This window comes from Micromonospora sp. NPDC048839 (assembly GCF_040649915.1).
Taxonomy (GTDB): Bacteria; Actinomycetota; Actinomycetes; order Mycobacteriales; family Micromonosporaceae; genus Micromonospora.
The window spans coordinates 57,672-115,342 of the sequence record NZ_JBEZGL010000014.1 but is presented as its reverse complement, the minus strand read 5'-3'; the positions used below and the strand labels follow the sequence as shown (position 1 = coordinate 115,342).

Below are 57,671 nucleotides of genomic sequence, written 5' to 3'. Positions count from 1 at the left end.
CTCATGACGGGTCCTTACTGCTTCGTGAGCTGGTCGCGGACGGTGTCGGCGGCGCGCATCCGGGCGCTCGTGTCGTCGAGGTGGGCGTGGTGGTCGGCGTCGGTACACCGAAGCCACGTCGCGCCGTCGCTGCTGCGGGTCCACCACGCGCCGGCGAGGTGGGCGTAGTAGGGCATGCTGCGGCTGTGTGGCCGAGCTTCGCCCTGGTCAAGGGCCGTGGCCATCTCCGCGTCGGCGAGCTTGTCGGGCAGGCTGCTGGCCGGGCCGGGGGCAGGGCTGGAGGCCATCAGCGGCGGCCCGTGGGCGTGCCAGCGTTGGGCGAGTTCGGGGTGCGCCTCGCTCAGCAGGGTGGCGCTGGTGTGGCCCGCCCGGCAGGTCGGTGCCCAGAAGTTGCCTGCGGCGGCGAGGGTTTGGCGCAGTTCTCCGTGCCAGGAGCGGGGAGAATGGGCGGCAGCGCTGTCGCGGCTGGTGTAGATGACGTCGCGCCAGAACTTGAGGCTGCGGAGTTCCTCGACGAGGCCGGGGTGCTGTGGCCAGCACAGTGGCAGTCGCTCTTCTCGGGAGAGTTCGTAGAGGTCGTGGATCCAGATGACCCAGCTGACCAGTGCTGTCCATTCGGCGGTCTGCTCTTCCAGGGTCAGGGCGTGCCACTCGCGGATGGGCCGGACGGGAGCGTCTGATGCCGCAGCGGTCGGCGGGTCGATGGTCATCGCGGGGTCTCCGGGGTGTGTCCCATCAGGGTGCGGGCGCGGCGAACCGCGTCGGCGTACTCCTTGGCGTGTCGGCTCTCGTAGTGCCGGGCCATGCGGGTGAGGACGGCCGGGGTGGTGGCATGGATGACCAGCGCCTCCCGGCGCTGCTCGTTGAGGGTGCGGATCGCCTCAGGGGACATGGTCTTGCGGTCGGTGACGGTGGTCTGGACGGTGACGCCACGGTCGTTGCGTTGCGGGACGAGGAGGGTTTCGCGGTAGGTTCCGGCGAGCTGGGAGAAGTCGTCGAGGTCGTCGCCGGCCAGCCCGCCGAGGGCGATCTTGATGGTGGAGTTGGCCCAGAGCATCCGGCGGCCCACGGCCCGCCAGCGTTGTTCGGCGGCTGCGAGGTTCTGCAGGACGGCGGTGACGAAGATGCCGCTGCCTGCGGCGTAGGACATCAGCTGCGGTAGGTCCGGCAGCGGGACGACGTTGGTGACCTCGTCGAGGATCAGGCCCAGGGGCGGGTCCAGCCGGCCGGTTGGGGCGCGCAGGGCGAGGCGTTTCGCGGTGGTGGTGATCTCGTCGACGAAGGTGGTGACGAGTGGAGCGAGGGCTTCGGCCTGTTGTTCGTCAACGAGCAGATAGACGGTGTCGGTGCCGGAGCGCAGGAACGCCTCGATGTCGAAGGATTCGGTGACGGTCCCGGCGAAGACGTGGTGGGCGGCTTCGCCGAAGAGGCAACTGGTGCCGGTCTGGACGGTGGCCCACAGGTTGGATCGGGTGGTGTGCGGTTGGCGGTAGAACCCGTCGAGCATCTTGAGGACTCCGTCGCGGGCGCCGTAGGCGTCGCGCAGGAGCTTCACGGGCTGGTCGTTGGTGTCGTCGGTCGACCAGGCCAGGATGTCGGTCATGGTCCGGCCGGTGAGGGCGGCGGTGTGCAGCCAGGCGGCCATCAGGTTGGTAGCGGTCATGCCGAAGAACCCGGCGTTGGTGGCGTCGGTGCTCTCCTGCTTGCCGACCTGGATCATCACGCCGGCCCGCTTGCGGGCGACGTCGTATCGGTCGCAGCCGGCGATAGGGCTCCAGGCGATGCGGTGCGGCCAGGTGAGGTCGCCGGTCAGCTCCATCACCCACGCCGTTCCCGCCCGGAGGGTGGCGGTGTTCTCCAAGACGTCGGGACGTACGGAGGTGACGACGGCGGCGCCGGGGAAGCCACGCAGCCACGGGATGATGACCTGGCTGGTCTTGCCCTGCCGTGGTGGCGCGACCAGGAGCACGGAGGATTCGAGGCCCGCGTGCAGGTGCATGGGGCCGGCGTCGCCCAACGGCACCGCGACGTCCGTCAGCTCCGGTTTGTGATCCAGTCCGGGCCGCAGGCGTGGTGCCGCTCGCAGGACGGCCTCGGCGGAGAGGGTGCGGCGCAGTTGCTGCCGCGATGCCATCCCCCGGGCTTGGCGTCCGTTGCCCCACCGCCGCCACAGCGCCACTCCCGCTGTGGAGAGGGCGGCGGTGACGAGCACGGCTGCGGTATAGAAGCGGATCGGACCTGGCAGGTGGCTTTGGTCGCGTGGTGGCCAGGCCAGTCGAGGATCGCTGAGGTGCCGGGGCAGGGCGAGACCGATGCCGTACGCGTCGGCTGGAGAGGTCGCCGGCCAGTGCAGCGCCAGCAGCCCGGCGACCTGGCCGGTCAGCCAGATGCCGAGCATGCTGCCAGCGGCCACCGCGACGATGGCACCCACCACCAAGTCAGAGCCGCTGGTGAGACTCCCGCCGAGCCGCGTGGTGTTGCCGCTCATCTACACCGCCATTCGTTCGTTGGTGTAGAACAGCTGCCGTTCCTGCGGGGTGAGGATGGTCTGCACGATCTGGCTGGGCTGCCGGCCGATCTTCCACAGCGCCCGGCCGACGTGCTCGCCGGACCAGGAGGCGATGTGGGCGCACTCGGTGTCAGTGAGCCCGATCTGATCCTTGGTCATGGCCAGCGGCGCGGTGTCCTGCCGCAGGCATACCCGCACGTCGCAGGAGGCGATGAGGTTGCTGGCGATGGTGACCTCTTCGCTGCCAGCGGGGCCGACGGCTTCGAAGTCGGCGAGCCGGTGGGTGCTGAGCACCTGGATCGTTCCCTGGGCGCGGGACAGCCGCAGGTCGGAGTCGACCTTGCGGATCATGGCGGGGACGCGCATGGCCCGCCAGAGCTCGTCGCGGATGACCATGCGGACGGGCCCGCCGGGTTCGTCGATGGCGGCCTGCCCCCAGGATGAGACGCACGCCAGGGTCATGGCGACGGTCTCGTCGCCGCGGCCGTCGATGCGGGACAGGTCGACAGTCTGGATGGGGGCGTCGAAGTCGAGGCGGATGGTCGTCGGCCCGTCGAACAGGCCGCTCAACGACCCCTGGACCATGTTGCCGAGGGCGTCGGCCGTCGGGCGGATCATCTCCCGTAGTTCCCCGATGTCGTCGCCACGGACCCGCAGTTCGGAGGCCATGTCCGGCAGCGGGTCGCGTAGCAGCGCCCAGACGGCGGGGATGGTCGGGTCGGTGAGGTCGCTGTCGCCGGTGGCCTCGCCGGAGGCGTGCTTGATGGCCAGGGACAGGGCCGCTTCCTCGGTCGGGGACAGTGCCCGACCGAGGCGCATCACCAGCAGCGAGGAGAGCAGGGTGATGCGCCTGCGGTGGATCTCGTCCAGCCGCTCGCGGAGCTTCTCCGCGTCGCCGGGGAGGTTGCGGCCGAGGGGTCCGCTGTCGAGGGGGTTGAGCCGGTTGCCGAGGCCTGGCCCGAGCTCGAGGGGCTCGACGCCGAGGTGGCGGGCGAGGGTGGCGTACTCGTTCTTGATGTCACCGAGGACGAAGGCACGCACGCCGTAGGCCATCAGCCGGTAGCAGAGCAGTTTGATGGTGGCGGACTTCCCGGAGCCGGGTACGCCGGTAATGAGGAAGTTCGGGTTGGTGATCAGTTGCAGGCGCAGCCACTCGATGGGGTGGCAGGAGAAGCTGCCTCCGGACTGGGTGTCGATGCCGATGTAGGTGCCGGCCGGGGGCATCGTCTGCCCGTACAGCCACGGGTAGAGGCCCTGCATCTGGCCGGTGGAGGCCCGGAAGACGGGGATCTGCGGGGCGCGGGCTGCCTGCCCGGCGAACGGCCGCGACCATCCGCGCCGCGGCGGCGTCGGCTCCGGTCGGGCCCGCCCCGCCTTCGTCGAGGCGGCAGCGGCGGGCGTCGTCGGGGTCGGGAGGTCGCCAAGGAGGTCGCTCAGGTCGGCGACCGGCAGGTTGTTGCGTCGGGTACGCCGCAGCATCGGGCTCACCACCGCTTCCGGGGCAGGCCGAAGCCGAGCGGGAGGGCGCCCATCACGAAGCCGCTGTCGTGGGCGTACCACATGCGGCGCAGCTCGATGCGGGCTGCGGCGGCGTCGGCCTCCAGTGCCGCGCAGGCGTCCTCGGTCTGGGCCGGGTCGGTGACGGTCACGGTGACGTAGCCGGTGAAGCGGACCAGGCCGTGGCCGGCGGCGAGTTCGGCGTCCTGCGCCTCGGCGCGCGCCAGGGCCTGCCGCTCGTGCTCGGGCACGATCTGCTGGGTGCGGTGCCGCATCCCCACGGCGACGGAGCGGCGGGTCCGCTCCCCCATCACCTTGCGGGACGCCTCGCGCGGCCCGAGGGGTTCGATGTGCATTGAGTACGCCCGTCGGTGCACGCCGTCGCCGAGTAGCGGGGCGAGGACGGTGGAGTAGACCTGGTTGCGGGGCCAGTCGTGGATCCAGTACGTGACGGAGTGGGCGCCGTCGTGGGCGTAACTACCCGGGGAGCTGAGCGCGGCGGCGGGGCCTGCGACGGCCGGGTCGACGCCGGCGGGCAGGCCGTCGGCACCCGGGGTGGTGGCGTTGGCGCGGCGTTCGGCGAGGTGCCGGCCAGCGTGCGGGTCGTAGGCGGTGCGGATGACCTCGGCGAGGTCGCGGGGGCCTAGCCAGGACTCGACCTGCAGGTCCGCGCCGGCGATCGACGCGGACAGGGCTCGCAGGTGCCGGGTGAGGATGTCCGCGGCGGCGACGCTGCCCCCACCGGCGCTCTTGATCGCCCCGGCAGCCCGGCGGTGGTCCATCGTGAAGGCCAGGTACGCCTCCCGGCCGCTGCTGGACAGGGCGGCGGCGGTGAGCAGATCGCTGGTGACCGCGACGGCCTCGGCCGGGGCGGTGGCGGTGACGTGGTCGACGTGCCAGCGGCGCAGCGCCGCTCCGGACTCTGGGACGATGCGCTGCAGCGCCTGCACCCGCACGATCGGGTTCCCCTCTGTGCACAGCCCGGCCAGCAGCGCGCCCCAGCCGGCGACGCGTTGGTCCCGGCGGGCAGAGTCGACCAGGCTGATTCCGGAGTAGCGGACTCGCGCGACCGCCGTGTAGGTGCGGTCCAGACGGTGGTACGCCACCGCGAGCGGCTGCCCCGAGGGCCCCTGCGCCTCCAGAATCGTCAGCGGTGCCAGGACGCCGGGCAGGTCCATCGGTTTCGCGGCCGTCGCGTCGGCTGGGGCAGGAGCGAACGCGGCGGAGAGGAAGCGGTGCCGGGTGCGGGAGCGGCCCCAGTGATAGGAGGTGAACGCCAGTACCCATTCGTCGGTGGTGCGGCCTCCGACGCGCAGGAACGCCAGCGTCGCCAACACGACGGCGAGCGGCCAGAGTAGTGCCCCGGCGGCGGGGCGGGCGGCGGCGAGCGGCCAGATCCCCGCCAGGACGGCGCCGGCGAGCATCGTGACTCGCTGCAGGGTCATCCCGAACAGGAATGCGACCTTCTCGTGCTGCCATCCGAAGTAGCTGCGGGTGCGGTGCTCGGCGGTGGGCGTGCTCACCGGTCGACCTCCTCGGTCGGGTTAGCGGATGGAGAGTCGTGCGGGGCTGGCGGCGCTGGATCGGGTACGCCCGTCCCCCTTGGTTGGGTCGGAGGCGCGGCCGAACTCACCTCGCTGGCCGAGGATCTTGGCGTCGGGTTGGTCTCGGGGGCCGGTGGAGGCGTGTGGAGCGGCGGTGGCACGGCTTCGGCCGCTCGACTCGGCGCAGATGTCGGAGCGGGTCCGGTCATGTCACCGGAGGAGGCCGGGATTCGAGGTTTCGCTTCAGCCGTTGCGGTAGAGCTTCCGGTGGGGCCGGTTGGTGCGGCGGAGCGGCCAGCGGTGCCGGTGAGGGCGCCAGTCCAGCTGCCTGCGTATCGGGAGTAGCCGGCCGGGCGGGCGTGCGGGTTCGCGCCGTGTACGCCAGCGTGCCCGGCGGTTTGTTCCATCCGCCCGGCCAAAGAGTTGACCGCCCGCTGGGCCAGGTCGACGCCGGCGGCGGCGACCGCGATCGGCGCGGCGACCGCCCCGAGTGCCGCGGTCGCGCCGCCCGCCGCGCCGGCGCTACCACCGGCCGCGCCGCCAGCGGCGCCGCTCTTGCCGGCAGCCGAGGCGAGGGTGCGTGCCTCACTGGCCTGGCTGAACTGAGCCGGGTTCACCCCGCTCGGCGGGCCGCTGGCGTTCGCCCTACCAGCGGCGAAGCCCAGCATCCCGGCGAGCCCGCCACCGGCGGCGGCCTGCACGGTGGCGAAGGTGAAGAAGCGGGCGATGACCGGCCACGCGACGACGGCCATGAGCAGCACCAACATGCCGGTCAGCAGGGTGGTCACGTCCTTGGCCCGGGTGGGGTCGGTCGGGTCTCCGAGAACGCCGAAGCCGATCGCGAAGACCAGTGCGATCACCGGCTTGAGGATGATCAGCTGGATGGTGGCGCCGCAGAGCTTCGACCACCAGCTCTGCGTCGTCTCCGACATGTTGCCGACGGCGGCGATGGGCGAGGTGGCCAGCAATACCGCGATCGCGGCGTTGCGCAGTAGCAGCTCGAACCACAGCACCAGCGTGAGCGCGATGCCGACCAGCGCGAGGATGAGCATCAGTGACCCCGAGGAGCCGGTGACCGAGCCCATCTGGAACAGGACGGTGAGTTTGGCCTTGAGGCCGTCGTTGCCGCCCAGGGATCGGTTGATGATGCCGCGGCTGACTTCGTCGGAGGCGATCAGGGCGGCGTTGGCGACGACCATCGTGACGAGGAATGCCAGCACCGCCTTACCCGCGCCGACGAGGCCTTGTGCCAGCGGGGAGCCGTCGCGTGTGGCGACGGTTCGGACGACCTGGAGGAGCAGCAGTAGGGCGGCGATGCCCATCGCCAGCCACCGCGAGATCGCCAGTGGCTGGTTGATGCTCATCAGGTCGAGGTTGGGAAACGCGACGAACGCATCGGCGAAGGTCTTCAGCAGCGATGTCGCGGCGTCGGCGAACGAGCGGCAGACTGATTCCCAGGCGTTGGCCGCGGCGCCGTCGATGATGCCGCCGGGGGTGCATCCGCTGATCTGGCCGTTGAGCGGGTCGCAGGCTGCGGTGTTCACGGGATGATTTCCTGCCAACCTTGGGCGGCGGCCTCGGCGCTGCCGGGCTGGGTCGCAAGGCTGGTGTAGTCGGTGGCGTCCGCCGGGTCCGGCGGGAGGACCTTCCAGTCGGTGGCGGCCCAGTGCAGCCGGATCGGGTACACGCCGATGGTGGAGGCGACCTGCCGGCCGGGCGCGGTGGTGGACAGGTAGCCGAGGACCAGCACGGTCGTCGTGTCCGGTGTGGCGTCGCGAAGCTGGTAGGCGGCCGGTCCGAAGGTGAGCGATGCGCCCAGCGGCACCGGCCCGATCGTGGACACGCCGAGGGTGCGCCGCAGGTTCACCGCCCCCTCGGCGAGGTAGTCGCTGGCGTCGGCGAACGAGGGGTCGGCGATCACGGTGGCGATCGTCCGTGCGCGAGCCGGGTCGAGGTTCGACAGCACCTGCGTGAGGTATTCGGTGCCAGCCGTCACCGCACCCACTGGTGAGTGCGGGTGGCCCACCGCGATGCCCTGCACCGTCTGGCTACCGGCGCCCAGCCGCACCGGCCCGCTCGGAACTGACGTTGAGGAGCCGGTGGCCATGGGCGGCAGCGCGCCCGGCGGCACCGTTTGGGAGTCGCCGGAATGGGGTTTCAGCACCCAGACGATCAGCCCGGCGGCCGCGACCAGGGTCGCGAGTGCTCCGCAGGCGATGACGACCCACCGGGCACGGCGCGGTCCCGGGTCGATGAAGTCGTTCACGGCTCAGCTCAGTTCGCTGCGCCGAAGACGGTGTTGACCAGGGGGATCGCCATGGCGGTGACGATCACCCCTCCGAGCGACCAGATGAAGGCGCTCTTGCCCATCTCAGCGGTGCCGGGCCGGTTGGAGAGCTTCCCGACGGCCATCAGGCCACCCGAGGCGAGGGCGGCGATGGCGCACCCGATCAATGCACCCCACTTGACGTACGACAGCAGCAGCGAGATGCCGTTGCTGCCACCCGTCGGGTCAGCCGGAGCCGGGTTGGGCACGTCGGCGAGCACGGACAGGGCAGAGGAAAGGGTGTGCATGAGGAACTCCTTGCAGAGCGGAGGGACACGCCGCCGCGAGCTGACCAGGGGTGTTAGCAATCGCGTACAGCAGGGTCAGACTTTAAGCAGCCCGCCGTCCGCAGGGGTAGACCCGACTGGGTGACAAAGGTCATGTGGCAACTTGCGTCTGCGATTGCTGTCATTGCAGGCTTGACCGACGCGCGTACAGGAAGGCCAATGCCGGGATGACGACCGACGACAGGACCCACCGCGTCGCCGCACGCCTGGATCACCTGTTCCGCACGGTCTACCCCGCGACGCTGGGCCGCCCTTACAGCTACCGCGAGGCGGCGGCGAAGATCGCCGAACTGGCCGGTGGCGAAGCGGTGATCTCTCCGGTCTACCTCCAGCAGATCCGCACCGGCCAGCGAAAGACCCCGAGCCTGGACAAGCTCGCCTGGGTTGCCCAGCTGTTCGGCGTCCCGGTGACCTACTTCAGCGATGACATCGTCGCGGAACGTGTTGACGCGCAACTGGAGATCGTCACCGAGCTGCGCGACGACGGGGTGCGGGAACTCGCCCGGCTCGCCACCGGGCTGTCGGCGGAGGCCCTCGAGCCGATCAAGGCGCAGCTACGGTACGCCCGCCGCATTGAGGGTCTGTCGGAGGTCGACAGCGATGGGACGCTCCCACCCAACCAAGTGTGAAATGCCTCTGACCTGGGACTTCGGCTTGACGCCGCACCACGGCAGGCCACTAGCCTGACTCATCGCACCACAGCCGGATTGCCCTGTGCCCCGGCTCGCCAGTCGATGGGAGAGGCAATGCGCCGACCACGGGCCGCCGGACCCGAGAGTCAGGCACACCTACGCGATCTGCGGCGGCGGTGCGAGCAGCTACTCGATGACAACGGCATCGTGGTCCCGTCCCCCTTTGACCGGCACGCTCTCGCCGCCGCCATCGCCCGGCACCGACGACGGCCCGTGACCCTGCGCGACCTTCCCGCGCCCTCGCGGTCGGGCCAGCACTCCGGGCTGTGGGTGCACACCGCCACCCAGGACCTAATCTTCGTGGACCCCACCCGCAGCTCGTGGGAGCAGGACCACATCACGGCGCACGAGGTGGGCCACATGCTGTGGGGCCACGAGGCATCCGACGTCGACCTCGGCGAGATTCTGCTGCCGGACCTCGACATGACCGTCGTACGCTCCATGCTCGGCCGCCACGACTTCACCAGCGACCAGGAGCGCGAAGCCGAGATGATGGCCACCGTCATCATCGACCGTGCGGGCCGCGCCGCGCCTGACGCACCCGCCGGGCTGTCTCAGGTGGCATCCGCCCTCGCGCTCGACGATGTCTGAACCCTCCGCCGCCGAACTCGTCGTGGTTGCCGCGTTGTGGATCGTGTCGGTCGCGCGGGCACACGCCCTACACAGCGGGCCCGCTCACCGGGCGGTGTGGGCGGCCATCACCGGGCTGGCCGTGTCGATGACGGTCCGCGTCGAGCCGATCGCGCACGCAATCGACCAGCTCGCCGGCGTACACGGCGCCGGCGTCCTGGTGAAACACCTCGCCGGACTCGTGGCGGTGGCGGCCCTGTTCGACCTTGCCGTCCTGGGCACGGCCACCCATGTCCGGCGTCGTGTTTCCCTGGCCGGCCTGGCGGTCACCGTCGTCATCATGACCTGCCTGTTCTGGACGATGCCCCGCGTCGACTCCGAGGACTTCGCTGACCAGGCGGCCGGCAAACCCATCGCCACGGCGTACATCCTGAGCTGGACGGTGTATCTCGGCGTCGCGATAACCCTGTCCGCCCGGCTGTTCCGCCGCGCCCACCGGGCCAGCCGACACCGCGTCGTACGCGCCGGCCAACTGGTGCTCGTCGTCGGATGCAGCATCGGCACCGGGTACGCCCTCTATCGGGCCGCCTACTTCGGCGCACGTCTCGCCGTCGGCCCACCAAGCCGCGGTGACATCTTCTACGTCGACCTCTCCGACGACATCAAGTACCTCGCCATGCTGCTCATCACGGCCGGGCTCACCATCGCCGGTGCGCCCGGAACGCGAGCCAACCTGAGAGCTCGCCGGCATCTACGGACACTCGACCCGCTCTGGCACGATCTCGTGCCTGCCGACCACCGCCTCGATCCACCCGGGCTCAGTCCCCGCGAGCGCCTCTCCCGTCACGTCGTCGAACTCCACGACACGATCCACGACCTGTACCGCCGTACCGATGAACAACTCGTCCATCGCGTCCACGACCGTCTTGCCACCCAAGGGCTCACCAGCCAGGATCTCGCGGCAGCGACCGAAGCCAGCCTGCTTCGCATCGCCCAGGCTCTGCCGCCCGCGGTTACGCCCGCTGCCCCCTACGCCCCGCCGCCCACGTCACCGGACCCGGCCGAGCGGCTTGCCCGGCTGCTCGACCTCGCCCATGTCTGGGACACCACGGCGGTCCGGGACGCTCTGACCCACGCAAGCACCGCACCGGAGCCGCACCGATGACCGCCACCCTCACCGCCGAATCCCGCACCGCCCGCCGGGTCACCGACTGGCTCGACCCGAAAACCTGGATCATCGCCATCAGCCTCATCACCGGCTGGACCTCCGGCCGGTGGACGGGCCTCGGATGGGGCATCGTCAGCGCGGTGTTCGCCGCAGTCATCCCGGTCCTGCTCATCAAGCGCGGCGTCACCGCCGGGCGGTGGGCAGACCGGCACCTCGGCGTACGCAGCCACCGCCTCACCGTCATGACCCTCATCCTCACCTCGGTCGGGATCGGCATCGGCGCCATGGCCGTCGGCGACGCACCCCGTGCGGTCATCGCCCTCACCCTGGCGATGTTCGCCACCCTCGCCGCACTCGCCGCCATCACTCTGCGCTGGAAGATCAGCGTGCACACCGCCGTGGCCGCCGGCGCCACGACCATGCTCGCCAGCCAGCTACCCGCCCTCGCGATCGCCGCCCTGGCCGTCGTCGTGGCGGCAGTGGGATGGTCCCGCGTCGCTCTGCGCGACCACACCACGGCGCAGGTCGTCGCCGGCGGGCTCCTCGGCACCATCGTCGCGGGCCTGATCTTCGCCGGTCTCACCTGATCCCGTTAGCGATAGTTGACAGCTGAGTGCCTCGCTCGGCTATCCTCGGCGAAGCTTCGTGCCGTTTGCAATCGCATACAGGCTGACCTGCGTCCGTCCGAGGTGCCCCATGCCTACGCCCCTGCCGAGGCGGCGATGAGACCGCTCACGCTCGCACCCCTCGTACCCCTGGCGCTCGCCCTGAGCGTCGCCGTCGCGGCCACCGGCAGCGGCAGCCTCGAACCCGCCGCCTCCACCACCGGCTGCCTACCCGCCCTGGCACCCGGAAGCGCCGCGCAGACCGAGTTGAAAGACCTCGCGCAGACCGCTCTGGCGCACGCCCAGAGCATCTACACCGCGTCCGTTCAGATGAAGCTGCCCGCCAGGGCCGCCGTGATCGGCATTGCCACCGCCCTGCAGGAGTCCCACCTCAGGAACCTCGCCAACGCGAACGTCCCCCGGTCCCTAACTCTCCCCCATGACGGAGTCGGCGCCGACCATGACAGCGTCGGGCTCTTCCAACAACGACCACTCCCGCCCGACGGAGCAGGCGGATGGGGCACCGTCCAGGAACTCATGACCCCGGCCATCTCCGCCACCAAGTTCTTCACCAAGATGCGCGGCATACCCGGCTGGGAGACCCTCCCCCTGACCGTCGTGGCCCAGCGCGTCCAGGTCAGCGCCTTCCCCGACGCCTACGCCCAGCACGAGCCCCTCGCCACCGCCATCGTCAACGCCCTCACCGACGGCAGCCTCACCTGCTCACCGGGGGCCGGCACCTGGGTCAAGCCCGTCAACGGCACCTTCACCAGCGGCTTCCGCACACCCGAACGCCCCACGCACGACGGCGTGGACGTCGCCGCACCCAAGGGAACACCGATCTACGCCGCCAGCGCCGGAGTCGTCATCACCGCCAGGTGCGACAGCGCCAACTGCGACATCGACGGCTCACTCAACACGCCAGGCTGCGGATGGTACGTCCAGATCCGCCACGCCGACGACACCGCGACCCGCTACTGCCACATGCTCCACCGCCCGTACGTCGCCGTCGGGCAAACCGTCAGCACCGGCCAGCAGCTCGGCGTCGTCGGCAGCAGCGGCCACTCCAGCGGCCCGCACCTGCACTTCGAAACTCACACCAGCAACCCGCCAGGTAGCGCCAACGCCACCGAACCGTTCGCGTTCATGGCCGCTCGCGGTGTCCGTTTAAGTTGATCATGGATCGCAGGATTCCTCGGTACGCACAAGTGCGGCAGATCCACACGACGTGAGGCAGATGCGGCTGCCAGTCGCAGCGGTACGCCGCGCGGCTTGCCGTACGCGGCTGTAGCCGGGTCAGTCTGGATGGGGCATCAGGCCCTGCTCGCGAAGGTCGTGGACCTGCCGAGCGGGCGGTGGATACGAGTCCCGGTCCGGAGGGGCGTGGCCCTTCCGGACCGTCGGGGCCGACCCGGACGAAGATCTCGACCCGGGTCACCCGGCACGGCACGCCCTGCACCTCGAAGTCGTCGGTACGTGGCGGCTGGTGCGCTGCGCGGGCGCGTTCGTACGCCGCCATAACCTCCTCGAAGGGGGTGTTCCCGTCAAGCGCCACGTCGCCCATAGGGAAGAAACCTGCGTCCCGTGCCGCCTGTGGCGTCGGTACATGGCCGCCGTTCGGGGCCGCCAACCTCCGTCGACGTAACCTCCGATGGTGTAACAGATGGGGAGCAGCACCACGTTCGGATGGGTGGTCAGCGCCCGCCGGGAGTCTGCGCGCACATTCTCCGAGACGACCTCCGACGTCAGGTAACCCGAGATCATTTCCATCCGGACGAGTCCGTCGGTGAGCCCGGTGCCCACGGTCGGGTCGATAACGAACCCGTCGATGGGCAACGCGGCCCGTTCCGCTTTGCCCGGCGGGTACGGGTCGGGGTCGGTAGGTCGGGGCGGCTCGGGCCCATCCGGGCCCATCCGAATGAACGGTTGAGCCCGGATGATCCGGTAGTGCAGGCCGTTGACAGTGAGCTCATCGAGCGACTCCCAGTCGAGCAACTCGTACGCCGCCTCGTACGCCGCCCGCTCGGTTGCGTGCTCGTCGATCTCCGGCAGTTCGCTGTGAAGCTTGCGGAAGTGGGAGGCGAGGCCGTCGCGGGCATGCTGAGGCTCGTCGGCGGTGAGCCGAAGGATCCGCCATCGGCCATCGACCTGCTGGGCGAAGCCAAAGATTGGCATGCTCCACATGAGCGCCGGATAGGCGATCGAGCGTTCCCGGGCGTCGTCCTCCGAGACCATCGACACCGGGTCGCCCCGCTGCTCAATCCTGACCAGTAGGTGATCAGGCACCCTCTCACCGTGATGCGTCACCTACGCATTGTGTCCCCATGGTCGCTGGAACGCCATGCCACAGCAGTACCGGGTAGCGCTCCTAAAAGGTGGTGAAGGTCTGCGCCAAGCCGCAGGGCCGGCGCATTGCTGATGTGCGACTCGCGCGGTGGGCATCGGCCTTACCTGCTCGGCATCGGCGCTCCCGATCAGCTGCAACGTCAATCTTGGGCTGCCGGTCGTCGGCGGCCATCCACTGAGCGAAGGACAGACCCTCACGTTCGTTGCGAATCCTCCGTCTTGGTGCCGTAACCGAGTAGCTGCATCGCGGCGACGTTGTCGGACTGCGCCCAGAAGAGTTGGTGAAGCTCGGCGGGCAGTTCGTCGCGGTGGGTGTTGGTTAGGCCTCTACGGAAGAAACGGTCGTCGGATTGTTTGAGCTCGGTGAACGACGGGATCTGGGCGTCGGCGAGGGGTTCGAGCTGGGGTACCAACGTTTGCATTACTCGTTCGATGGCAGCCCTCGGCCGCAGGACGAGTTCCTCGTACCGCAGTACCACTCGGTGAGGCGCCTCCGGCAGCAGCCAGCTCAGTACGTTGCGTCCCCAACTGCCGGTTCCGACCGCGCTCCGCTGGGTGATCATGGCGCGCAACTCCGTCGCGAACCTTGTGGCATCTGTTTCGCTCGATTGGCGAGCCCACGAGACAAGCGCATCGCGGCCATCCCTGACCAGGCAGATAACCTTGTCCATCTCGTCGATCTGGTCGTCGCGCTGTCGGTGCGTCTTCACGAAGTGAAGCTCACACGACTCGCGCATGACCTCGATTGGTGCGGGGCCCTCTGTGAAGCCGACCAGATCGGGGCCCAGGCGCTGAGCCACGCCATCGACGTCATAGACGACGGATGTCCTTACGCCGTAGAGCCGGTTGAGGGCAATCCGGAGGAAGGTGTTGCCTGACCGGGGAAAGGAGGACACCCAGACGATCACCTATGCATAGTAGTGGGTGCAGGCGGTCGCACGGTTCACCTCGGCTCACCGCTGCCTCCTGCGCCAGCCCCTTCGCCGTGGGTGAGCTACGAGGGTCGTCCGGCGCCGCCGACCCGGCTCGCCTGCCTTTCGTACCACCCCGCCGCCAAGCGTCGCTCAGTCGATCACAACACTTTGGCGAAGCCTGCCACTCCCTGTCGCAAAGGTTGACGCCTGCGCGCATGGACGCCTGCCACGACATCTACCCATTCGGCGATTCGGCGGACACTCCTCGCGTCAGATCCGGCATGACGAACTCGCCCACCACCCTCACTCTAGGTGACTGCCACTCTGATCCACACCAAGCAGCCCATCGATCGAACTCAAGCGCATCCTTCGATGGACCAACCCTCATTCCAGCGGCGCCAAAGGTCCACTTTGTAATAAATTTGTGCAGATGGAACGATCGGGTTCCCCAGGATCTCCCCAGAGCCCGCGCGGGTCCGCTGCCCAGGAATCTGGTCACTCTGCGGCACACTCGCTTCGCCGGAACGACCAACAGCGTCCAACACCGTCCGATGTGACGTCAAGGCTTCCCAAGCGATGTGCCCGCGCCGAAGGAGACCGTCAGCTACTCACCGTGAGGACAGCTCATCTCGGTAGGCAACTGTTCCCGCCGACAGTTGGACGTGGCCTACCCTGCAGCACGCCGGGCCGGCCCCAACATCAGCAACTCAACGCCATGCACCCACCAGTCGGTTACGGCTGTGACTGCACGCTACGTGAGCTTGAACGCATTCACCTACTCCGAACCCGCTAGTGTGAGCGGGTGCCTGACGGACGACCTGCCATCCCACGGGAACTCGAACGCGCAGTGCTGGTAGAAGCCGGGCACCGGTGCGCGATCCCCACCTGCCGCTCCGTACCGGTAGAGCTGGCGCACATCACATCCTGGAGCAAGGTTCGCGAACACAGCTTCGGCAACTTAATCGCCTTGTGTCCAACCTGTCATGCCCGCTTCGACCGGGGCGACATCGATCGCAAGGCCATGCTGACTTACAAAGGGTTACTCAATTCGCAACGCGACGTAAACGCACTGGTCCGGGCGAACAGGGTAGCAGCACTCGTGGAATTGTTCGAAACCCTAGAACGTTTGTCAGACCATGTCAATAAGGTGGCAATCGCCGACGTAGCGGACAAAGGGACACCCGAAGGGCGACAAGCGCTTGTGGATGACTGCCGCGCAGTATCACCTGAAGCGAAACGGGCTCTTGATCGGTGCAAACTAACATTCAGCGCTGAGACGGCGTCTAAAGCGTATTGGCTATACGCCCCCTACATCGCATGGGCAAGTGATGTTGTAGACGGACTTTGGCCCACCACCCACCCAGGCGCGGATCAACACATAGACGACGTGCCTGAAGCCGCAGATGATCTTATTGCCGCGGCCGCACTCGAAGTTGACATGACAGAAAAGGAACTATGGGACATAATCAGTGACCCTGGTCCAAGACTGGGAGGTTCGCTCAAGAAATACTGACGATGCCGTCATTTTTGCCACCACCGGCAAATAAATCGACTGCGGCGCCAGCCGAAGGCGCCCTCTCGCTCGGTCGGACCTGCTGCGTCGACGCGGCGAGTCGTACCCATTGAACGTTCGCCGATGCAGACTCGAACGGTGGCGTAGTTTCGCGCCACCCGAAGTCGGCAGGAGCTCTCGTCAGATGCCTCGTGGCAGCCCAAGCACCTGGAGCGCTGCCACGAGGTCGGGCGGCACGGTGAAGTGAGTCGCCTGGACCCCGTAGTCGTAGCCCGTCTGGAACGGATACTCCACTTCCTCGGGAAGGCGGCCTCGCTCGATGAGAGAGGCCGTGATGCGGTTAGTGGGACGTGTCAATCCGCGCAACGTGCGATCCGGTGGGAAGTCGGCAATCGCATACACCTGTTCCCGCTCCAGCCGACCACCGTGGCGCGCGGCGGTACGAATCAGAGCAGCATGCATCGGGTAGGAGTCGTCCAGCACAGTCATCAGCTCCTCAGCTGGTCGCAACGACCAGCCTCGAATCTCGCTTGGCACCCGCTCAGCCTGATCTTCGATCACGATCGGCACCTCGAGACGTTCCCGCTGCCGAGGCCGTGCTGGGAGGTTGCGCCGCAGGAACGAGGTGTCGGCTGCGTCAGTCCCTGCCCCGTCCTCAACCTCCTCCTCCGAGGGCGGCCGGGGCGGCGGTTGCACCGGTTGATATCGCAACTGGACCAGCCGGTCTTCCAAGAAAAGGCTGATCGTCGGCAACAAGAGCTGTCTTGCATCGGCCGCACGTCGGCGCTCCTGCTCGGGAACGGACAGCAGCCAGGTCTCGAGCGCGCCGGGGAGACCGAACGACAGCCGGAATCCCTCAGGATCTGCGATGGGGGTAATGGTCCAGTCCCCACGAGCCCCTTCTCGCCCGAAACGAATGTCCACCGGGATGTTAGTGCCGTGCTCAGCAATGAATACTTCGAAGGCCTCCATGCTGTCGGGATGCATGGCCAGAATAAACGGCGCCGCGGGGAACCCCAGGATGAGTCCTTCACCCGTTGCCGAATCCTGCAGCTCGGCGATCACCCGGGCAGCCCAAGACGCCAGGACGCCCGCGGGAAGGCCACCGCCTACACCTTTAGACGGCACTCCAGCCGCAGTCATCTCGACTCCTGCGCTGCTGAACGCAGCTCGGAGCGCCAGCCGTACTTGCCGGACAGGAAAAGTCGTGAGATCCGCGTCCACTGCTTCAGCGAGAACCAGCCTCGCGGCCCTTTCTACCGTGGCGATAAGGGGTTCGAACGCAGGCCCGGACAGGTCTACAAGCGAGATCTGTTGCGCGAGCGCGTAGCTTTGCGCTTCCCGTTTAAAACCAGCCGCCGAGAACAACGCGTAGCGGTACTGATACCGGCGCAATGGATGCCGATAAGACGTCGATAGCTCGGTCGAGTACTGCTGGTTTACGTCGTCGATGACGCCATGGGCGTTGCGCACCTCCGATAGGCCGACCTTCGATCCGCGGTTCTTCGCCTCAACGAACAGCCGAACAGGCAGGGAGAACGGTGTCGGCATCAGCAGATCACCCAACACGTCAGCCTGATGATCGGCACCTCGGCCGCGAACCAGCAGACCGTGTCCCGCTTGACGTAGGGCTTGCTCATCAGCGTCCGAGTCCTGCAGGAGCCGGTATCCGTTCGAGCTAAGCAGGAAGGCGATTGCCTCCTCAAGCAGATACCCAGCGAGGGCATCGGCGGAGATCAGTGCCATGACCTATCCTCGCATGCTGAGGTCCATGCGGGGCACCCGACTACCTGGTCAGGCACATGGCGGGCGAGGGGTGCCGCAACCCCAGCTCCCGCCCCGGTGGGCCCATGGCCTGTGGGACGGGGACCTTCCCCAACCAGCCGACATGCTCGATGATCAATTGCGCTGCCTGGCACGGCACCGAGTAGTGGGTGAGGCAAGGCTGGGCCGCTCATAGCACTGCACCACTTGGTTGGAGCCGATCGGGCCAACGCTCCTCCGCCACCTGCCTGTTCATGAACGGCGGCCCGGGTCACTAACCTGGGCTACGTGGCAGAACCCTCGGAGTACGAGCTTGCGGCGTGGCGTGACATTCAGCGGTTCAAGGGCAGGCCACTGTCGGCCGCGTTGCGCAGCGCCGGCGAGGGTGTGTCCAACGGCGCCGCGGCACTCGGTCGGCGTGCGGCGACGTACCTGGAAAACCACCCGGGTGCCCAATCAGTCGCGTCGCGGGGGCGCGGCATCGTCGCCAAGGGTGCGAGCGCCATCGGCACCGGGGCTCGCAAAGCCGCCGGCGTCCTCCCCACCAGCGCGGCGGACTGGAGTGGCAGTGCTCTGGGCTCGATGCAGCGGACGGTGGCGAGGATTTCGCGGGCGGGGCTCTCGCCCAAGCGGGTGGTGGAGCTCCACCAGAAGCGCGGGCACGAGGTCACCAAGCTCTCCGACCTGCGGCGCCTCGACCTCGAGCAGATCCACGTGGTCCGCGGGCGGTCTCTGAGCTGGTACTACCCGGCGACTGCCGCAGTCTCGGGGATGGGCGCGGGGCTGGTCATCTCGGGTGGCGAACTGGCTACCGCGGTCTCCGGTGGTGCGGCGGCGGCACCGTCCGGAGGCGCCATCGTCGGCGCTCTCGCTGGCGACGCCGCCATCGTCATCGGGCTCGCATCCCGCGCGGTCGGACATGTCTCGCTGCTGTACGGCTTCGACCCCGAAGAACCAGTTGAGAAGCTCTTCGTGCTGTCCGTCGTCAACGCCGGGACGGCCGCATCCGTTAGCGCGAAGAACGCTGCCTTCGCCGACATCTCGCGCCTCACCCAGGCGCTCGTCCGCGGTAAGGCGTGGAAGGTTCTGAACGATTCCGTCGTCGCCCGGATCGCCGGACGGTTCGCGGAAGCGGTCGGCCACACCCTCACCAAGAAGGGCCTCGGCAAGGTCGTGCCGGTAGCCGGAATCCTGGTCGGCGGCACTCTCAACTGGACCACTCTGGAGGGAATCGTCGACACCGCCGAAATGGCCTACCGGCGCCGGTTCCTGCTGGAGAAGTACCCTCAACTTTTGGACGAGGAACCAATCGAAGCCTTCGTTGTTGAGGACACGGACGACCCGAACGACGTAGTCGACGACGGGTTCAGCGTGCTCGGCGAGCTCGCCGTGGAGGGCGGACCCGACCTGCGCTGAATCCGGAGCGGGACGCCTACGGCAGGAGCTCGACGAAGCCGCCGTGCCGCGCAAGCGTATGCGCTAACGGTCGCGGATCGGGCGGGTAGCCCACTCGACGCCGATGACGGCAGGCAGGCCGGGCTTCCGGCAACGACAGCGCCGTGGGTCACCGGCCCGCCAACCTCGAGACCAAACCCGGCGTTCCTCATGGCTGGGACCGGCGGCACCCGCTCAGCGACGGAAGAGGGAGCCGAAGGCAGCAATGTGCGGCGACGGCATGTAGCCGTCGACGACCGCATAAATCGACAGGTTGGTAATACTGCGGATAACATTGGGCGCTGCCATCGGCAGCCCGCACTCACTTTATGACTGGGCGTCAGCCCTTACCCTTGACGGTTAAACCAGCCTGAAAGCAGGTATAAAGTTGGCGAAGAACAAGCAGGAGCAGTTCAGGGGCCAGCTGATGCTCCAGATCTCAGCCGGCCGCTTCTTCCGCGCCAGCATTCCGATAAACGAGCACCTTCACCGGCACGCCGTTTATAGCAACGGCTGGCTTCTCGAGTCCGCTGCAGTAGAGTTGCCCGTCGGGACCATTATCGGCTCTACCGGAATTCATGACATCTCTACCATCATGATCGAAGCAGTCGATCGTCTCGAGGCACGACGGCCAGATGGCACGAGCGAGTTCATGGTGGCGACCGGAGGATACGAACTCGTCGACGACATCGCCTACGTGATGACTTTCGTCCTCAACCGGACCTTTAGTCGCAACCACGATCAGGTTCGCAGGCTGGCGTCTCACACAGGCGGCGGCGGCCGACGTGACGGCGCCGCTAGTTTGTTCCCGGGCCTGTTCGACCCACGGCAGGTTATTCAGCCCTCCACTTTGAACGAAGTGGAGCGATTTATGGTTGAGTTGATTGCCCTTGGTCGCGAAGACTTCGCCCGCGTCATGCGGGTCATACGTAATACGGTCGACGCGACCCGCCGCGCCATTGACGATCCGACGGGCGCATACACTGACCTCGTCGCCGCCCTGGAGTCACTCGGAGACGAACATTCTTCGACTCCAGCCAGCTGGGACCGTTACGAGGGCAGAAAGCGCAAGATAATTGACGCTGCACTCAAAGGTCAAGAAGAGTCATTGGTCGAAAAGATACGAGTTGCGGTTTTGGAGGCTGACCGCGTCGGTCTTAAACGCCGGTTCGTATCGTCGACCCTGGCGCGGGTTTCGTCAGCGTACTACCGAGGCGAGGCGGCCGGCGAGGTGCGCCCGCCACGGTCCGCCGACCTTGAGCGGTTACTCGGCGTCGCATATGACATTCGATCCAAGAGAAGCCACGTTCTTGAGGACATCGGCGACGAAGCTTGGGTATTCACTGACGGTGCCGAAACCGTCTTTGAGCCCAATTTCAGCCGCATACTAACCCTCGCTGGCCTCTGGCGGCTGGTCCGGCATGTTGTGCGCCAGTTCGTCGCCGACGCACGCAAGGCAGCGCCCGAGCCTTGGGACTATCGCAACTCGCTTCCTGGGATAATCCGTGCGCAACTTGCGCCACAATATTGGGTCTGGCAGGCGGACGGTTTCGATAGCAAGACCGCAGAAATCTGGTTTAATGGTGTCGTCGAAGCGCTTATCGCCCACATCGCAAGCGATGCTGCCGAAGGCTTCGACCTGTCGCAAGTCATCGACAAGATAGAGAGGATTGCTCCGAGCCTGTCCGGCGGTGACGGAAAGACAGCAATGGTCGCCATTTACGCACTTTGGCACGAATGGATAGATCCGAAGGAGCGCAGTTCTTACGCCGCAGCTTTCCTCCGCTCCCATCAGGAGTGCTTGGAGGCTCCCTCCCCCACTGCCTTCACGCTCGGCCTGCTGTCGAATCGCAGGCGTCCCGACTGGAGCGCCGACGAGTGGGCTGAACTAGCAATGACGCGACGAAGTACTCGAATTAAGGGCAAGGAAGCTCCTCTACCTGCAGCCGTCGACGCCCTGCTCCAGCTCGAAACTGCTGATCAGTTGGAGGCGGTCGGGCGGCATGCCGAAGCTGTAAGTTTCGCGTCTAACGCTGTCGAAGAGTTTCCTGGGCATGAGGACCTCCTAGCATGGGAGAAGCGATTGACCGCAGGCGACCATGATCCTGCGTTCAGCGTTCATAAATTCCTATTCGGTAAAGAACCGAGGGAGATGCCCGCAAAGGAAGAACCGTCCGCCGAAGGCGAGGAAGCGTCAACCCCTCCAGAGCCACAACAGGAATAGGCACGTGTGGTGCCTTATGCGGTTGCATCATCTTCGGTAGAAGCGGAGGCACCAACTCGGTCGACGCCGGGTTGCTAGTAGCAAAGCGTAACGACGGTCGCCAACCCGCAGCGGTGGGTCTCGCTACGTGCGCTGGTCGGCTTGCGGGCGGTTGAAGCGTCGGAGGTGCCTGCCCTCGTGTCGTCGTCCTCCTGCGCGCTTCTATACACTTTCAGCTGCTCCGGCCGTGCACATTGGCACTTTCGCCGCCAACCGGAGCCGACGAAGCCCAGCCAAGCGCCGACCGCCTCCTTGAGCTCGTCGGGATCGCCGAACGGCTCGTCAAATCCGGTGGGCAGGGTGAGCACCGCGACCGGCCACTGCCGCCCCGGCGTCAGCAACCGGTGCGCGAGCTCGCTGGCCTCAGCCTCTGAGGCGATCCGACATACCTTCGACGGCGGGGCGGCAGCGCCGGCCACCTCGGGAATGCGCGACTGCCCCATCAGTTCCGACCTCCTCCAGGTTAGGGCTGCCACGAACCCCAAGATCGAAAAATTGCCGCGGTCCACAGGACGTTGACGGCAGCCAGGTGACGGCGTGCAGGGGCGCGGCCGCGTGTCACAGCACAGCGACGCCGATCAGCGTGAGCTCATCCGCCCCGTCGTCCAGCGGCGTTCCGGCAATCGGCTGCAGGCCAGCGCCGATGATGCCGTCGGCGTCCCGACGCAGCCAGAGCCGCCCGACCGCGGCCTTGCCGTCGCGGCTGGCGAGCACGACGCGCCCTTCGTAGAGGTCCAGTTGCCCGGAGGCGACCGGTTCGAAGACTTCGCCGGGTGCCTCCGTCACCAGGAAGCGCCGGGTCGCGGCGAGGGCAGGTCCGGTGTCGGACAGCGAAACCCGCAGAGCCCCGTTCGGCGACTGGTCGGGCTTTCCGAGTAGGCGCCCCAGCACGTCGGCGGCTACCCCGCGGCGTAGCTGCTCGTGGTAGCGCTCGTTGCGGAACACCCGCAGGCACCGGTAGCAGCTGGTCTCGGGGCCGCACTCGCAGCCGCGTACCCGTCGCACCGCTTGATCGAGCACGTCGCGCAGTCGTTGCGCGATCCGCTGCACGTGCCCGGCACCGCCGGGCACGGTGTCGTACAACATGATGACGCTGCGTCCGGTCTCGGTCTGGTACATCGTTGCGTCGATGTCGTCGCGGCTGATCTCAAGGGCGAGGACGGCACCCTCCACCGTGGCGTAGGCAATCGACCGCCAGGCGCTTTCGTCGAGGCCGTCGGTGGCCGCACCTTCTATGCTGAGTTCGAGGACATCTGTCTGGTACTTGTGGGCGAGCGACAGGTTTTCCATCCGGCCCCGGCAGTCTCGGCCGCTGAGCGGGCTCTGGTGGCTGGCCAGTCCGTCGATGGTGGGGCGTCCGAAGCCGCAGGTGGCGCAGATGAAGAAGCCGCGGCCACGTGCTCCGTCGCTGATGGCGATGAGCTCGCCTCTGGCGCCGGCCCTGACGGTGACGGTACCGCCGGCCATGTTCAGCTTGTCTTCGTAGAGCTCCGCGCCGGGCGAGACGACGTGCGTGGCGCCGTGCCAGGCGCGGCGCGGGGCGCTGGTGGGCCGCCTGGCGCTGTTACGGGCGGCGACGAATCCGAAGACCGGGATGGCGTACTGGCGGGGAGCGCCAACGGGTGCGGCGCCGCAGGCAGGGCACTCCTGGTCGAGGCGGTCAATGGAGTCGCGGTAGTGGCCGCAGCCGTCGCAGACGGCGTAGTAGCGGCGTTCCAGGTCCCTTCCGGGCAACCGGTAGACGCCGGCGGACTGCCAGGTCAGTCCCCCGGCGATGACTTCGGCACCGGGAGCGTACTCGTAGATGGCCGAGGAGAGGTCCCGGGACAGTTCCAGCTGTTTGGCCTGCTGGGCGTCGGCGAATGCCAGCCGTAGTTCGACGGTGTCGACGGGGAAGCCGTACTTGGGCAGGACGTTGCGGTTGGCCAGCAGCCCGAGGAGTTCCCGACTGGTGATGGTCTTCATCACCCGGCTGTACCGGGCGGCCTTGTCGTCCTGGCGGGCGGTGAAGGCTTCCTGCCGCTTCTGCTCGTAGGTGTCGACGTCCTGTTGAAGCTCGGCTCGAACGGATTCCAGTAGGCCGAGTAGGTGTTTGACCCAGGCGCCTGTTTCGACGCCGATGCTGTCCTGCACGTCGGTGGGCAGGACCTGCCGCACCGAGTCGGTGACGTCGGCGGGCGCGGGCATGAGGAAGTCGTGGACCAGCGTGACCGGGGCGATTCCATCGTCGCCTGGCAGAAGGAAGTCCTCCGCGGTCCGCAAAACCGTGCCGTAGGTGCGGAACTGGTGGCGGAAGAAGGCGGCCAGGGCGACGGAGTGAGCGTGCCGGCGGTCGATCCGCACATTGTTCAGAGGTACGTAGGGGGCGCGGACTTCGCCGGCGATCATGCGGTTGGGTTCGGCGAAGCGGGAGAGGTCGTGTGAGCGGCGTTGGGCGTAGGTGACGACGAGTGCGGCGGCGTCGGTGCGTCGTCCAGCGCGGCCGGCGCGTTGGACGTAGTTGGCGGTGGTGGGTGGCATGTTGCGGAGCATGACGGCCTGGAGTTCGCCGACGTCGACGCCGAGTTCGAAGGTGGTGGAGCAGGACAGGGCGTTGATCTCGCCTCGGACGAACTGTTGTTGGATCTCGGCCGCCCGTTCGCTGGTCCACTGCGCGGTGTGTTCGAAGACGCGCAGGGGTACCGGGTTCATGTCCCGGTAGACGTTGCGGTAGTGGTCGGTGTCCGTGTCGGCAGAGGGCTGCGCCCAGCGTTCGAGGGTGCCCTCGCAGGCCATGGTCGGGCAGGCGCCGCGGACGTTGAATGGGGTGAGCTTGCGGCAGGTGGAGCACTGCCAGACGGGGGTCCCGCCCCTGACCGGCGTGCAGGTGATCAGTGCGGGGTCGAGTTGGTAGACCTGACCGATGCCACGCTCGGTGCTGGCCATCAGCCATTCCGACTGCGGTCCCCTGGTCAGCAGGTGCCACACCCCTTCGAGGATGGTGAGGGGTTCCGCATCGTGCCCGAGCCGGTTGAGCAGTCGGCGCAGGTAGTCGAGTCTGCGGTTGACGCCCTTGGTGGGCAGCCAGCTGAGGACCTTACGGCGAGCGTCGGCGCCGGTTCCGCGGACATAGATGGGGCCGAGGCGCGGTTCGAATGCTTCGTCGCGGGGGTCAACGCCGTCGAGAGCGGCGACGGCGCCTTGGAGGCGGATCGATCTGACGAGCTCGCCGATCAGCGCCCAGGCTTCATCGGCGGTGAGGCCGAGGTCGGTCAGTGGCCGGGGCGGGGTCCAGGCCGGGTCACGGGACATGTCCCAGACGAGAAGTCCGCGGCCTTCGAGGGAGTTGCGTTCGTCGACGCCGACCACTTCAACCTGGGCCCAGAGGGAGACCTGCCGTTCGCGTGCCTGCCGTGATTGGCGGCGTTCGAAGATGCCGAACCGGTCGGCGGCGCGGCTGGTGTGGTAGACGACGTCTTCCAGCCGGACCTCGTCGCCGTTCCCTGCGGCAGCGTGGGCCCCTTCGTGGAGCAGTCGTCGGCGTTGCATCCGTTGGTAGGAGTCTTCGAGGTAGGGAGCGAAGTAGGCGGCGGACTGTCGGCTGTCGCTGAACAGTAGGAGCTTGCGCCCGCCGCCTCGTAGGCCTTGCTGGATGGGGTCGGGTGCCACGGGCAGCTTCTGGTAGAGGGCGGTCGCGAGGACCGAGGCGGAGGCCTCGTTTCCGCTAGAGAAGAGGCGGATGAGGCCGTCGCCTCGTCCGCCGCAGGACAGACAAGCGGTGAGTTCGTCGGTGCGTTGCCGAAGGAATCGCACCTGGCGCATGGTGGCGTCGGGGCAGCGGGGGCAGGTGGTGGCGGGGCCGTTCTGGAAGACGCCGCATCGGGTGCACATGCCGCCCAGCTCACCGGCCGTGCGTGCGTTGCCGCCGGTTGGTTCCTCGTCTTCGTCGGTGGCCACGGTGTCGACCAATGCCATCCAGACCTGCTGTTCGTCTCGGGATCGCCGGGAGCGGAAGACGGCGTGGGTTCCGATTCGTTCCAGGGTGCCCGAGAGGTAGACGGTGCCGCAGCGGCGGCAGGTGCCGAATTCGAATGCGGCGTCGCCGCAGTGTTCGCATCGCTCGTGTCGGGTGAGGCTGACGTGTGGGCCGTGGGGTCCGAGGCAGGTGAAGGCGCCTTCGGTGGCCCGGGCGAACAGGTGGTAGCGGGCGGACAGCACGGGGGCGCCGTCGGAATCGTGGACGCTGTTGGCCAAAGCGACCAGCGCGGCGGAGGCTGACTGGTCGCCGGTGGCGAACAGGGCCTGTGCCGCCTGCGGCAGCGGCATCGGCCCGTGGGCGAGGAGCGCCTTGAGCCGGCGTACCCGCTGCTCGCGAGCCAAGGCGTCCGCCGGGTCGTCGGTGAGGTATCCATGCTGCCGGGCGCAAGCGAGGACGGCCTCGGGAGTGCCATCGGCGTGCAGGAGTTCGGAGTACGCGGCGGCGGGCAGCGGTCCCCATTCCGGTCCGGGCGGAAGTTCCACCCGGTCGGCCGTGACAACGTCCTGCCTGGTCTCGTCGGTCGGGTCGTACTCGAACGGCACCGGGAACAGGGAGGCGGCGAACTCGGCGACTGCTTTCATGTCGCCGCCGACGGTCGCGCTGGTGGCGATGCACTGCAACGGGCGCCCCGTGTTGACCCGGTCGACTAGGCGGCGCAGCAGCATGGCCAGCTCGGCGCCGCGGGCGCCGTCGTAGACGTGCGCCTCGTCGACGACGATGAACTGCCAGTGGCCGGCGTGCTCGCCTTCGAACAGGTCCATGTCGAGGGGGCGCAGCAGCAGGTATTCGAGCATGGCGTAGTTGGTGAGCAGCAGGTGCGGCGGCCGCTGTTGCATCTCTTCGCGGCTGACCAGTTCGTTGGGCAGCGGCCGTTCGCCCGGGTTCTGTCGTTCGAAGATCTCGACGGCTTCCCGGCGCGTCTGCCGGGTCTCCCCCGTGTACCGGCCGAAGGTGACGTCCGGCGCCTCAGCCAGGAGACCGCGGAGCCGTTTCATCTGGTCGTTGGCCAACGCGTTCATCGGGTAGAGCAACAGTGCCCTGACACCAGGGCCGAGGGTTCCTGCCGAGCGTTCCGCCATGATGCGGTTGAGGATCGGCAGGAGGAAGCTCTCGGTCTTGCCGGAGCCGGTACCGGTGGCGACGACGAGGTTCCGGCCGGTGGCGGCTTTGCGGATCGCCCGCTCCTGGTGCCGGTACAGCGGCCGGTCGAGGTTGAAGCCGTTGCCGAGGGTGGCGATGCCGCGGTCGAGAATGCCGGCATCGAGGAGCTGCCGGGGGGTGGCTGAGGTGACGTACGGCGGTGTCGCCTCAAGCAAGGGACCCTTGGTGATTTCCTGGTTGATCGCGTCGCTGATCGCGCTTTCCAGGGCAGCCGCCAGTCGGGGGTCCTTCGGCTCCACCAGCGTGCGTAGGTACCGCCGGTAGGTGGCGACGACGGCGTCGCTGGTGGCGATGGGGTCGAGGATCATCGGGCGGCTCCGGATCCGATCAGGGTGAATTCGGCGAGCAGAAGGTCGATGGTGACGAGGCGGGGTGCGCTCCGGGCGAGCGTGGCGTGATGGGGCAGGGTGCGCGGCAGCAGCCGCTGACAGCCGGGGTGTCCGCGGGCCGCCAGTCGTGCGACGAAAGCCAGGACGAGCGACAGCGCGGGGAGTGCGCGCCAGCCCGTGGTGGGTCTGCGCGCTTGGATGGCATCCGATACGCGTTGTCCGCCCACGGCGTGGATCTGCTGACGCGAGACGAGGAGTAGCTCCTTGGCGGCGCTGGAGACTCTGCCGAGGCCCGGCTGAATCCGCACCTCGAACAGGTGCCGGGCTGCCGTCAGACGCTCGTCGGCGTCAAGCAGACCGCCCGGCACGACGCGCATCGCCTTCCACAACCGGTCACGTACCTCGATCGGAAGCTCGGCCAGCCGAAGCGCAGACTCGTCGAACCGGCCAACGGTCTGATAGGGGTCGGCACCACCATCGAGTAAGTGCAGCGCCACCTCGCCACATACGGACATGACCTGCTCGCGTAGCTCCTCATTCCCGTCTTGCTCGCCGAGTCGATGGGCCGTGGCGAGCATGCCGGCCAGAGGGCTGATCCCCCACAGCCTGTCCTCGTCACGCTCCCCGACGTACGCGTCGAGTGGTGCGGCGATGAGGCCGGAGTGGACGAGCGGTGCGACCAGCCGGTCGGCCGAGGTCCTGGTCCTCACCGTCGCGGCGAGGGCGTGTGCGGGATAGCGGCGGAGGGTGGCGGAGAGCCCACGGACATCACAGGTCACCCGGCCGCGAAGACCGTCCGCCCGGTGATACAGCTCGATCAGCAGCGGCGCGATGTCCGGGCGGTCGGGCAGATCGCCGGCTCCCGCCAGGTAGCCCGACACGGCGTCGTCAGCGGTGTCCTCTCCGCTGGGTTTCCACTCGCGGTCGCCGATGTCGAAGACGTTGTCACCCGCGGGCCAGTCGGGCCACTCCGCCGGCACCCACGGGTCCTCGATGCGCAGCAGCGCCACCAGAGGTCCGGCGGTGGTGACCTCCTCAGGAAGCGAATCGCTGACCAGGTCCTGGTTGAAGGGCACCACGTACGGAGGTCGCCACGGCGCGTATACCCGGTAGAGACCGGCCACCAGGCCCTCGGCATGCACGCCGTCGACGAGGACCAGCCGGTCTCGGTCTAGCTGGACGGAGCTGGCAAGGCGCCTCGGGGTGCAGCGGGCCACCGGGAGTTCCTGGCCGTCAACGCGGACATCGAGCTGTGCGATGCCGTGGACGCCGACGGTGTCGGCGATGGCGGCGAGAGAGAACCGTGCCAAGGGCTGCCCGTACGTGAATCCCGAGACGACGGTCTGCAACTCACGGCCCGCGGCCTTGACCACGAGTTGGGCTTCCGCCACCTCGGGAAGCCGGACCAGGAGCTCCCCCGCGCCCACCGTCTCGGTGTCCAGGCGCAGCGGCTGCAAGGACCAGTCACCACGGCCGTTGCCGCCGAGCCGCTGCACCGCCATGTGGGCTGGTGTCATCCGCACGGTCGCTGATCCGGTGGGGCCGTCGATCTGCACTTCAGCGGCGATGTCCTTCGGACCCAGCTGCGCCACCGTCGGTGTGACGGTCAGGCCGTGCAGGCTGGCACTGGCCCGTACGGTCGCCGGTTCCAGACCGTCCGCGCGAATCTCCCGCCAGGAGGGGTTGCAGCGGGCATTCAGGCCCTCGACGAGCTCGAGGGTGCGGGACAGGCCGCGGCCGAGGGGACCGCGGACGGTCACCTCGTACGTGCCGACGAGGGGTCGGGGCAGCCGATGCCAGGGGTCGACGGTGGTGTCGCGGACGACGGTGACGACCTCGGTGACCGGTTGATCGGACCCCGGTCTGCGGATGCGGATGGACCACTCGGTCGTGACGCCCGGCTCGGTGGGCAGGGTCAGCTTCGGCGCAGCCGTGACGACCGGAACGCCGGCGAGGCTGCACACGCCGGGTAGCGGCGGGTCGAGGTGCAGCTGAGCGCGTCGGGCGCCCTTGACCCGTCGGGGCGCGCCGTCACCGAGACGCAGCTCGGCCACCTGGCGCAGGTCGACCCGGTGCAGGGTCCAGCCAAGCCAGCCGTAGGGGGCGGGAACGTCGCCGAGGTCGTGCAGGTCGCCGGTGACGTGCAGCTCGAGCGGTACGCCGGTGTCGGTCTCGTGGGGATAGAGCAGCCACGCGGGCTCCGGCGGCAGGCTCGCAGGGGCCGGTACGCGTCGACCGTCGTCGGTGAACACCAGCAGCGGATCCCGCGGGTCGACCACCTCGATCTCGTGTTCCTGGTCGTCAGCGGCAAGTTCGACGGTGAGTTGACGCGCGGGGCGCGCGATGGGCAGTGCCGTCGCAGGTGCGGTCTCCCGCACGCCCGGCCACATCGACCGGCTGACCACGGTCTGCGCCTCACCGTCGACGCGAACCTGCCACACCGCATGGCCGTCCGCCGCGTCGGGCACCGAGGGCAGCCACAGCAGGAGTCCGCGTCCGAAGGGCTCAAGTTCCAGATGGGGGCGCGCCTGCGTGATCCGGGTCCACGACTGGGCCCGGTCGGTCGCGCCGGTCCAGTCGAGCTGGCCCGCCTCGGCAAGGTGCTGCGCCTTGGCGATCAGGTGTGGAGGTAGTCCGAGGCCGTCGGTGTGGAACACCGGCTGGCGCAGTCGCTCCAGCAGGTCGATGCAGCGGTCGATGAGATCCTCGGCGTAGTCGCCGCCGTACTGGAGGAAACGCTGCACGGGCTTGTCGAGCTCGAACAGGCGGGATTCGCGACCGGGGGTCAGCGCCCAGGCCAGGAAATGCTCAGCGGACACGCCAGGGTCGCGGGCGAGCCGTTGCAGCAGGAGGTTCAGCAGGTCGTCGATGCAGTAGGCGGGGACGCCGGCGTGCATGAGGATCTCACCGACGTTGACCTGCGGCAGCCCCGGGAACCGGGCCAACTTGAACCGGTCGAGGTTGGCCCGGAACAGCTCACCCCACAGGCTCTGGTCGATTCTGCCCGGAGCCAGCTCGTGTACGGCGCTCCAGTAGTTGCCGTGTTCGTAGCCGACCGCTCCGATGCCGGCAAGCCCGGTGACCAGGCATGCGGGGTAACGGTGGGCGAGCAGCCGGCGGCGGTCGTACAGGTCGACGTTTCCGCAAATCCTGCCGAGTGTCCGAATGACCTCTTTGACCTCGGTCTCTGGGGCACCGAGTTCGGAGACAAGGGACACGGCATTCAGAGCTGGCGCCCAGGCGATTTCCCGGTCGCGGAGGAACTCAGATCCTTGTAACACGTTCTTCCCCTTTAGAACGCGGCAGCAGCCGTAGGGCGACTATGCAAGTGCGCTGGGGTCGGCACAAGATGAGCAGCAGGCCAGAGCCCGCACCCTGCCCGATCGGCCCACCAGTGCCACCAAGATCGTTCGTGCCGTCACCCCGGTCGGTGGAACGACAAGTTGTTGTCGCTGTGCGATGGGTTGCCCTGCAGCTGCTTAATCACAGTCGCTGGTGTTATTCGCGAAGGTCGTGCCATGGAGCTCCGGTAGGAGGCGGGTGACGTCCCGGTGCCAGCCCTCAAGCTCCGCCACAGTAGGCGCCAGCTCGTACACGTGGTGATGCATGGCGCGGGAGAGGCCGTGCCATGCCGTCCTCGCGAGGAGCGCCGTCGAGGCATCGACGAAGGCCGGCAGGGCCAGCAGTTGATGCCGCATCGGGCATCGGGTGACGCTGGGTGCGACCCGGTCCCAGTAGGTGCACAATCCCTGTTCGAGCGCGAGGCGGGTGAGGCAGGCGCAGCCGCGCTGCCAGCAGCGGCGCATACTGCGGCTGGGACGGTTCAGCAGGGCGGAGGCTTCGTCGAGAAGCTGCTCGGGGGTCATGGGCGGCGCAGCCTCCCCACCAAGTGCCGTGCTTCCTCGATAAGGACCGCGAGGTTGCTGGTGGCACCGCCGTGCGAGCCGTTGTTCGCCGCCTTGACTACACGAGCGGCGGTGGGGCCGAGCTTGCGCAACTCGGCAGGCAGGTCACCGACCCGCTTGCGGTCGCCCAGCAGCGCGAGGGCCAGCGTGGGCCGCAGGCCCTCGGTCTCGCTGATGGCGGCTTCCGTGTCGGCGATCGACGTGCCGGCGCGGAAGCCACCGATCCGGATCCTTTCGTGGCAGGTGTACTCGAGGGCATCGCGGATGAGGTTGCAGACGATGGTGGCCTGCACGGTGCCGGCCATCTTCTCGTCGTGGGTGATGGCCAAGGCGTCCGCGAGATAGCGCTGCCCGGGGTCACCGTCTCGGTCACCGGTAACGGTGACCTGGGAGCGGGCGAGGCGGCTGACGGTGAGGATCCGGGCGTCGAGCTGCAGATGCCGGACGGCGGCGGGAAGCCGGTCGTCATGGGTGAAGACGATGACCTGCCGGTGCTTCGCGACCTGGGCGAGGACCTGAGCAAGGCCGTAAACCTTGGCCGGGTCCATGGACTGCACCGGGTCGTCGATGACGAGGAACCGGAACGGACTATCGGACATGGTGGCGCGCGGAAGGAACAGCGCCAGGGCGAGAGAGTGCAGTTCCCCCTGGCTCATGACGCTGAGGGCCGCTCCTGGTACGCCGTCGACCTCCACGTCGAGGTCGACCCGGCGGGTGGTTCCTGTGCCGGCGAGCTTGATCGCGCCGAGCTGAACGTTGCTGTCCTGCCGCAGGGTGTTCCAGATGTTGGTTGCCTCCGCCGCGACCGGCGCCAGCTTGTCGGCACGGATCTCTTTGCCGAACTCCAGCAGCTTGGCGATCGCCGTCTTGAGGGCGGCGAACATGGTGGCGGCGTGCCGGCTGGCACGTTCGGTGTCAATCCAGCTGCGGAGTTGGTCGGCGACCGGCTGCCACGCTTGCCGACGACGCGCCAGGGCATCCCGGGCGGCGGCTTGCGCCGGGGTGAGGGTGGCGACCAGGGTGTCGTAGGCACCGATAGCGGTGTCGGCGATCGTGGTGGAGTCCGCGGTGGCGAGCAGGTCGTCCCAGCTCTGCCAGGCCGTCCGGGCGTCGCCGGTGTGGACCTGCTCGGAGGAGAGGTCGAGTTTCAGGGCTGCTGGCAGGGCGGGCACCTGCTGGCGCAGGGCGCGTCGCGCCTCGCGTTCGGCGCGGTGGGCGGCGTCGAGCTGCTCGGCGCGCTGGGTCAGCCGCTGTAGCTGCGTCTGCGCTTGGATGACCCATTCCTCGTCCAGGGTGCGACCCCCGCACACTGGGCAAGGCTGATCGGGGTGGTTGGCGTGGTGGCGCAGCGCGTCGCGGAGCAGCCCGGCCAGTGCCCTGGCCTCCTGGGCCGGGGTGCCGGCCAGGGTGTCGATCTGACGCAGCGCGGTGCGGAGCTGGTCGACTGCGATGCTGAGCTCGGTGCGGCTGGGCAGGTGCAGGACGTCGAGCTGGCGCAGCGGCACGACGGTCGCGTCGTCGGTCGCTTCGCCGCTGGTGGATAAGGTTTCGAGCTGGTCGAGATCGGCGAGACGACCGGTGAGGGCGTGCTCGGCGAGACGGGCGCGGGGGTCCGGGTGCTCCGCCAGTGCGGCCTTGAGGGCCGGGAGGCTCTCGGCGCCCCGCTTGCGCTGCTGGTCCACCTCCCGACGGGCGGACTTGAGCATTGTTTCGATCTCGACGAGGCGGCCGAGTCCGAGGATTCGTTGCAGAGAGTCGTACATCTCGCTGTCCTTGCCGCCGAGGAGGCCGCCGAGTTCCGAGTAGGAAAGGAACGGGCGGTAGAGCTCCAGGGGCTTGGCCCAGCCGAGGTCGGCGACGCTCTGGCGGCGATGGCCGGTGGCCTGCAGGAAGGTGGTGCAGTCGGCAAGGTTCGCATCGCTGGTCCAATGGCATTCGACGGTGGCCCCGTCGCGGTGACCTTCGACGCCGAGGCGAACGCGGATACGCGGGTCGGTGCTCGCGTGCAGGTTGCGCCAGCCCTTCTGCCAGACAGCGGTCCTGCCGGCCCAGCGCTTGTTGTTGCCGGTGAGGGCGAACTCGGCGGCTTCGGCGAAGCTGGATTTGCCGGAGCCGTTGCGGCCGGTGATGATCGTCAGCCCCGGTCCGGGGATGAGATTAAGGGTGGCGGTGGGGCCAATACCGCGGAAGCCGGTCACCTCGATGCTGGCGAGATAGGTGCCGATCGGCTCGGACGTCACCTCGTCTGCGGCGGGTGGTTCGGGCCGCTGCGGCGCCGTTCCGCCGAGTACGGCAGCGAGGTCCTCTTCGCCGAGCAGGGCGGCGATGATGAGGTCCTCGGCGATCTCGGGCAGGTTGGCGTGGTCGAGGTGGTCGAGGATGAGCTGGTCGACGGTGCCGGTGTGGTCGTCTGTCACGTCGTTCCTCCTCACAGGGGATGCGGGGACGGGTGGCCGCGCCACCAGCCGGGGGCTGGCGGCGCGACGCACGGCGTCTCGGGGGTGGCGGGCAGGCGTTACTGTCCGCGAATTTTGCGGCCGCTCTCGGTGTCGGGGTAGAGGATGGCGTCGGCAACCCGGCCACCCGAGTCCTTGGCGCCGCCGCCGAAGTTCAGGACGCCGGCGGCGTTGGCGCTGGCGGCGACGCCGTCCCAGTAGCGGGCATCCCGCTCCCAGCGGATGCCGGAGAGCAGGTTCAGCAGCTCGGTGTCGGTGAGCGGGATGCCGGAGGTGGCCCAGTCAGTGGCCTGGTGAGCGGCGATGCCGATGCCGGCCAGGACGGCCGGCGCGGAGGCCGCGGACCGGGCGGCGAGCTGCGGGTGAAGGTGGGTGAGCAGGTTCGACAGCAGCGGTACGACGCGACGCTCGATTCGCTCGGCGGTGGCGCTGGTGGGCAGGTCCGTCGGGCGGATGGTGGTCGACGACAGGCCGAGCCCGGCGCGGCCGTAGATCGTGGTGATGACGAGAACCCGCAGCGCGGAGAGAGTGATCAGTTCGGGGTCGGCCCTGGTGAGCTGCCGCTTGCGGGACTGGACGAGCTTGCTGAAGGGGATCATCTTGCCGTCGTGCTCGACCTTGACGGCCTCGGCGATGCGGTGCGCGAGCTGGGTGCCGAAGTCGCGCTGGTCCATGGACATGGCGAGGTTCTTCGCCACCGGGACGCCTTCGACGTTGCGGTCGTAGAAGATCTGCCGGGCGTCCTCGACGCCGAGTCCCCAGTAGAGCTCGAACGGCAGCCGGACCGCGCCGAGGGCCTCGTAGGTGGTGCCGTACTGCTCGGGGTCGTCGTAGAGCTCGTGCAGGGCGGTCACCTGGGTCTCGCCGTCGATCGCGACGACCGGGGAGCCGGCGAGGAGGGTGATCTTTCGGATGCCGCTGCCGGGGACGAGTTCGTCGCTGATGGCGCCGGGCTCGCCGGCGAGCCACAGGGTGATCGGCGGGGTGGACCAGCCGGAGCCGAAGTCACCGTTGATGCCGGAGGCGATGTAGCGGGCGTAGCCGGCGACGTTGCGGCCCTTCTGGGTCGACTTGAGAGTGCGCTGGACCAGGGAGCGGATCTCAGCGTGGCGGCGCATCGCCCCGGGCGAGAACTTCATCGCCCGCTTGTCCTCCTCGAGCTTCGGGGAGGGGACGAGCTGCAGGAGCGCCGGCAGCCCGATCGTGCCGATCACCGCATCGGTGCGGAAGGGGGTGATGGTCAGCTGGATGCCCTCGACGGCGGCGGACGGCATGGTGATGGACACGGGGAGTCCTCCTGGAGGGATGGCGAGCCCGCTGGGTGCACTGCGGGCAGGGGGAGTCAGCGACGGGCCGAGCACATCGACCCGCCTTGGTGAAAGCAACTCTAGCACAGACAGCAGTGAAAGCACCGTCAAACCGTTTAAACGCTTCCGGGATCGTGTAGGGTGGGCGACGCACAGCAGCGCAACTGACAGGACGCCCATGCCACAGCCCACCCAGGTGACCGCCGCCGAGATCTCCCGGCTGGCCGGCGTCACGCGCGCCACCGTGAGCAACTGGCGCCGGCGTCACTCCGACTTCCCCGCCCCATCGGGTGGGACAGAGACAAGCCCGGCATACGACCTGAACGCCGTCCGGGCCTGGCTTTCCGCGCGCGGACAACTACCTGCCAGTTCTCCCGCCGATGACCTGCGCACCGCCCTGCGGACCAGCGCAACCGACCTCGCCCACCGAAGCAGACTGCTGCCGCTCGTTGTCGCGGCGAGTCGCATTGCCGACAGCGAGGTGGAGAAGGCCGTCGGGCTGCCCGATGACCAGCTGTCCGCATGGGCCCAGAAGACAAGCCGGTCGTACGCCGTCGACATCCCCGGCACCGGCGACCTCAGCTATCGGCCCGAGGAAGCCGAGCTGCTTCGCGCGCTGCTGCGCTGCTGCGCCGAGGAAGGCGCGGCGCAGACGCTGGAGGTGCTGGCCGAGGGCGAGGCCACCGACAGCAAGGCCAGCGGCACCTACCGGACACCAGCGCCCATCGCCGAGCTCATGGCCGAACTCCTCGCCGGCCCGGGCGAGCCGTACCCGGACAGGGTCTTGGACCCCGCATGCGGGGTCGGTGGCCTGCTCTTGGCCGCCGCCTCGCGCGGGGCGCGCGAGTTGTACGGCCAAGACCTGGTGCCGGCGGTGGCCGCGCAGGCCGCCGCTCGCCTCGCCGTTCAGACCGACGAGACGAAAGCACAGGTCCAGGTCGGCGACACCATGCGCGAGGACGCGTTCCCGACGTTGGCCGTCGACGCCGTGCTCTGCGCGCCGCCTTACGGCCACCGCGAGTGGGGTCACGAGGACCTGGCGTACGACCCGCGGTGGGTGTTCGGCCTGCCACCGAAGGGCGAATCGGAACTGGCATGGCTGCAGCACTGCCTCACGCACCTGAACCCTGGTGGCCGCGCTGTCCTACTCATGCCGCCCGGTTCCGCCTTCCGGCCATCCGGGCGGCGGATCAGGGCCGAGATGGTCCGTCACGGAGCACTGAGAGCCGTCCTCGCCCTGCCTGTCGGCATCGCTCAACCGCTGCACATCGGCCTTCAGCTGTGGCTACTCGAACGGCCACACCCGCAAGCGACCCTGCCGTCGACCGTTCTCCTGGTCGACACCGCCAGCACCGACACCACCAGCACCGATGACACGCCCGGCAGGCGCACAACACCGGACTGGGCTGCGGTCCGCGCCGCCGCGGTCAACGCCTGGGAAGACTTCGACCGGCATCCGGACAACTTCGACCCCATCCCCGGAGTGGCGCGCGCTGTCCCGGTCGTTGACCTCCTCGACGAGGCGGTCGACCTCAGCCCCGCCCGCCACGTTCGTGCCGCTCCCGTGCCCGCGAAGCCCGAGGAACTCGCCGAGATGGCGTACGAGCTGAGGAGCCGGCTGCGGCGGGCAGCCGCCGGGCTCGTGGCGCTGAGCGGCGGCCACACCTGGCCCCCCGCCGGCGCTGATCCGCGGTCATGGCGGACCGCCAGCGTCGCTGACCTGCTGCGGGGTGACGCCCTCACGCTGCTTCGCGTGCCCGCGGCGATTCGCAGCTCAGGTTCTGCCATGTCGGAATCCGAGCTACCCCGAACACTCACCGCCCGGGACGTGGTGTCCCGGCGGCCAGCCTCGGGCGCCGCCGAGGAGGAACCCTCGGACGAGGACATCACCATCCAAGCGGGGGACGTCATCCTCCCCGAGATGCTCCAGGAAGGCGTGAGCACCGCCCGCGTCGCCGACACCCGAGATGCCGGGCATCTTCTCGGCCGCCACCTCCACCTCCTGCGTCCCGACCCCGCCCGACTCGACCCGTGGTTCCTCGCCGGGTTCCTGGCCGCCGAGGACAACCTCAGCGCCGCATCGTCCGGCACCACCGTGGTCCGCGTCGACCCTCGCCGCTTGCGGGTCCCCTTGCTCCCCCTCGCCGAGCAACAGCGGTACGGCAAGGCGTTCCGCCAACTCCACGCGCTCCGCGTCGCAGCAGACATCGCCAACCGCCTCGCCGACGAGGCAGCCCGCACCCTGGCCGCCGGCCTCACCGGCGGTGCGCTGCTCCCACCAAACACTGCCCCACCCTCGACCTGACACCGGTCGAACCCCAAACGAGAACATCGGCCCCAGCCGCCCGAGCCGGGCGACGCAGCGGAAGGAACCCGTTGAACAGCAGCAAGCACACCGAACTGGCGAACCACGCCTGGTCGGTCGCCGACCTCCTCCGCGGCGACTACAAGCCGTCCGACTACGGCAAGGTCATCCTGCCGTTCATCGTGCTGCGCCGCCTGGAGTGCGTCCTTGAATCCAACCGCGACAAGGTCCGGATGGAGTACGACCGGCTCAAGGATCAGAACGTCGACGTCGCTCGGTTCCTGCGCCGAGCCTCGGGGCGCAGCTTCTACAACGTGAGCGGCTACACGTTGAAGTCGATCGCCAACGACTCCGCACAGGCCGCGAAGCACCTGATCGCGTACATCGGCGCCTTCTCCGAGAACGCGCAGGAGGTGATGGAGCGCTACGAGTTCCCCCAGCAAGTCCGGCGACTGGACAACGCAGGCCTGCTCTACCGAGTGGTCGGACGCTTCGCCGACCTCGACCTGCACCCCTACCAGCGCGACAAGAAGACCGGCGAGATCCTCACCGACGACGACGGCCAGCCCTTGGTCAACGTTTCCAACCATCAGATGGGGTACGTCTTCGAGGAGCTAATCCGGCGCTTCGCCGAGCAGTCCAACGGACCCGCCGGTGACCACTTCACTCCGCGTGAAGTCATCGAGCTGATGGTGAACCTGCTCATCGCTCCCGACGACGACGCACTGAGCATCCCGGGCACCTCCCGTACGGTGATGGACCCGGCCTGCGGCACCGGCGGCATGCTCTCGGCGGCGGAGGAGCACATCACCAAGCACAACCCGTCCGCGACCGTCACCGTCTTCGGCCAGGAGCTCAACCCGGAGTCGTGGGCGATCTGCCGCTCCGACATGATGATCAAGGGTCAGGACCCGGAGAACATCAAGTTCGGCAACTCGTTCAGCGACGACGGCCACCGCGGCGCCCACTTCGACTACCTGCTGGTCAATCCACCCTTCGGGGTGGATTGGAAGAAGGTCAAGGACGAGATCGAGACCGAGTACGAGACGCTCGGCGAGAGCGGCCGGTTCGGCGCCGGGCTACCCCGGATCAACGACGGCTCGCTGCTCTTCCTCCAGCACATGATTTCAAAAATGAAACCGGTCACCGCCGACGGCAAGGGTGGCAGCCGCGTCGCCATCGTGTTCAACGGCTCCCCGCTGTTCACCGGAGCGGCCGAGTCCGGCGAGTCGCGGATCCGGCAGTGGATCCTGGAGAACGACTGGCTCGAAGGCATCGTGGCCCTCCCTGACCAGCTCTTCTACAACACCGGCATCTCCACGTACTTCTGGATTCTGACCAACCGCAAGGCCAAGGGACACCAAGGCAAGGTCGTCCTCCTCGACGCCCGCGACCAGTTCGCCAAGATGCGCAAGTCACTCGGCGACAAGCGCAAGCTCATCACCCCTGACCAGATCAAGCAGATCACCCGGCTCTACGCCGAGGCGCTCGACGCTGCCAAGGACACCGAGCACCCGCAGCACAGTAAGGTGAAGGTCTTCGCCAACGAAGACTTCGGCTACCGCCGGATAACAGTCGAGCGCCCGCTGAAGCTTCGCTTCGAGGTCACCGAGGAGACGCTGACCGCGCTGGCCGCCTCGAAGCCGATCCAGAAAGTGTCAGATGCCGACGCGCTCACCACCGCGCTGAAGCCGCTGGTCGGGCAGGCGTGGACGACGAAGCGGGCGGCGTGGGACGCGCTCCGCTCCGCGATGGCCGAGGCCGGCGTGCTCTGGCCCTCCGGCACCGCCTTCCAGAAGGCGATACGGGACATCATCGGGGTGCGCGACCCCGCGGGCGAGGTCCAGCTCGTCAAGGGCAACCCCGAGCTTGACCCGGAGCTGCGCGACTACGAGAACGTGCAACTCGGCGAGGACGTCGAGGAGTACCTGCGCCGCGAGGTGCTCCCGCACGTCCCGGACGCCTGGATCGACCACGACAAGACCAAGATCGGCTACGAGATTCCGTTCACCCGCCACTTCTACGTCTACAAGCCGCCGCGCGCCCTGGCGGAGATCGACGCGGAACTAAAGGCATTGGAAGCCGAGATTCAGACGCTCCTGGGCGAGGTCACGGAGTGAGGTCCTACAGGATCAAGGACGTGGCGCGGATCAACGCCCGAACGCTCCCTGAAAGCACCGACCCCGACTACACGTTCCGCTACATCGATATTGGCTCCGTCGATAGCCTGGGCAACATCACTATCCCGGAAGAAGAGACGTCCTTCGCAACAAGTCCTTCGCGAGCCCGGCGCCTCGCTCCGCCCAGGTCGGTCATCGTCTCGACGGTACGTACCTACCTTCGTGCCGTGGCGTTCGTTCCCATCACCGACGCTTCCTTGGTCTTCTCGACAGGCTTCGCCGTCCTAGAGGCTACCGACAATCTCGATCCCCGATTCCTCGCCTATCACTGCCAGTCTGAGCCGTTCATCGACGAAGTAGTAGCACGATCTGTCGGGGTCAGCTACCCGGCAATCAACGCTAGCGAGATCGGCAACCTACCGGTCCGCGTGCCGAGCTTCGAGGAGCAGCACCGTCTCGCCGACTTCCTCGACGCTGAAACCGCCCGCATTGACCGCCTCGTCTCGCTACGAAGGCGACAGTTGGACGTATCAGTAGAGGCAATAGCGGCCCGCGCAGCTGAAGCAACCGGACGGGTGGCCAGTCTTCGGGATTCCCTGCCGTTCCAGCAAATAAAACTACCGCTTCGACGCGCGGTGCGCTCTGTGCAGACAGGGAGCACACCAGGCGGCCTGCAGGAGTACACCCCTTCTGGCTCCCAGAACCTTAGGCCATGGTATACGCCAGCCGCTCTAAACGGAATTCTGTCGATGGGAAGAGCAGACAAGGCAATTTCGCTTGACCAAATAGACGACGCGCCGACCTTCCAGGCTGGCAGCGTTCTTATTGCCGGCATTGGGGAGTCCCTTGGAAAAATTGGCTACTTGGACCATGCGGCGACAGGAAACCAGCAGCTAACCGCCATCCAGCCCGACGGCAACTCCGATGGCAGATTCCTAGCCTGGCAGCTCTGGGCTGCCCAAGAGGAAATTAGGGAGTGGGCGCAGTACTCCAGGATCCGGATCATCAACAACGACGTCCTCAAATCTTTCCCCATCTACTTGCCTAATCTGAGCGATCAAATTAGGGCGAGGAAGGAGCTAGACGAGCGACGACATGACTTCGAGCGCCTTGGCGATGCGGTTAGGCGCTTCTTGGAGAGAATCAAGGAACATCGCCAGGCACTGATCACTGCCGCCGTCACCGGCCAGATCGACATCTCCACCGCCAGCGGACGAGGAATCGAGGACTGACGCGCCATGAGCCCCATTCACCACGAGTCTGCTTTCGGTGACGCGATCGTCGCTTCTCTCCTCGCCGGTGGGTGGGAGCGCGGCGATAACGCCGACTACCGCCCCGACCTCGGTCTGGACACCCACCAGCTCCTCACCTTCATCGGCGCCACCCAGGCCGCCGAGTGGGAGGACCTGGTCACCTCCTACGGCGGCGACCGCGACGCCGCGCAGCGCGGGTTCGTCAAGCGTCTCGACCAGGCGATCGCAACTGACGGATCGCTCGACGTGCTCCGCAAGGGCGTGAAGGACCACGGCGTACGCATCCGGACCGCATACTTCAAGCCATCCTTCGTGGAGTCGGACGAGATCCTCGCCGACTACCGACGTAACCGGCTCACTGTCGTGCGGGAGTTGGCGTATGCCACCAAGCAGGCCGACCGGGGCAACCGCCTGGACCTGGCCTTGTTCCTCAACGGCATCCCGGTGGCCACGGCGGAGCTGAAGAACCCGCTGACCGGCTCGGGTGTCGAGCACGCCAAGGAGCAATACCGGACCGAGCGCGACCCGACCGAGCTGATCTTCTCGCGCCGGGTGATCGCCAATTTCGCCGTTGACCCGGACCTGGTGTTCGTCTCCACCCAGCTGCGCGGCAAGCCGACCCGGTTCCTGCCGTTCAACACCGGTTCGGATGGCCCCGGTCGACCGGGCGGCGAGGGTAACCCGCCGGCCACAGAGTTCGGGAAGTACGCGACCTCCTACCTGTGGGAGGAGATCTGGCAGCGGGACAACTGGCTCGACCTGCTGGAGCGCTTCGTCCACCTGCACAAGGAGAAGAGTGCGGACGGGCGTACCCGAAAGTCCTTGATCTTCCCCCGCTACCACCAGTGGCATGCCGTGAAGAAGCTGACGGTGCACGCAGCTCGGCACGGGGCCGGGCACAACTACCTCATCATGGCCTCGGCGGGGTCGGGTAAGTCGAACACCATTGCCTGGCTCAGCCACCGCCTGTCGTCCCTGCACGCGAACGGTGATGTGGCCGAGCTGGACCCGGGCGCGGTTGACGCCGGCCTCAAGCCGGGCTCACCCCTCTTCGACAAGGTCATCATCATCACCGACCGGCGTAACCTCGACGCCCAGCTCCGCGCGACGGTCGGCAGCTTCGAGCAGACCGCCGGCCTGGTGGTGAAGATCGACGAGAACCATGGGTCGAAGTCCGAGCAGCTCGCGAAGGCCCTCGGGCGCGAGACGGGGAAGATCGTCACCGTCACGCTGCACACGTTCCCGGCGCTTGAGGAGTACCTCAAGCAGAATCCGACCGAGATCCAGGGCCGGCGGTTCGCGATCGTCATCGACGAGGCGCACTCGTCCCAGTCCGGCGATGCTGCTGCCTCGGTCCGCGCGGTGCTGCGCGACCTGGGCCTGGATGCCGACTCCGACGACCCGGGCGCGACCAGCGCGCCGGCCACACCGGACGTCGAGGCTCAACTCAAGGCCAACGCGCGCAAGCGGCAACGGGCCGCAAACCTTTCCTACTTCGCGTTCACCGCCACACCGAAGCACAAGACCCTCGAAGGTTTCGGCACGCTCGGCGAGGACGGGAAGTACCACCCGTTCCACACCTACTCGATGCGGCAGGCCATCGAGGAGAAATTCATCCTCGACCCGCTGCGCAACTACGTCACCTACAACACCTACTGGAAGCTCGTCAACGGCAACCCCGACGAACGGAAGGTCGATCCGACCAAGGCAAACCCGCTGCTGGCCCGCTACGCGCTCACCCACGACTCGACCGTCGCCCAGCACGCGCAGGTGATCGTCGAGCACTTCCGTACGCACACGGCCGGAAGACTTGGCGGACGGGCGAAGGCGATGGTGGTCACCTCAGGCCGGCCGCAGGCCGTACAGATGGCCCGGTCAATCAAGAAGTACCTCGGCGACCTCGGCTACCCCGACCCAGGCGTCCTGGTGGCCTTCTCGGGCACCCTCACCTACGACGGTGAGGAGATCACCGAGGCGAAGGAGAACGGCGGGCTGCCCGAGGGCGCCCTGCCGAAGGCGTTCGCCTACACGCGCGCCGACGACAAGGCCGCCCAGGCCGGCGGAGCCGGGCAGCTCGAGTATCGGATCCTGGTGGTCGCGGAGAAGTACCAAACCGGTTTCGACCAGCCGCTGCTCACCACGATGTACGTCAACAAGACGCTGGCCGGCATCGCCGCTGTGCAGACCCTCTCCCGGCTCAACCGCACCGCGGAGCGCAAGAGCCAGTCCGACTTGGCAGTGCTGGACTTCGTCAACGACGCGGAGAAGATCAAGGACGCCTTCCGCCCGTACTTTGAGGAAGCCGCCACTCTGCCCTCGGACCCCAACCTGCTCTACACGGCCCAGAGCAAGGTGATGTCCGCGCCGGTCCTCGTCGATGAGGAAATGCAGGCGTTCGCGACGGCTTACCTGACCGCCCAGCGACAGACCGCCGGCAACACGGCGAAGTGGGAGAAGCTCCACGCCGAGCTGTACCGGCACCTCGATCCTGCAGTGACCCGCTTCGCCGACCTGCTTAACGGCGACGACGAGGACGAGCAGGAGACGGCCGAGACCTTCCGGGCCGACCTGAACGACTACGTCCGCAAGTACAGCTTCCTTTCCGGCATCGTCACCTACATCGACGCCGAACTGGAGCGCCTGTACCTCTATGGGCGACACCTGCTCAACCGGCTGCCCCGCGGCGAGGACGGCGGGGTGGACGTCGGTGAGATCGACCTCAGTCACCTGCGGGTGGAGAAGACCGGCGAGCACGACGTCAGCCTGGTGCCGGAAGGGCCGACCGACATGAAGGGCTTCGGCGACGGATCGGGCGGCGCCAAGGAGTCGGAGAAGTCACTGCTGTCGGAACTCATCGACCGGTTCAACGCGAAGCACGGCACGGAATTCACCGAGCAGGACGTCATCAAGCCCTTCCACGAGGCGCTCGCAGACCCGAAGGTGCGGCTGGCCGCCGTCGCCAACGACGAGGAAAATTTCGGCCACGTCTTCGACCCGGTCTTCGAGGACAAGATGATGGACCATTTCGACACAACTGCCGACCTGGGACGCAAGTACTTCGACCCGCAGCAGAATTTCCGCAGCTCGCTCAACCGCAGCGCGCGCAGCGCCGCCTGGCAGATGATCCGCCGGCAGGAGGGCGTGGTCGACGACGCGGCTTGACGAGTCGCCATCGTCCAGGGCACGGGTTGCCGCGTCACCTTCGGTGACGCGGCGCCCCTGGACGAGTCATGGTCCAACCGGGACACTGGCCGCGCAGGGCAGCCACGGTGCGGGAGGTGACAGTGCGGGCAGAGCCGATCGCCGGCAGGTACGAGCTGGTCGACGAAATCAATTCCGGCGGGATGGGGCAGGTCTGGCGCGGCTACGACGGAGTCCTCGACCGTGAGGTCGCCATCAAGCTGATCCGCGCGGATGTCGTCGCCTCCCCCGAGCAGGCCGAGGAGTTCGCCAAGCGCTTCCGGCGCGAGGCGCGCGTCACCGCCCGCATCCAACACCACGGCGTCCCCCAGGTGTACGACGCGGTGCTCGACAGCTCCTACGACCGCGTCTACCTCGTCATGGAATACGTCCGCGGCACCTCGCTGCGCGCCTACATCAACCCCCTCCGTCCGTTGCCCGTTGACTGGGCGGTCGCGGTAGCCGCGCAGATCTGCACCGTCCTCTCCCACGCCCACGCCATCCCGGTCGTTCACCGGGATCTGAAGCCCGACAACGTCCTCGTGTCCGACGCCGGCGCGGTCAAGGTGCTCGACTTTGGGATCGCCGCCATCCTCCGCACCGATGTCACCCGTCTCACCGTGACCGGCAGCGTCATTGGCACGCACCACTACATGCCTCCGGAACAGATCCAGGGCGCGCAGATCACCCCGCAGAGCGATCTGTACGCCCTCGGCTGTGTGCTGCACGAGCTGCTCATCGGCAAAACGGTCTTCGACGGTGGTAACGAGTTCGAGCTGATGCAGCAGCACGTCTACAAAGCGCCAATGCCGCTACGCAAGGTACGCCCGGAAGTACCCGAAGATCTAGAACAGTTGGTTCTGGCGCTCACTGCCAAGGTTCCCGAGCAGCGTCCCCGGGACGCGTACGACGTCTACGAGCGGTTGCTGCCGTTCCTTCCCGAGCCGGGGCCACTTCATCCAACGGTCGGACTCGGACCGGTCGGCGTACCGGACCCTACGCTCCTGTACCGCCGCCCCAACCCGCCGCGACCGCGGCGGAAGACCTCACCTGAGGCAGGTCCGCACGACCGCCCCATCCCGCCTCAGCCGCCGGCGGACGCGGTGCCGGCCACGGACCTACGGGGAGCGATCAACGGAGCGGTGTCGCACTCCAACGACCTGCTCGCTGATGAGCGCTACGCCCAAGCGGCGGAAGCGCTGCAGCAGGTCATCGAACCCGCGGCAGCCGCACTTGGCGTCGAGAACTCTCGTGTCCTTGCCCTGCGCCAGCGCCGAGCGGCCATCCTCGTCATCGGTGGCGACTTCCGTCAGGCTCTGCCGGAGTTCGATGCGCTGTATTCGGCCTTCGCGCGCACCGGAGGGCCGACCGGTGACGATGCGCTGGCTTGCCTCCGGCAGGCGGCGCACTGCCGGGCGGAGCTGGGCCAGGCCACCGCGGCGCTGCGACAATTCCGGCAGGTGCTCACCCACGTTCGGGCCTCAGAGGGTGACGTGTCATCCGACGCATTGGAGCTGCGCCGCAATATCTGCAGGCTGCTGCTCTCCGAGGGCAACGTCGAGCAGGCGTTGGCCGAGTTGGTACCGCTGCACGAGGATCTCTGTCTGGTCTACGGGCCGGACCACGAGGAGACCCAGGAAATCGCCGATGTTCTCACCCGGTTGCGGCTCGCTGGCGGTGGAGCCAGTTAGGTGTGGCGGCTGGCCAGGGTGGCAGAAGCTTCAGATCGAGTGCCGGGACGACTGGCTGGGCACGAAGTGGCGCGCAGTCAAGAGCTGGTCCGCGGGTTCGGAACCGGGCGTCTGCGTGCTCAGCTTCGAGCCGGTGGACATTTAAGGATCTTTTGGAGCCGACTTGCGGCGACCCGACAGGGTCGGGTGGGCATTATCAGCGGCACATCGATAAGGCCCTCGGGTTAGGCCTGGGCCTACCCGATCAAGGGTGCATACCTTCGCAGCAGCGCGGACCTGTCCCGCGCTTGCGGAACGGCAGGTCCGCCACGCTTACCCCGCCGTCGCTATGCTTCCGCCCCGCCCGCGCCGCGTAGCTACCCCAGCCGGTTCAGGAACTCGTCGATTTTTGCCGCGAGCTCGGCTGGTTCCGTGCCGGAGACGACAGCCTCACGGATCTCACCCAGCACGCCTCGGACCTGTTGGCGGGTTTTGCGCCGGATCTCCTCGCTGTCGGCGAAGAACGCGTCGAAGGCCACCTGAGCCTTCGACAGGAACTCCTCGCGGAGCTCCGGCGCTACCGACTGATCGTCGTCGTTGAGCAGCTTGGCCGCCGCGCGATAGCGAGCCTCGTCGACCCCGTCGAGGGGTTCCTGGCCGAGGACCCAACGGCGGAACCGGCCAGGGTCCACCGTAACGCCGGGGGCGACCTGCACCTGGCCGCCTTCGGCCATCAGCAGCGCTGCGGGCGGCACATCCAGGATGTAGGCGAAGCGGATCAGCTCGTCGACAGTTGGCTCGGTCTGGCGCCGCCCTGCCTCGATGTTCATCAACACCGTCGCGGACATCGTCGGGTCGCCGAACCTCTCGGCCGCCTCAGTCGCGTTCAGCTTCCGTCGGCGCCGCACCTCGCGCAGCCGGCGTCGGACGATCTCACCCGGCATTGCATCCGCTGCGACCTCGGAACTTGTCATGTTCGTAAGTTTTACTCGCTCACTTGACAACTAGCAAGTCGTTGATCAAAGGTTGCTTGCCGCCAGGACAACTTTACGAAAGAGAAGTTATGGATTCGGTAAGCGACTTCGAAGCAGAGGACCGCCGGACGAGGCTCTGGAGCCATCAGGAGGCGGCCACCTACCTCGGCATCACCCAGCAAACCCTGCACTTCATCAACCACAAGGGCAGGGGACCGAAGTCGTACAAGGTCGGGCGGTACCGACGCTATCGCCAACGCGACATCGACGACTGGCTAGAGACCCGCCGCATCGGCTCCTAGCAAGCCTCCTCACCCCTGAGCCCTCGTACACGGAGCCCTCTCATGCCAACCACCTGCAACTTCGCCCTCTTCTACGTCGACGACTCCGGCAGCGAAGCCAGCGGCTACACGTCATACAGCTGGATAGCGGTCGACCCAGCTCGTTGGAGCGAGGCGGACAAGCGGTGGCTCGGGTTCCGCTCCCAGACCTATCGCCGTCACGGAATCCCAGCCTCAGTGCGGCTCCACGCGACTGACCTTGCCGGCGGTCGCGGTCGCCCGTCGATGGATCCGATGTGGAAGCGAAGCGACGGGCTCGTGGTCATCCGCGAAGGCCTGCGGGCCATAGCCGCCCTACCAGGCATTGGAGTCGGAACCGTCTACCGGCGAACGAGTGCCCGGGGTAGCAGCTTCCACAACAACAAGCTGGACCTCTACGGACGCCTGGTGGAGATCCTTAACCGGGACCTCGACGTACGCGACAGCTTCGGGATGATCGTCATGGACGGCGATGGCAGCAACCTTGCCTACGCCCGCAGCCATCGCGCGCTCACCACTGGTGGTAGGCGGCTGATCGAGGACCCGCACTTCCGGCACGCGAGCGTCAGTCAGTGGGTCCAGATCGCCGACTTCGCCGCGTGGAGCGCCTACCACTCGCTCCGCCCGACGAACCGGCGAACGACATCGTCAACGTGGTACGCCGACATTCTCGGCCACCTGGATGTCAACGGTGGACCGGTCGAGGCATGACCAGCGGTGCATCAAGCACAGCGCGGGCGCGGACGATACGTCATTGAATACGCCCGCAACCCCATCCGCACCTGCTGGGCCTTCGCCTCCCGCGCAGCCGCCCCGCAGACCGCATTAGCGCTTGAAACCCCTCAGGAGACATGCAATGAACAGCACCATTGAGAACCCATGGACCGTCGAAGCGGTCCGCGCTCTTGGCCTGACGACGGACGTGGAAACAGCCGGAGCGATCCTCGGTATCGGGCGGAGCAAGGCGTACGCCCTCGCGAAGCGAGGACAGTTCCCGGCGCGGCTGCTCCGCGTCGGACGAAGCTACGTCGTACCCGTACCGGGCATCCTCGAACTACTCGGCGTCCCGGTCGTCTGACCTCAGCATCCACGGGGGTGCATGCCGTCCGGAAAGCACGTCATCGACCAGGAGAGCGACGATTCCCGAAGCGCTGAGATCAGGCCGCATCCCCACAAGGCGGTCGAGCTCACCGCGGGTAAGCCTGATCTTGACCTGTTGCTCGCGCTTCTCCTCGCCTGGGAGCGCCGGCAATCCCTGAGCGGCCTCGACTGCTCGACGTCGTCGCATAGCTCGCCTTCCATAGACCATCCGAGGGAAGCGGTACCATATTAGGTACCACTTCCCTCGCTCTCTTAAGGAGGAACCTTGAGAGGATCAGTATTCCGTCGCTGTGCCTGTCGGGATCCGGAGACCGGCAAGCAGTACGGGCAATCCTGCCCGAAGCTCGGCCAGCGCCGACACGGCACCTGGGGCGTCCGTCAGGAGTTGCCGCCAGATGCCGCCGGCTGCCGGCGAACCCTCCGCCGGTCCGGCTTCGCGTCAGCCACACAGGCTCAAACGGAATTGGATGCGATTAGGGCCCTGCTGGCCGTGCCCGAGGCCGACGATCTTGACGGTCGCCAGCGGATGGGCGACCTGCTAGAAAGCGTTGCCTCCGAGCGGGGACCGCTGCCAGACCTGGATGAGACGCGTCGCAAATTCCGCAGCGGCCAGTCGTTGACCGTCCGCATCACCGTCGGTGAGTGGCTCGACACGTGGCTTGCTGGCCGGAAGATTCGGCGCAATACCGTCGAACGGTATGGACGGGATATCCGGATCCATCTCAAGCCGCGCATCGGTAACGTCCGCCTTGACCGGCTACGCGTGTCTCACCTGACCGAGATGTTCAACGCGATCGTCGAGCGGAACATCGAGATCGAGGAAGCGAACGCCCTACGGCGGGCCGCGACCGAGGAGCTGAGGACGCTTACGGGACGTGAGCGTCGCCGCGCGGCTCGTGACGCCATCGCAGAGATGCCACCGTTCCGCCGCACTACTGGGCCCTCGACGCGACGGCACATCAAGGCAACGCTGCGAGCCGCCCTGAACGACGCCATCACGCAGGAGCTGATCGCCTTCAACCCGGCCGCCCACGTGGAACTCGACCCGGTTCGCCGGCCGAAGGCGCTCGTCTGGACGGACGAACGCGTCGCGCGTTGGCGGGCTACCGGCGAACGGCCGTCCCCGGTGATGGTGTGGACCCCTGCGCAGACGGGCTCGTTCCTCGACTTCATCGCTGACGACGAGCTGTACGCGCTCTTCCACCTGATCACATTCCGCGGCCTGCGCAGGGGCGAGTCGTGCGGCCTACGACCGGAAGACCTGGACCTCAAGGGCAGGACCCTCACCGTTGCCACGCAACTCGTCGAGATCCGCGGGGAGATCGAGGAGAGCGAGCCCAAGAGCGAGGCGGGCAACCGCATCGTCGCCCTCGACGCCGCCAGCATCAAAGTGATCAAACGGCACCTCAAGCGACAGCAGAAAGCCCGAGACGAAGCCGGTGGGGCGTGGGTGGAAAGCGGACGCCTCTTCTGCCGTCCGACCGGCGGGTGGATCGAGCCCGACTGGCTGTCCGACCATTTCGATCGGCTGGTACGCAAGGCCGCCTTGCCACCGATCCGCCTTCACGACCTTCGCCACGGAGCTGCCACGATCGCGCTCGCGGCGGGCACCGAGATGAAGGTGGTTCAGGACATGCTGGGCCACTCGTCAATCTCGCTGACGTCCGACACCTACACCTCGGTCCTACCGGAGCTGGCACGCGACGCCGCCGAAGCTGCCGCCCGTCTGGTGCCCCGTCAGGGCGACAAGCGCCCCGCCGGGCTCACCTCGGGCTCACAGCTGCCGTCTTCATCGAAGTCGACGAACGAGAAAGATCGCAAGAAGAGCAAGAAGAAGCAGGTCAAAGCCGCTTCTTGATGGTGGGGCGGGCGGGACTCGAACCCGCGACCGAGGGATTATGAGTCCCCTGCTCTAACCCGCTGAGCTACCGCCCCTCACACCGCGCCGGATCTTATCCCGCCCGGTGGATCACGGGCCAGCAGCGATCCGGCCCCGTCTCATCACCGCCGTCGTCGCTTCAGCAGCACGATGGGCAACGCGAGAATAACAGTGAGCAGCCAGCCGACTGCGATGACGCCCCAGAACCATCCGTCGTCGGACTCACTGTCGTCGATGATCATGCCGATGGTCAGCAGCAGGCAGAGGCCGCCCATCAGCAGGGTGCCCAGCCCGCTGAGCACCATCACCGGGATCTCCCACCACGATCGTCCGCTGGGTTCGACCTGCTCGGCGGCTGGTCTGGGCTGCGGGATCTCGTCCGGGGTGCGGGCCGGCATGCGGACGTGCCGGTCGGCCGGCACCCGGGCGTCGATGAACTGGGCTGCCTCCGGGGGCAACTCGAACAGGGTCGGCTCGATGTCCAGCGCGATGGCGTCCGCGCCGATCAGTTGGCGGGCGCCGTCCGGCCAGGTGAGCAGGGCGGAGCAGTCGTCGTAGCGGACGGTCAGCGGCCCGTGGGCTCCGAGGCGGCTCACACCGTCCGCGCCGATGCGAAGGCCGCCGGCACCCTCCCTCGATGCGTACGTCGTGCCGTCGACGACATCGGCGGAGTGGGTGGGCGCGGCCACGAAGCCCGCCCAGTCGGCGGTGTGCCCACCGGGCACCATCAGCAGCGCCGAGGACGTCACCTCCCCGGCCACCTCGTGCAGGTCGGCGACGCTGACGGCCTTCAACTCGGCCCGGTGCTCGTCGATGCTGGAGTTCGGCTGCTCGGTCAGCACGTTGAGGGCGTACGACGGCAACCGCGCGGCATCCACCTCGGCGGTGTCGAGGACGTCCGCCCGCTTGGCGACGGCGGCGTCCAGGTCCGACTGCTCGATCCGCCCCACCCGCATCTTCGCCAGGACGTCGATGAAGCCGCCGAGCACCGCGTCCTGCTTCTCCGGCAGCGCGTCGGCGAGCGCCCGCAGCATCGCGTGCCCGTCGCCGCGGGGCTCGTAGCCCGTGGTGGTGGTGTAGGAGAGGCCGGCGTCCTGGCGCAGCGACCGGTACAGCTCGCGCTCCAGCACTCCGGCGAAGACGTTCGCGGCGGCGCTCCGTCGCACCACCGAGTCGAGCACCACGGCGCGGGCGCCGTTGACGAAGTACGCCGGCGTCTGCGGCAACGCCGACGACGCCGTCGGCACGGGCTGGCGGGTCCCTGCGGGCAGGGCCAACCGCAGTCCGGCGGGCACCCGGTCGCCGGTGATCCAGAGCACGGCGTTCTCGCGGGTGAACCACCGGGCCGCCCACTCGCGCAGGTCGTCGACGGTGAACGCGCCCAGCCCCCACTCCGGGTAGCTGGTCAACCCGAAGTCCCGGGCGCCGTGGCGCCACAGCGGGATCGAGTCGATAGCGGTGGCGCCCCGGCTGCTCCACTCGGTACGCAGGATCTCCTTCTCGACGGTGAGCCGGGCGGTCGGCAGGTCGGAGAGGTGCCCGCAGACGGCGGTGAGGAAGGCGGCGATGTCCGCCTCCGAGCCCTGGGTGTGGAACATGGTGAACGCGGGGGCTGTCACACCGTTGACGTGGTAGTCGGCCAGACCGAGCGGTGCGAGCGCAAGGTGCTCGATGAGGTGGGTGACGCCGGCGCGGGCGAGGGTCTCGTCGGCGGTGCCGACCCGGAAGGTCAACCCGGCGTGCATCGGCCCTCCGGTGGGGGCGAGCAGCGTGGGCACGCCATCCACATCCAGGTGCTGGATCACGACTGGACACCCTTCGCGTACGCCTCGGCACGGAACCCCGTGAAGCCGTCGACCCCACCGACGTAGCTCCAGGGGTACTTCGAGCCCAGGTTGCCGAGGGCGGTGAACTGGGTTGCGGCGGCGGCCCACTGGTCGGTGAGGCAGAGCATCAGCGCGAAGGTCGAGCGGACCCAGACCCAGCCGGCCCCGTCAGCGAACGCCGGGTGTAGCACGGACCGCTGCGCGGCCTGCGCGATCTCGTCGATCACCGCCGGCTGTGCCAGGTAGTCGGCGCTCTCCTGGTCGTCGTCGATGTCCAGCCAGCGTTCCAGGTGCGCGTCGGCGATCAGCACGGCGTTGGGGGCCCCGTCGGGCGCGCTCTGGGCGCACTCCCGGGCGAAGGCGAACATCCGGTCCCAGTCGCCACTCCACTTCGGGCAGAGCTGCTGGAGCAGGCTGCTCTGTGCGGGCAGGTGGTGCGGATGGCGGTGGGCCAGGCGGTCGTAGCGGCGGCGCGCCTCGGACTGGCCCAGTTGCAGACCACGGGCGATGGCGAGTCGCTCGGTCCAGGCCGACGGGTCCTCCGGATACCGGGCGGTGACGTCGATGAGCACCTGCTCGGCGCGACGCAGGTGCTCGTGGAACTGCTCGAACTGGGACCGGCTGACATGTTTGGCCCGGTCGGCGCTGCGGATCCGCCAGCCGGCGCAGATGAGGTGGGTGCCGTGCAGGGTGCCGGCCAGTTGGTCGGTGGGGTCGTCGTCGTACACGCGCTGCAGGAACGGCCCGGCCCCCACATGGTCGCCGGCCTCCTTGACGAGCAGTGTGTGGAGCGCGGGGTCCCGGTCGGCGAACAGTGCCTGCACGGCCGGCCAGTCGGCGGCGTCGAGCGCCTTGCGCAGGTCGTTGACCTCGGGGTACGCGGCACCGGCGTCGAAGGTGGGGGCCGGTAGAGGGGCGGGCATGGCGGCGATCATAGATGATCAATTACGTCTGTGGTGTCCTCGTTGGAGGGGCCGCTCAGCCGGCGCGCAGCTCCTCCAGCACCGCGCCGGCCGCGCGCCACCCGCTGGCGAGAGCGCCCTGGATCGACGGGCTGTCCCGGTGGTCACCGGCCACGAACAGGCCCTCCCCCAACGACACGGGCTTGCGTAGCCGTCCCTGCGGTGGCGGTGCGGCGGGCAGCGCCTGCGGCACGGCCACGGTGGTGAGGTGAGTCCAGTCGGCGGTGGATCGGCCGTACAGCCGGGTCAACTCGGCCCGGATGGTCGGCTCGGGTGGGGCGGTCGGGCCGACCACCGAGGTGGCCACGAGGTGCCGCCCGGCGGGCGCGTACGTCGGGGCGGCGTTGCTGAGCACCACCGTGTTCGCCACGATCTCCCGTCGGTCGCCGTCGACGAGCAGGATCGGTTCGGTGAGTGGCGGCTCGGGCGCGCTGTGGTAGTAGGTGGTGTAGCTGTGCATGCGTACCGTCGCCAGGGCCGGCAGCAGCGCGGACGCGGCGGGCGGGTCGACGGCGACCACGACGGCCCGGCAGCTGATGTCGCCGGCCTGGGTGCGGACCCGGCCGGGCGCGACCTGCGCGACCGGGGTGTCCAGGTCGAGCAGGTCGGCGGGGAGCGGGTCGGCGATGGCCCGGGGCAGCGCGGCCATGCCCTCGGCGGGCAGGCCGATGCGGCCGCGGGCGAAGGAGCGCAACACCATCGCGAGGACGTGGCTGGAGGTGGCCAGCTCCCGATCGATGAACACACCGGACAGGAACGGCCGCAGCAACTCCTCGATGATCGCGTCGGAGAGGCCCGCCCGGCGCAGTGCCGTCTCGGCGCTGGTCTCCGGGGCGCTGAGCAGCCGGGACACCGGCAGGGTGGCGCAACCGGTCGCGAGCGCGGCAAAGCGCAGCCGGTCGAGCAGGGTGCCGACTCCGGCGAGCGCGGTGCCGGGTGCGCCGGTCGGCTCCCGCAACGGATTGACCAGCCGCAGCAGGTCGTCGCCCCGGCGCACCAGCACGCCCGAGGTGAAGTACCCGAGGTGCAGCCGGTCGGTGTCGAGCAGCGTGCCGAGCTGCGGGTAGGCGGTGTTGAGCACCTGGAAGCCCCGGTCGATGAGGTAGCCGTCGACGACGTCGGTGGCGACCCGGCCGCCGAGTCGGCCGCTGGCCTCCAGCAGCCGCCAGGGCACGCCGGCGCGGTGCAGCCGGCGGGCGGCGGCGAGGCCGGCCAGGCCACCGCCGACGATGACCACGTCCGTCTCAGCCAGCATCGCGCGCCTCCCGCTCACCGTTCGTCCGGGACAACCGGCCCGGCCACCAGATCTTCGGCCCGATGTCGTACGCGAGCGCGGGCACCAGCAGCGACCGGACGATGATCGTGTCGATCAGTACCCCGATCGCGACCGCCGTACCCAACTCGACGAGCACCACGAGGGGCAGTACGGCGAGGGCGGAGAAGGTCGCGGCGAGCACGATGCCAGCGGAGGTGATCACGCCGCCGGTGACGGCGAGGCCGGCCAGCACCCCGGCACGGGTGCCGCGCTTGAGCGACTCCTCCCGGACCCGACTCATCAGGAAGATGTTGTAGTCGATGCCGAGGGCGACCAGGAAGACGAACGCGAACAGCGGGAACGACGAGTCCACCCCGGGGAAGTCGAACACGTGCCGGAACAGCAGCGCGCAGAGGCCGAGGGTGGCCGCGAAGCTGAGCAGCACGGTGCCGATCAGCAGCAGCGGGGCGAGCAGCGCTCGCAGCAGCAGGGCCAGGATGACCGCGATGACCACCAGCACCACCGGGATGATGACGTTCTGGTCGCGCTTGGCGGCGTCGGAGGTGTCCACGTTGATCGCCGTGAAGCCGCCGACCACCGCGTCCGCGCCGGGCACCTGGTGTACGGCCACCCGCAGCTCCCGGATGGTCCGCTCGGCCCCGTCGCTGTCCGGCGGATCGGCCAGGGTGGCCTCCAGTTGCACCCGCCCGTCGACGACCTTCGGGGCGGCGTTCGGGTTGGGTGGGCCGGTCTGCGGGCCGGCGGTGCGGGGGCGGACGTCGGCGACGCCCGGTACGCCCTGCGCCACCTGGGCGACCTGCCGGGCGGTCCGCTCGGTGGTGAAGATGGTGGCCGGGCTGCCCGTGCCGGCCGGGAAGTGCCGGGAAATCACCTCCTGGCCGTCCACCGAGTCGGTGCGCTGGGTGAACAGGTCGGACTGCCCGAGCGTGGTGGCGCCGAGCTGGGTGAGGCCCAGCGTGAGGACGGCGAGCACGACCGCGGTGCTCAGCCAGATCGGTCGGGCGTGCCGGGCCACGAAACCGGCGACGCGGCTCCAGACGCCGTGCTCGGCGCGCGGGTCGGCCTGGTCCTCCCGGGGGCGTCGTGGCCAGAACGCCCATCGGCCGCCGAGTACCAGCAGCGCGGGCAGGAAGGTGAGCATCACCAGCAGGGTGGCGGCGATGCCGATCGCGGCGACCGGGCCGAGCGCCCGGTTGGAGTTGAGGCTCGACAGCAGCAGGCAGAGCAGGCTGACGATGACGGTGCCACCGGAGGCGATGATGGCGGGCGCGGCACCCTTCCACGCGGTCCGCATGGCGTCCCACGGTCGGGCGTGGCGGTGCAACTCCTCCCGGTAGCGGGCGATCAGCAGCAGCGCGTAGTCGGTGCCGGCACCGAAGACCAGCACGGTGAGGATGCCCTGCGCCTGCCCGTTGAGCTTCACCACGTCGGCGTCGGCGAGCAGGTAGACGAAGACCGAGGCCAGGGCGTACGACATGCCGGCGGCGAGCAGCGGAAACACCCAGAGCACCGGGCTGCGGTAGACCACCAACAGGATGATCAGCACCACCACCAGGGTGACCAACAGCAGTGGCCCGTCGATGGCGGAGAAGACCTTGATCAGGTCGGCGAGGAGGCCGGCGGGTCCGGAGACATCCACGGTGAGCCCGTCCCGGTCCCCGCCGGTGATGTCGCGGAGCTGGTCGACGACCGAGCCGATCTCCTCCCCCTCGGCGTCGTCCACCGGCACGACGACCTGGAGGGCCTGGCCGTCCTCGCTCGGAATGGGTGGCGGCAACGGGGTGAGCACGCCGGGCACCTGGGCGAACCGGGCGGCGTCGGCGCTGACCCGCTGCCGGTCGGCGTCGGTGATCCCGGTCGGCCGTTCGTAGACGACAAGCGCCGGAATGGTCTGCCTGTCGACGAAGTCGCCGCCGAGGTCCTGGGCGCGGGTCGCCTCGGCGTCGGTGGGCAGGAAGGCGGCGTTGTCGTTGGTGGCGACCTCGCTGAGCCGCCCGGCGTACGGCCCGGCCACGCCGCCGATCACCAGCCAGGCCAGCACGACCGCCACCGCGATCAGCGTGGCCCTGCCGCCACGTCCGGACATCCGCACTCACCCCAAGGATCGACGCATCAATCGACGCAGCGAAAGCCTCAGTCGACATCGACCATCCTGCCGGCCACGGAGGCCCTTAGCGGGCCAAACCTCTCATTCCGCCCCCGCGCCCCGCGCCCCGCGCCCCGCGCCCCGCGCCCCGCGCCCCGCGCCCCGCGCCCCGCGCCCCGCGCCCCGCGCCCCGCGCCCCGCGCCAAGATCGTCGCAACTTCGGGGATGTTGCTGCCTCAGGCACGCGGGAGGCAGCAACATCCCCGAAGTTGCTGTCTCGAACGCCGGCCCCTGCGCACCGGCGGAGAGGGCGACGGGTGGGACGGGTACGAAGAGAACGCCCGCCGGCATCAGGCCGACGGGCGTTGGGTGGAGAAGCTCCCCCGATTGGACTCGAACCAATAACCTGCCGGTTAACAGCCGGCTGCTCTGCCAATTGAGCTACAGGGGATCGTGCACCGCGCGCCCCCGGATCACCCCGGTGCCGTGCGACGGGAAAAGAATACAGGACATCCCCCGGTTGCGGTCCAGTGGGTTCCGCCGCACCCGCCGATGATCAAGCTGCACAGGTCACGGCCCGCGACGCATTGACAATCGGGGTAAATCGCCATCCCGGCACAAGCATGCTTGAGCGGAGAGCAGGATGGGTAGTTAGCTGCGGACAGAGGACGCAGGCGCGAACAGGTCGCCTTCCGACGGGGCAACTCGCCGGGGCGACGGCGCGTCAGGTACGGAAGGAGCCGCCATGCGCGGAAAGATCATGTTTCTTGGCGGGCTGGCTGCGGGATTCGTCCTGGGCGCCCGTGCCGGCCGGGAAAAGTACGAGGAGCTCGTTGTTCGGGGCCGCAAGGTGCTCGACCACCCGACCGTCCAGGAGGCGGCCGGGGTCGCGCAGGCCCAGGCCAACAAGCTCTACAGCGAGGGCAAGGACAAGCTCGGCCAGACCAGACTGGGCGAGAAGCTGGGCACCGGTAACGGCAGCACCGGCACGCAGGAGCTGACCGCCGCCGACGACGCGTTCGCCGGCACGCCCGCCACCGTGGGCGCCAAGGCGGGCACCAGCACGGTCGGCACGACCTCCGGGTCGCCGTCGTCCACCAACAGCCCCCGCACCAAGCCGTCCGGCTCGGGCACGAACGCCAGCACGCTCTGACCAATCGCACGTCGACGGGCCGGTCGCCGCAGGGCGACCGGCCCGTGGTCTGTCCGAGGTGCGGTCAGTCCTTGCTGCTGAACGCCGCGTCGAAGGCCGCGCTCGGTGCGTCGAAGGCCAGCCGACGGACGAACTGCAAAGCCTCCGGGGCGCCGACCAGCCGGTCCATTCCGGCGTCTTCCCACTCGACCGAGATCGGGCCGGTGTAGCCGATCGCGTTCAGCGCGCGGAAGCAGTCCTCCCAGGGCACGTCGCCGTGCCCGGTGGAGACGAAGTCCCACCCGCGGCGCAGGTCGGCCCAGGGCAGGTGCGAGGCGAGCCGGCCACGCCGGCCGTCGCCGGTGCGCACCTTCGCGTCCTTGCAGTCCACGTGGTAGATCCGGTCGGCGAAGTCGAAGATGAAGTTCACCGGGTCCAGCTCCTGCCAGACGAAGTGCGACGGATCCCAGTTCAGCCCGAACGCGGGCCGGTTGCCGATCGCCTCGAGCGTCCGCTTGGTCGTCCAGTAGTCGTACGCGATCTCGCTGGGGTGGACCTCGTGCGCGAACCGCACCCCGACCTCGTCGAACACGTCGAGGATCGGGTTCCACCGGTCGGCGAAGTCCTGGTAGCCGCGCTCGATCATCGACGGCGGCACCGGCGGGAACATCGCCAGGGTGTGCCAGATCGACGAACCGGTGAAGCCGACGACGGTCTTCACTCCGAGCTTCGCCGCCGCCCGCGCGGTGTCCTTGATCTCCTCGGCGGCCCGCTGACGAACCCCCTCGGGCTCCCCGTCGCCCCAGATCCGGCCCGGCAGGATGTCCTGGTGCCGCTCGTCGATCGGGTGGTCGCAGACCGCCTGACCAACGAGGTGGTTGGAGATCGTGAAGACCTCAAGGTTGTGCTTCGCGAGGGTCTCCCGCTTGCGCTCGACGTACGAGTCGTCGGCGAGCGCCTTGTCGACCTCGAAGTGGTC

At 68.2% G+C, this 57,671-nt stretch carries 41 protein-coding genes, 2 tRNA genes and 1 pseudogene (2 of these 44 cut by a window edge); 18 read left to right on the top strand and 26 right to left on the bottom strand.

The window, feature by feature from the left end; all coding sequences use genetic code 11:
* The 8 genes in view from AB0C25_RS24765 to AB0C25_RS24730 are tightly spaced (at most 9 nt apart) and all read right to left on the bottom strand, a layout consistent with a single transcriptional unit that may run on beyond the window.
* On the bottom strand, positions 1 to 5 hold the 5' portion of the coding sequence (locus AB0C25_RS24765; protein WP_357376614.1) for a DnaB-like helicase N-terminal domain-containing protein. It extends 973 nt beyond the left edge of the window; only the first 5 of its 978 coding nucleotides appear in the window; it begins with the start codon at positions 3 to 5; its stop codon lies off the left edge, out of view.
* 9 nt (positions 6 to 14) lie between these two features.
* Positions 15 to 710: a hypothetical protein gene (locus AB0C25_RS24760; RefSeq protein WP_357376613.1), complete on the bottom strand. Its 696-nt coding sequence runs from the start codon at positions 708 to 710 to the stop codon at positions 15 to 17.
* The gene (locus AB0C25_RS24755; protein WP_357376612.1) at positions 707 to 2,488 is read right to left on the bottom strand and encodes a type IV secretory system conjugative DNA transfer family protein; all 1,782 of its coding nucleotides are present in this window, start codon (positions 2,486 to 2,488) and stop codon (positions 707 to 709) included. The genes AB0C25_RS24760 and AB0C25_RS24755 overlap by 4 nt, the downstream gene beginning before the upstream one ends.
* Entirely contained in the window at positions 2,489 to 3,988 is a 1,500-nt protein-coding gene (locus AB0C25_RS24750; protein ID WP_357376611.1) for a type VI secretion protein, read from the bottom strand.
* Between the two features lie 5 nt (positions 3,989 to 3,993).
* Entirely contained in the window at positions 3,994 to 5,529 is a 1,536-nt protein-coding gene (locus AB0C25_RS24745; protein WP_357376610.1) for an SCO6880 family protein, read from the bottom strand.
* Positions 5,526 to 7,094, bottom strand: a complete 1,569-nt coding sequence (locus AB0C25_RS24740) for a hypothetical protein (protein ID WP_357376609.1) — start codon at positions 7,092 to 7,094, stop codon at positions 5,526 to 5,528. The genes AB0C25_RS24745 and AB0C25_RS24740 overlap by 4 nt, the downstream gene beginning before the upstream one ends.
* Positions 7,091 to 7,816 carry a hypothetical protein gene (locus AB0C25_RS24735; protein WP_357376608.1) on the bottom strand — a complete coding sequence of 242 codons (726 nt, stop codon included), beginning with the start codon at positions 7,814 to 7,816 and terminating at the stop codon, positions 7,091 to 7,093. Before AB0C25_RS24735 ends, AB0C25_RS24740 begins: the two co-directional genes overlap by 4 nt.
* 8 nt (positions 7,817 to 7,824) lie before the next feature.
* Entirely contained in the window at positions 7,825 to 8,124 is a 300-nt protein-coding gene (locus tag AB0C25_RS24730; protein WP_328654499.1) for a hypothetical protein, read from the bottom strand.
* A 206-nt stretch (positions 8,125 to 8,330) separates the two neighbouring features.
* Between AB0C25_RS24730 and AB0C25_RS24725 the strand changes: the two genes are divergently transcribed.
* From AB0C25_RS24725 to AB0C25_RS24705, 5 genes are all read left to right on the top strand, one after another.
* On the top strand, positions 8,331 to 8,792 hold the full coding sequence (locus AB0C25_RS24725) for a helix-turn-helix domain-containing protein (RefSeq protein WP_357376607.1): 462 nt from the start codon (positions 8,331 to 8,333) through the stop codon (positions 8,790 to 8,792).
* Positions 8,793 to 9,068: 276 nt separating this feature from the next.
* Entirely contained in the window at positions 9,069 to 9,446 is a 378-nt protein-coding gene (locus AB0C25_RS24720; RefSeq protein ID WP_357376606.1) for a hypothetical protein, read from the top strand.
* Positions 9,439 to 10,590, top strand: a complete 1,152-nt coding sequence (locus AB0C25_RS24715; RefSeq protein WP_357376605.1) for an MAB_1171c family putative transporter — start codon at positions 9,439 to 9,441, stop codon at positions 10,588 to 10,590. Before AB0C25_RS24720 ends, AB0C25_RS24715 begins: the two co-directional genes overlap by 8 nt.
* On the top strand, positions 10,587 to 11,180 hold the full coding sequence (locus AB0C25_RS24710; RefSeq protein ID WP_357376604.1) for a phosphoesterase PA-phosphatase: 594 nt from the start codon (positions 10,587 to 10,589) through the stop codon (positions 11,178 to 11,180). Before AB0C25_RS24715 ends, AB0C25_RS24710 begins: the two co-directional genes overlap by 4 nt.
* 135 nt (positions 11,181 to 11,315) lie before the next feature.
* Positions 11,316 to 12,374, top strand: coding sequence for a M23 family metallopeptidase (locus AB0C25_RS24705; protein WP_357376603.1), 1,059 nt, complete (start codon positions 11,316 to 11,318; stop codon positions 12,372 to 12,374).
* Here AB0C25_RS24705 and AB0C25_RS24700 read toward each other — a convergent pair.
* From AB0C25_RS24700 to AB0C25_RS24690, 3 genes and pseudogenes are all read right to left on the bottom strand, one after another.
* Positions 12,343 to 12,762: a DUF5954 family protein gene (locus AB0C25_RS24700; RefSeq protein ID WP_357376602.1), complete on the bottom strand. Its 420-nt coding sequence runs from the start codon at positions 12,760 to 12,762 to the stop codon at positions 12,343 to 12,345. The two genes, AB0C25_RS24705 and AB0C25_RS24700, sit on opposite strands and share 32 nt — an antisense overlap.
* 68 nt (positions 12,763 to 12,830) lie before the next feature.
* A pseudogene (locus AB0C25_RS24695) lies at positions 12,831 to 13,433 on the bottom strand (DUF5954 family protein); the annotation flags it as partial.
* Between the two features lie 305 nt (positions 13,434 to 13,738).
* Positions 13,739 to 14,452: a sulfotransferase domain-containing protein gene (locus tag AB0C25_RS24690; protein ID WP_357376601.1), complete on the bottom strand. Its 714-nt coding sequence runs from the start codon at positions 14,450 to 14,452 to the stop codon at positions 13,739 to 13,741.
* An 808-nt stretch (positions 14,453 to 15,260) separates the two neighbouring features.
* On the opposite strand from AB0C25_RS24690, the gene AB0C25_RS24685 reads away from it, so the two are divergent.
* Positions 15,261 to 15,971 carry an HNH endonuclease signature motif containing protein gene (locus AB0C25_RS24685; RefSeq protein ID WP_357376600.1) on the top strand — a complete coding sequence of 237 codons (711 nt, stop codon included), beginning with the start codon at positions 15,261 to 15,263 and terminating at the stop codon, positions 15,969 to 15,971.
* Positions 15,972 to 16,151: 180 nt separating this feature from the next.
* On the opposite strand, the gene AB0C25_RS24680 is transcribed toward AB0C25_RS24685, so the two are convergent.
* The gene (locus AB0C25_RS24680; RefSeq protein ID WP_357376599.1) at positions 16,152 to 17,717 is read right to left on the bottom strand and encodes a hypothetical protein; all 1,566 of its coding nucleotides are present in this window, start codon (positions 17,715 to 17,717) and stop codon (positions 16,152 to 16,154) included.
* Positions 17,718 to 18,101: 384 nt separating this feature from the next.
* On the opposite strand from AB0C25_RS24680, the gene AB0C25_RS24675 reads away from it, so the two are divergent.
* Positions 18,102 to 19,151, top strand: a complete 1,050-nt coding sequence (locus AB0C25_RS24675; protein WP_357376598.1) for an EcsC family protein — start codon at positions 18,102 to 18,104, stop codon at positions 19,149 to 19,151.
* Between the two features lie 406 nt (positions 19,152 to 19,557).
* On the top strand, positions 19,558 to 21,393 hold the full coding sequence (locus AB0C25_RS24670; protein ID WP_357376597.1) for a hypothetical protein: 1,836 nt from the start codon (positions 19,558 to 19,560) through the stop codon (positions 21,391 to 21,393).
* A 74-nt stretch (positions 21,394 to 21,467) separates the two neighbouring features.
* Here the strand turns inward: AB0C25_RS24670 and AB0C25_RS24665 are convergent, their stop codons facing one another.
* From AB0C25_RS24665 to AB0C25_RS24640, 6 genes are all read right to left on the bottom strand, one after another.
* Entirely contained in the window at positions 21,468 to 21,875 is a 408-nt protein-coding gene (locus tag AB0C25_RS24665) for a hypothetical protein (protein WP_357376596.1), read from the bottom strand.
* 115 nt (positions 21,876 to 21,990) lie between these two features.
* Complete coding sequence (locus tag AB0C25_RS24660) at positions 21,991 to 26,919, bottom strand: DEAD/DEAH box helicase (protein ID WP_357376595.1); 4,929 nt, start codon at positions 26,917 to 26,919, stop codon at positions 21,991 to 21,993.
* Positions 26,916 to 30,158 (bottom strand): hypothetical protein, encoded by a 3,243-nt coding sequence (locus tag AB0C25_RS24655; RefSeq protein WP_357376594.1) that lies wholly within the window; start codon positions 30,156 to 30,158, stop codon positions 26,916 to 26,918. The genes AB0C25_RS24660 and AB0C25_RS24655 overlap by 4 nt, the downstream gene beginning before the upstream one ends.
* Before the next feature lie 261 nt (positions 30,159 to 30,419).
* On the bottom strand, positions 30,420 to 30,806 hold the full coding sequence (locus AB0C25_RS24650; RefSeq protein WP_357376593.1) for a hypothetical protein: 387 nt from the start codon (positions 30,804 to 30,806) through the stop codon (positions 30,420 to 30,422).
* Complete coding sequence (locus tag AB0C25_RS24645; protein WP_357376592.1) at positions 30,803 to 33,262, bottom strand: AAA family ATPase; 2,460 nt, start codon at positions 33,260 to 33,262, stop codon at positions 30,803 to 30,805. The genes AB0C25_RS24650 and AB0C25_RS24645 overlap by 4 nt, the downstream gene beginning before the upstream one ends.
* A gap of 98 nt (positions 33,263 to 33,360) precedes the next feature.
* Positions 33,361 to 34,587, bottom strand: a complete 1,227-nt coding sequence (locus AB0C25_RS24640; RefSeq protein ID WP_357376591.1) for a DNA sulfur modification protein DndB — start codon at positions 34,585 to 34,587, stop codon at positions 33,361 to 33,363.
* 199 nt (positions 34,588 to 34,786) lie between these two features.
* Here AB0C25_RS24640 and AB0C25_RS24635 point away from each other — a divergent pair, with 199 nt between their 5' ends.
* The 5 genes from AB0C25_RS24635 (at position 34,787) to AB0C25_RS24615 (ending at position 45,157) form a co-directional block, all read left to right on the top strand.
* Entirely contained in the window at positions 34,787 to 36,913 is a 2,127-nt protein-coding gene (locus AB0C25_RS24635; RefSeq protein ID WP_357376590.1) for an N-6 DNA methylase, read from the top strand.
* Positions 36,914 to 36,984: 71 nt separating this feature from the next.
* Complete coding sequence (locus AB0C25_RS24630) at positions 36,985 to 39,033, top strand: class I SAM-dependent DNA methyltransferase (protein WP_357376589.1); 2,049 nt, start codon at positions 36,985 to 36,987, stop codon at positions 39,031 to 39,033.
* Positions 39,030 to 40,265, top strand: a complete 1,236-nt coding sequence (locus AB0C25_RS24625; protein ID WP_357376588.1) for a restriction endonuclease subunit S — start codon at positions 39,030 to 39,032, stop codon at positions 40,263 to 40,265. Before AB0C25_RS24630 ends, AB0C25_RS24625 begins: the two co-directional genes overlap by 4 nt.
* A 6-nt stretch (positions 40,266 to 40,271) precedes the next feature.
* Positions 40,272 to 43,448, top strand: coding sequence for a type I restriction endonuclease (locus AB0C25_RS24620; RefSeq protein WP_357376587.1), 3,177 nt, complete (start codon positions 40,272 to 40,274; stop codon positions 43,446 to 43,448).
* Between the two features lie 116 nt (positions 43,449 to 43,564).
* A complete protein-coding gene (locus AB0C25_RS24615) occupies positions 43,565 to 45,157 on the top strand; it encodes a protein kinase (protein WP_357376586.1) in 1,593 nt (530 codons plus the stop codon).
* Between the two features lie 356 nt (positions 45,158 to 45,513).
* On the opposite strand, the gene AB0C25_RS24610 is transcribed toward AB0C25_RS24615, so the two are convergent.
* Positions 45,514 to 46,080: a helix-turn-helix domain-containing protein gene (locus AB0C25_RS24610; RefSeq protein WP_357376685.1), complete on the bottom strand. Its 567-nt coding sequence runs from the start codon at positions 46,078 to 46,080 to the stop codon at positions 45,514 to 45,516.
* A gap of 119 nt (positions 46,081 to 46,199) precedes the next feature.
* Here AB0C25_RS24610 and AB0C25_RS24605 point away from each other — a divergent pair, with 119 nt between their 5' ends.
* From AB0C25_RS24605 to AB0C25_RS24590, 4 genes are all read left to right on the top strand, one after another.
* Positions 46,200 to 46,412 carry a helix-turn-helix domain-containing protein gene (locus tag AB0C25_RS24605; RefSeq protein ID WP_357376585.1) on the top strand — a complete coding sequence of 71 codons (213 nt, stop codon included), beginning with the start codon at positions 46,200 to 46,202 and terminating at the stop codon, positions 46,410 to 46,412.
* Between the two features lie 42 nt (positions 46,413 to 46,454).
* Positions 46,455 to 47,141: a DUF3800 domain-containing protein gene (locus AB0C25_RS24600; protein WP_357376584.1), complete on the top strand. Its 687-nt coding sequence runs from the start codon at positions 46,455 to 46,457 to the stop codon at positions 47,139 to 47,141.
* Positions 47,142 to 47,286: 145 nt separating this feature from the next.
* Positions 47,287 to 47,508, top strand: coding sequence for a helix-turn-helix domain-containing protein (locus AB0C25_RS24595; protein WP_124778306.1), 222 nt, complete (start codon positions 47,287 to 47,289; stop codon positions 47,506 to 47,508).
* Between the two features lie 288 nt (positions 47,509 to 47,796).
* Positions 47,797 to 49,389 (top strand): site-specific integrase, encoded by a 1,593-nt coding sequence (locus tag AB0C25_RS24590; RefSeq protein WP_357376583.1) that lies wholly within the window; start codon positions 47,797 to 47,799, stop codon positions 49,387 to 49,389.
* Here the strand turns inward: AB0C25_RS24590 and AB0C25_RS24585 are convergent.
* From AB0C25_RS24585 to AB0C25_RS24560, 6 genes are all read right to left on the bottom strand, one after another.
* Positions 49,390 to 49,466: transfer RNA gene (locus AB0C25_RS24585), tRNA-Ile, on the bottom strand. It lies immediately after the preceding gene.
* Positions 49,467 to 49,532: 66 nt separating this feature from the next.
* Positions 49,533 to 51,215, bottom strand: coding sequence for an insulinase family protein (locus AB0C25_RS24580; RefSeq protein ID WP_357376582.1), 1,683 nt, complete (start codon positions 51,213 to 51,215; stop codon positions 49,533 to 49,535).
* Positions 51,212 to 52,159, bottom strand: coding sequence for a hypothetical protein (locus AB0C25_RS24575; protein ID WP_357376581.1), 948 nt, complete (start codon positions 52,157 to 52,159; stop codon positions 51,212 to 51,214). The genes AB0C25_RS24580 and AB0C25_RS24575 overlap by 4 nt, the downstream gene beginning before the upstream one ends.
* Before the next feature lie 55 nt (positions 52,160 to 52,214).
* Positions 52,215 to 53,453 carry an NAD(P)/FAD-dependent oxidoreductase gene (locus tag AB0C25_RS24570; RefSeq protein WP_357376580.1) on the bottom strand — a complete coding sequence of 413 codons (1,239 nt, stop codon included), beginning with the start codon at positions 53,451 to 53,453 and terminating at the stop codon, positions 52,215 to 52,217.
* Positions 53,443 to 55,560 (bottom strand): MMPL family transporter, encoded by a 2,118-nt coding sequence (locus AB0C25_RS24565; protein WP_357376579.1) that lies wholly within the window; start codon positions 55,558 to 55,560, stop codon positions 53,443 to 53,445. Before AB0C25_RS24565 ends, AB0C25_RS24570 begins: the two co-directional genes overlap by 11 nt.
* A 378-nt stretch (positions 55,561 to 55,938) precedes the next feature.
* Positions 55,939 to 56,011, bottom strand: a tRNA-Asn gene (locus tag AB0C25_RS24560).
* A 294-nt stretch (positions 56,012 to 56,305) separates the two neighbouring features.
* Between AB0C25_RS24560 and AB0C25_RS24555 the strand changes: the two genes are divergently transcribed.
* Positions 56,306 to 56,713, top strand: a complete 408-nt coding sequence (locus AB0C25_RS24555; RefSeq protein ID WP_357376578.1) for a hypothetical protein — start codon at positions 56,306 to 56,308, stop codon at positions 56,711 to 56,713.
* Positions 56,714 to 56,777: 64 nt separating this feature from the next.
* On the opposite strand, the gene AB0C25_RS24550 is transcribed toward AB0C25_RS24555, so the two are convergent.
* A protein-coding gene (locus tag AB0C25_RS24550; protein ID WP_030488695.1) for a sugar phosphate isomerase/epimerase family protein crosses the window boundary here: on the bottom strand, positions 56,778 to 57,671 show its 3' portion. Its footprint extends 114 nt past the window's final position; only the last 894 of its 1,008 coding nucleotides appear in the window; the start codon falls outside the window, past its right edge; the stop codon is at positions 56,778 to 56,780.

Excerpts from the sequence above, each read along its gene's own strand:
- AB0C25_RS24710 (WP_357376604.1), top strand. The coding sequence starts at position 10,587 with ATGACCGCCACCCTCACCGCCGAATCCCGCACCGCCCGCCGGGTCACC.
- AB0C25_RS24635 (WP_357376590.1), top strand. The coding sequence starts at position 34,787 with ATGCCACAGCCCACCCAGGTGACCGCCGCCGAGATCTCCCGGCTGGCC.
- AB0C25_RS24705 (WP_357376603.1), top strand. The coding sequence starts at position 11,316 with ATGAGACCGCTCACGCTCGCACCCCTCGTACCCCTGGCGCTCGCCCTG.
- AB0C25_RS24750 (WP_357376611.1), bottom strand. The coding sequence starts at position 3,988 with ATGCTGCGGCGTACCCGACGCAACAACCTGCCGGTCGCCGACCTGAGC.
- AB0C25_RS24755 (WP_357376612.1), bottom strand. The coding sequence starts at position 2,488 with ATGAGCGGCAACACCACGCGGCTCGGCGGGAGTCTCACCAGCGGCTCT.
- AB0C25_RS24605 (WP_357376585.1), top strand. The coding sequence starts at position 46,200 with ATGGATTCGGTAAGCGACTTCGAAGCAGAGGACCGCCGGACGAGGCTC.
- AB0C25_RS24610 (WP_357376685.1), bottom strand. The coding sequence starts at position 46,080 with ATGCCGGGTGAGATCGTCCGACGCCGGCTGCGCGAGGTGCGGCGCCGA.
- AB0C25_RS24760 (WP_357376613.1), bottom strand. The coding sequence starts at position 710 with ATGACCATCGACCCGCCGACCGCTGCGGCATCAGACGCTCCCGTCCGG.
- AB0C25_RS24715 (WP_357376605.1), top strand. The coding sequence starts at position 9,439 with ATGTCTGAACCCTCCGCCGCCGAACTCGTCGTGGTTGCCGCGTTGTGG.
- AB0C25_RS24595 (WP_124778306.1), top strand. The coding sequence starts at position 47,287 with ATGAACAGCACCATTGAGAACCCATGGACCGTCGAAGCGGTCCGCGCT.
- AB0C25_RS24620 (WP_357376587.1), top strand. The coding sequence starts at position 40,272 with ATGAGCCCCATTCACCACGAGTCTGCTTTCGGTGACGCGATCGTCGCT.
- AB0C25_RS24555 (WP_357376578.1), top strand. The coding sequence starts at position 56,306 with ATGCGCGGAAAGATCATGTTTCTTGGCGGGCTGGCTGCGGGATTCGTC.
- AB0C25_RS24725 (WP_357376607.1), top strand. The coding sequence starts at position 8,331 with ATGACGACCGACGACAGGACCCACCGCGTCGCCGCACGCCTGGATCAC.
- AB0C25_RS24570 (WP_357376580.1), bottom strand. The coding sequence starts at position 53,453 with ATGCTGGCTGAGACGGACGTGGTCATCGTCGGCGGTGGCCTGGCCGGC.
- AB0C25_RS24700 (WP_357376602.1), bottom strand. The coding sequence starts at position 12,762 with ATGGGCGACGTGGCGCTTGACGGGAACACCCCCTTCGAGGAGGTTATG.
- AB0C25_RS24565 (WP_357376579.1), bottom strand. The coding sequence starts at position 55,560 with ATGTCCGGACGTGGCGGCAGGGCCACGCTGATCGCGGTGGCGGTCGTG.
- AB0C25_RS24575 (WP_357376581.1), bottom strand. The coding sequence starts at position 52,159 with ATGCCCGCCCCTCTACCGGCCCCCACCTTCGACGCCGGTGCCGCGTAC.
- AB0C25_RS24660 (WP_357376595.1), bottom strand. The coding sequence starts at position 26,919 with ATGATCCTCGACCCCATCGCCACCAGCGACGCCGTCGTCGCCACCTAC.
- AB0C25_RS24730 (WP_328654499.1), bottom strand. The coding sequence starts at position 8,124 with ATGCACACCCTTTCCTCTGCCCTGTCCGTGCTCGCCGACGTGCCCAAC.
- AB0C25_RS24650 (WP_357376593.1), bottom strand. The coding sequence starts at position 30,806 with ATGACCCCCGAGCAGCTTCTCGACGAAGCCTCCGCCCTGCTGAACCGT.
- AB0C25_RS24600 (WP_357376584.1), top strand. The coding sequence starts at position 46,455 with ATGCCAACCACCTGCAACTTCGCCCTCTTCTACGTCGACGACTCCGGC.
- AB0C25_RS24665 (WP_357376596.1), bottom strand. The coding sequence starts at position 21,875 with ATGGGGCAGTCGCGCATTCCCGAGGTGGCCGGCGCTGCCGCCCCGCCG.
- AB0C25_RS24680 (WP_357376599.1), bottom strand. The coding sequence starts at position 17,717 with ATGGCACTGATCTCCGCCGATGCCCTCGCTGGGTATCTGCTTGAGGAG.